At 37.0% G+C, this 57,671-nt stretch carries 50 protein-coding genes and 1 pseudogene (1 of these 51 running past the window's edge); 28 read left to right on the top strand and 23 right to left on the bottom strand.

The annotated features are described in order from the left end of the window. The 5 genes from ACIR131C_RS0101735 to ACIR131C_RS0101715 all read left to right on the top strand — a co-directional run. On the top strand, positions 1–46 hold the end of the coding sequence (locus tag ACIR131C_RS0101735; RefSeq protein ID WP_028083355.1) for a DUF2231 domain-containing protein. It extends 455 nt beyond the left edge of the window; only the last 46 of its 501 coding nucleotides appear in the window; its start codon lies off the left edge, out of view; the stop codon is at positions 44–46. Further along, positions 43–651, top strand: a complete 609-nt coding sequence (locus ACIR131C_RS0101730; RefSeq protein WP_028083356.1) for a DUF2231 domain-containing protein — start codon at positions 43–45, stop codon at positions 649–651. Before ACIR131C_RS0101735 ends, ACIR131C_RS0101730 begins: the two co-directional genes overlap by 4 nt. Positions 652–878: 227 nt before the next feature. Then, complete coding sequence (locus ACIR131C_RS0101725; protein ID WP_028088819.1) at positions 879–1,802, top strand: cytochrome c oxidase subunit II; 924 nt, start codon at positions 879–881, stop codon at positions 1,800–1,802. A gap of 42 nt (positions 1,803–1,844) precedes the next feature. Beyond that, complete coding sequence (ctaD, locus tag ACIR131C_RS0101720) at positions 1,845–3,500, top strand: cytochrome c oxidase subunit I (protein WP_028088818.1); 1,656 nt, start codon at positions 1,845–1,847, stop codon at positions 3,498–3,500. 171 nt (positions 3,501–3,671) lie between these two features. After that, complete coding sequence (locus ACIR131C_RS0101715) at positions 3,672–4,274, top strand: cytochrome c oxidase subunit 3 (protein ID WP_028088817.1); 603 nt, start codon at positions 3,672–3,674, stop codon at positions 4,272–4,274. A gap of 106 nt (positions 4,275–4,380) precedes the next feature. On the opposite strand, the gene ACIR131C_RS0101710 is transcribed toward ACIR131C_RS0101715, so the two are convergent. The 3 genes from ACIR131C_RS0101710 to ACIR131C_RS0101700 all read right to left on the bottom strand — a co-directional run bounded on the left by ACIR131C_RS0101710 (position 4,381) and on the right by ACIR131C_RS0101700 (position 7,590). Continuing rightward, the gene (locus ACIR131C_RS0101710; protein WP_028088816.1) at positions 4,381–5,040 is read right to left on the bottom strand and encodes a DUF2290 domain-containing protein; all 660 of its coding nucleotides are present in this window, start codon (positions 5,038–5,040) and stop codon (positions 4,381–4,383) included. Then, positions 5,037–7,169, bottom strand: a complete 2,133-nt coding sequence (locus ACIR131C_RS0101705) for a DEAD/DEAH box helicase (protein ID WP_028088815.1) — start codon at positions 7,167–7,169, stop codon at positions 5,037–5,039. The genes ACIR131C_RS0101710 and ACIR131C_RS0101705 overlap by 4 nt, the downstream gene beginning before the upstream one ends. A 199-nt stretch (positions 7,170–7,368) precedes the next feature. Next, on the bottom strand, positions 7,369–7,590 hold the full coding sequence (locus ACIR131C_RS0101700; RefSeq protein WP_028088814.1) for a hypothetical protein: 222 nt from the start codon (positions 7,588–7,590) through the stop codon (positions 7,369–7,371). A 78-nt stretch (positions 7,591–7,668) separates the two neighbouring features. Here ACIR131C_RS0101700 and ACIR131C_RS0101695 point away from each other — a divergent pair, with 78 nt between their 5' ends. The 5 genes from ACIR131C_RS0101695 to ACIR131C_RS0101675 all read left to right on the top strand — a co-directional run bounded on the left by ACIR131C_RS0101695 (position 7,669) and on the right by ACIR131C_RS0101675 (position 12,075). After that, positions 7,669–8,862 carry a DNA cytosine methyltransferase gene (locus tag ACIR131C_RS0101695; protein ID WP_028088813.1) on the top strand — a complete coding sequence of 398 codons (1,194 nt, stop codon included), beginning with the start codon at positions 7,669–7,671 and terminating at the stop codon, positions 8,860–8,862. Between the two features lie 130 nt (positions 8,863–8,992). After that, positions 8,993–9,778, top strand: coding sequence for a Uma2 family endonuclease (locus ACIR131C_RS0101690; RefSeq protein WP_155962975.1), 786 nt, complete (start codon positions 8,993–8,995; stop codon positions 9,776–9,778). A 110-nt stretch (positions 9,779–9,888) separates the two neighbouring features. Further along, positions 9,889–10,908, top strand: coding sequence for an ABC transporter ATP-binding protein (locus ACIR131C_RS0101685; protein WP_028088811.1), 1,020 nt, complete (start codon positions 9,889–9,891; stop codon positions 10,906–10,908). Positions 10,909–10,993: 85 nt separating this feature from the next. Beyond that, on the top strand, positions 10,994–11,281 hold the full coding sequence (locus ACIR131C_RS21640) for a type II toxin-antitoxin system HicB family antitoxin (protein WP_051347467.1): 288 nt from the start codon (positions 10,994–10,996) through the stop codon (positions 11,279–11,281). A gap of 68 nt (positions 11,282–11,349) precedes the next feature. Next, entirely contained in the window at positions 11,350–12,075 is a 726-nt protein-coding gene (locus ACIR131C_RS0101675; RefSeq protein ID WP_028088810.1) for a cyclase family protein, read from the top strand. A gap of 398 nt (positions 12,076–12,473) precedes the next feature. On the opposite strand, the gene ACIR131C_RS0101670 is transcribed toward ACIR131C_RS0101675, so the two are convergent. The 3 genes from ACIR131C_RS0101670 to ACIR131C_RS0101660 form a co-directional block, all read right to left on the bottom strand. Beyond that, positions 12,474–12,668, bottom strand: a complete 195-nt coding sequence (locus ACIR131C_RS0101670; protein ID WP_028083365.1) for a hypothetical protein — start codon at positions 12,666–12,668, stop codon at positions 12,474–12,476. Positions 12,669–13,599: 931 nt separating this feature from the next. Continuing rightward, complete coding sequence (gene pheT / locus ACIR131C_RS0101665) at positions 13,600–16,035, bottom strand: phenylalanine--tRNA ligase subunit beta (RefSeq protein ID WP_028088809.1); 2,436 nt, start codon at positions 16,033–16,035, stop codon at positions 13,600–13,602. Positions 16,036–16,242: 207 nt separating this feature from the next. Next, complete coding sequence (locus ACIR131C_RS0101660) at positions 16,243–19,395, bottom strand: alpha-mannosidase (RefSeq protein WP_028088808.1); 3,153 nt, start codon at positions 19,393–19,395, stop codon at positions 16,243–16,245. 114 nt (positions 19,396–19,509) lie between these two features. Here ACIR131C_RS0101660 and ACIR131C_RS0101650 point away from each other — a divergent pair, with 114 nt between their 5' ends. Next, positions 19,510–20,745, top strand: coding sequence for a hypothetical protein (locus tag ACIR131C_RS0101650; protein WP_028088807.1), 1,236 nt, complete (start codon positions 19,510–19,512; stop codon positions 20,743–20,745). Between the two features lie 15 nt (positions 20,746–20,760). Here ACIR131C_RS0101650 and xth read toward each other — a convergent pair whose 3' ends face one another. Then, positions 20,761–21,543, bottom strand: coding sequence for an exodeoxyribonuclease III (gene xth / locus ACIR131C_RS0101645; RefSeq protein ID WP_028088806.1), 783 nt, complete (start codon positions 21,541–21,543; stop codon positions 20,761–20,763). Positions 21,544–21,907: 364 nt separating this feature from the next. Between xth and ACIR131C_RS0101640 the strand changes: the two genes are divergently transcribed. The 5 genes from ACIR131C_RS0101640 to ACIR131C_RS0101620 all read left to right on the top strand — a co-directional run bounded on the left by ACIR131C_RS0101640 (position 21,908) and on the right by ACIR131C_RS0101620 (position 25,396). Continuing rightward, positions 21,908–22,105: a hypothetical protein gene (locus ACIR131C_RS0101640; protein WP_028088805.1), complete on the top strand. Its 198-nt coding sequence runs from the start codon at positions 21,908–21,910 to the stop codon at positions 22,103–22,105. 58 nt (positions 22,106–22,163) lie between these two features. Further along, entirely contained in the window at positions 22,164–23,186 is a 1,023-nt protein-coding gene (locus ACIR131C_RS0101635; protein WP_028088804.1) for a zinc-dependent alcohol dehydrogenase, read from the top strand. A 691-nt stretch (positions 23,187–23,877) separates the two neighbouring features. After that, a complete protein-coding gene (locus ACIR131C_RS0101630; RefSeq protein ID WP_028083372.1) occupies positions 23,878–24,075 on the top strand; it encodes a hypothetical protein in 198 nt (65 codons plus the stop codon). A gap of 159 nt (positions 24,076–24,234) precedes the next feature. Continuing rightward, complete coding sequence (gene clpS, locus ACIR131C_RS0101625; protein ID WP_028083373.1) at positions 24,235–24,516, top strand: ATP-dependent Clp protease adapter ClpS; 282 nt, start codon at positions 24,235–24,237, stop codon at positions 24,514–24,516. 55 nt (positions 24,517–24,571) lie between these two features. Further along, positions 24,572–25,396 carry a CPBP family intramembrane glutamic endopeptidase gene (locus ACIR131C_RS0101620; protein WP_028088803.1) on the top strand — a complete coding sequence of 275 codons (825 nt, stop codon included), beginning with the start codon at positions 24,572–24,574 and terminating at the stop codon, positions 25,394–25,396. Between the two features lie 310 nt (positions 25,397–25,706). Here the strand turns inward: ACIR131C_RS0101620 and ACIR131C_RS0101615 are convergent, their stop codons facing one another. From ACIR131C_RS0101615 to plsX, 6 genes and pseudogenes are all read right to left on the bottom strand, one after another. Next, complete coding sequence (locus ACIR131C_RS0101615; RefSeq protein ID WP_028083375.1) at positions 25,707–25,955, bottom strand: DUF4926 domain-containing protein; 249 nt, start codon at positions 25,953–25,955, stop codon at positions 25,707–25,709. 19 nt (positions 25,956–25,974) lie between these two features. After that, positions 25,975–26,340: pseudogene (locus tag ACIR131C_RS27175) on the bottom strand (DUF6883 domain-containing protein). Positions 26,341–26,419: 79 nt separating this feature from the next. Next, positions 26,420–26,881 carry a DUF4079 domain-containing protein gene (locus ACIR131C_RS0101605; protein WP_028088802.1) on the bottom strand — a complete coding sequence of 154 codons (462 nt, stop codon included), beginning with the start codon at positions 26,879–26,881 and terminating at the stop codon, positions 26,420–26,422. Between the two features lie 158 nt (positions 26,882–27,039). Then, a complete protein-coding gene (gene fabD / locus ACIR131C_RS0101600) occupies positions 27,040–27,921 on the bottom strand; it encodes an ACP S-malonyltransferase (RefSeq protein ID WP_028088801.1) in 882 nt (293 codons plus the stop codon). Positions 27,922–28,002: 81 nt separating this feature from the next. Next, positions 28,003–29,004, bottom strand: coding sequence for a beta-ketoacyl-ACP synthase III (locus ACIR131C_RS0101595; protein WP_028088800.1), 1,002 nt, complete (start codon positions 29,002–29,004; stop codon positions 28,003–28,005). 190 nt (positions 29,005–29,194) lie between these two features. Continuing rightward, positions 29,195–30,220: a phosphate acyltransferase PlsX gene (plsX, locus tag ACIR131C_RS0101590; RefSeq protein ID WP_028088799.1), complete on the bottom strand. Its 1,026-nt coding sequence runs from the start codon at positions 30,218–30,220 to the stop codon at positions 29,195–29,197. A 501-nt stretch (positions 30,221–30,721) separates the two neighbouring features. On the opposite strand from plsX, the gene gntT (ACIR131C_RS0101585) reads away from it, so the two are divergent. Further along, the gene (gene gntT / locus ACIR131C_RS0101585) at positions 30,722–32,077 is read left to right on the top strand and encodes a guanitoxin biosynthesis MATE family efflux transporter GntT (protein ID WP_028088798.1); all 1,356 of its coding nucleotides are present in this window, start codon (positions 30,722–30,724) and stop codon (positions 32,075–32,077) included. A gap of 442 nt (positions 32,078–32,519) precedes the next feature. Further along, positions 32,520–33,434 (top strand): CgnE/CgnB domain-containing protein, encoded by a 915-nt coding sequence (locus ACIR131C_RS0101580; RefSeq protein ID WP_028088797.1) that lies wholly within the window; start codon positions 32,520–32,522, stop codon positions 33,432–33,434. 172 nt (positions 33,435–33,606) lie between these two features. On the opposite strand, the gene ACIR131C_RS0101575 is transcribed toward ACIR131C_RS0101580, so the two are convergent. After that, positions 33,607–34,302 carry a methyltransferase domain-containing protein gene (locus ACIR131C_RS0101575; protein ID WP_028088796.1) on the bottom strand — a complete coding sequence of 232 codons (696 nt, stop codon included), beginning with the start codon at positions 34,300–34,302 and terminating at the stop codon, positions 33,607–33,609. A gap of 748 nt (positions 34,303–35,050) precedes the next feature. Between ACIR131C_RS0101575 and ACIR131C_RS23805 the strand changes: the two genes are divergently transcribed. The 6 genes from ACIR131C_RS23805 to ACIR131C_RS0101545 all read left to right on the top strand — a co-directional run bounded on the left by ACIR131C_RS23805 (position 35,051) and on the right by ACIR131C_RS0101545 (position 41,894). After that, positions 35,051–35,965 (top strand): CgnE/CgnB domain-containing protein, encoded by a 915-nt coding sequence (locus tag ACIR131C_RS23805; RefSeq protein ID WP_028088795.1) that lies wholly within the window; start codon positions 35,051–35,053, stop codon positions 35,963–35,965. A 19-nt stretch (positions 35,966–35,984) separates the two neighbouring features. After that, on the top strand, positions 35,985–37,211 hold the full coding sequence (locus ACIR131C_RS0101565; protein ID WP_028088794.1) for a macrolide family glycosyltransferase: 1,227 nt from the start codon (positions 35,985–35,987) through the stop codon (positions 37,209–37,211). Positions 37,212–37,261: 50 nt separating this feature from the next. Further along, positions 37,262–38,050, top strand: coding sequence for a phytanoyl-CoA dioxygenase family protein (locus tag ACIR131C_RS21625; RefSeq protein WP_051347465.1), 789 nt, complete (start codon positions 37,262–37,264; stop codon positions 38,048–38,050). Between the two features lie 37 nt (positions 38,051–38,087). Next, on the top strand, positions 38,088–38,624 hold the full coding sequence (locus tag ACIR131C_RS0101555) for a class I SAM-dependent methyltransferase (RefSeq protein WP_081677145.1): 537 nt from the start codon (positions 38,088–38,090) through the stop codon (positions 38,622–38,624). An 80-nt stretch (positions 38,625–38,704) separates the two neighbouring features. After that, positions 38,705–40,075: a guanitoxin biosynthesis MATE family efflux transporter GntT gene (gene gntT, locus ACIR131C_RS0101550; RefSeq protein WP_231395370.1), complete on the top strand. Its 1,371-nt coding sequence runs from the start codon at positions 38,705–38,707 to the stop codon at positions 40,073–40,075. Between the two features lie 370 nt (positions 40,076–40,445). After that, positions 40,446–41,894, top strand: a complete 1,449-nt coding sequence (locus ACIR131C_RS0101545; protein WP_028088791.1) for a bifunctional orotidine-5'-phosphate decarboxylase/orotate phosphoribosyltransferase — start codon at positions 40,446–40,448, stop codon at positions 41,892–41,894. A gap of 885 nt (positions 41,895–42,779) precedes the next feature. On the opposite strand, the gene ACIR131C_RS0101540 is transcribed toward ACIR131C_RS0101545, so the two are convergent. Then, complete coding sequence (locus ACIR131C_RS0101540) at positions 42,780–43,736, bottom strand: NAD-dependent epimerase/dehydratase family protein (protein ID WP_028088790.1); 957 nt, start codon at positions 43,734–43,736, stop codon at positions 42,780–42,782. 236 nt (positions 43,737–43,972) lie between these two features. Here ACIR131C_RS0101540 and ACIR131C_RS21620 point away from each other — a divergent pair, with 236 nt between their 5' ends. After that, on the top strand, positions 43,973–45,379 hold the full coding sequence (locus tag ACIR131C_RS21620; RefSeq protein ID WP_051347463.1) for a serine/threonine-protein kinase: 1,407 nt from the start codon (positions 43,973–43,975) through the stop codon (positions 45,377–45,379). Between the two features lie 246 nt (positions 45,380–45,625). Here ACIR131C_RS21620 and hemE read toward each other — a convergent pair whose 3' ends face one another. The 3 genes from hemE to ACIR131C_RS0101520 form a co-directional block, all read right to left on the bottom strand. Next, positions 45,626–46,678 carry a uroporphyrinogen decarboxylase gene (gene hemE / locus ACIR131C_RS0101530; protein WP_028088789.1) on the bottom strand — a complete coding sequence of 351 codons (1,053 nt, stop codon included), beginning with the start codon at positions 46,676–46,678 and terminating at the stop codon, positions 45,626–45,628. A gap of 214 nt (positions 46,679–46,892) precedes the next feature. Then, the gene (locus tag ACIR131C_RS21615) at positions 46,893–48,848 is read right to left on the bottom strand and encodes a tetratricopeptide repeat protein (RefSeq protein WP_155962967.1); all 1,956 of its coding nucleotides are present in this window, start codon (positions 48,846–48,848) and stop codon (positions 46,893–46,895) included. Positions 48,849–49,046: 198 nt separating this feature from the next. Beyond that, positions 49,047–49,691: a hypothetical protein gene (locus ACIR131C_RS0101520; protein ID WP_231395369.1), complete on the bottom strand. Its 645-nt coding sequence runs from the start codon at positions 49,689–49,691 to the stop codon at positions 49,047–49,049. Positions 49,692–49,834: 143 nt separating this feature from the next. Here ACIR131C_RS0101520 and ACIR131C_RS0101515 point away from each other — a divergent pair, with 143 nt between their 5' ends. After that, positions 49,835–51,718 (top strand): DNA polymerase III subunit gamma/tau, encoded by a 1,884-nt coding sequence (locus ACIR131C_RS0101515; protein ID WP_028088787.1) that lies wholly within the window; start codon positions 49,835–49,837, stop codon positions 51,716–51,718. Between the two features lie 32 nt (positions 51,719–51,750). Here ACIR131C_RS0101515 and ebsA read toward each other — a convergent pair whose 3' ends face one another. The 4 genes from ebsA to ACIR131C_RS0101495 form a co-directional block, all read right to left on the bottom strand. Next, a complete protein-coding gene (ebsA, locus tag ACIR131C_RS0101510) occupies positions 51,751–52,125 on the bottom strand; it encodes a type IV pilus biogenesis protein EbsA (RefSeq protein WP_028088786.1) in 375 nt (124 codons plus the stop codon). A 117-nt stretch (positions 52,126–52,242) separates the two neighbouring features. Continuing rightward, entirely contained in the window at positions 52,243–53,223 is a 981-nt protein-coding gene (locus ACIR131C_RS0101505) for a metal ABC transporter solute-binding protein, Zn/Mn family (RefSeq protein ID WP_196811706.1), read from the bottom strand. A gap of 122 nt (positions 53,224–53,345) precedes the next feature. Continuing rightward, positions 53,346–53,618 (bottom strand): hypothetical protein, encoded by a 273-nt coding sequence (locus tag ACIR131C_RS0101500; RefSeq protein WP_028088784.1) that lies wholly within the window; start codon positions 53,616–53,618, stop codon positions 53,346–53,348. A 255-nt stretch (positions 53,619–53,873) separates the two neighbouring features. Further along, positions 53,874–55,217: a Mur ligase family protein gene (locus ACIR131C_RS0101495; protein WP_035371361.1), complete on the bottom strand. Its 1,344-nt coding sequence runs from the start codon at positions 55,215–55,217 to the stop codon at positions 53,874–53,876. Positions 55,218–55,560: 343 nt separating this feature from the next. Here ACIR131C_RS0101495 and ACIR131C_RS0101490 point away from each other — a divergent pair, with 343 nt between their 5' ends. Together ACIR131C_RS0101490 and hemJ are read left to right on the top strand one after the other, a co-directional pair. After that, complete coding sequence (locus ACIR131C_RS0101490) at positions 55,561–56,154, top strand: thylakoid membrane photosystem I accumulation factor (protein WP_028088782.1); 594 nt, start codon at positions 55,561–55,563, stop codon at positions 56,152–56,154. 89 nt (positions 56,155–56,243) lie between these two features. Continuing rightward, positions 56,244–56,822: a protoporphyrinogen oxidase HemJ gene (gene hemJ / locus ACIR131C_RS0101485; protein ID WP_028088781.1), complete on the top strand. Its 579-nt coding sequence runs from the start codon at positions 56,244–56,246 to the stop codon at positions 56,820–56,822. Between the two features lie 65 nt (positions 56,823–56,887). Here hemJ and ACIR131C_RS0101480 read toward each other — a convergent pair whose 3' ends face one another. Beyond that, a complete protein-coding gene (locus ACIR131C_RS0101480; protein ID WP_028088780.1) occupies positions 56,888–57,544 on the bottom strand; it encodes a hypothetical protein in 657 nt (218 codons plus the stop codon). Between the last annotated feature and the right edge of the window lie 127 nt (positions 57,545–57,671).

The following is a 57,671-nucleotide window of genomic DNA, read 5'->3' as shown; positions in this document are numbered from 1 at the left end:
TACTGTACCTGTTGTGGACGCGGTAAAGGATGGAATATTGCCATGAATTCAGAATTATTAGATCAAATTAGTCATCAAATGGGTGCAAATGGTTTACCTTATGCCATTCCTGTTCATCCTAATTTAGTACATCTAACATTAGGTTTATTCATCATTGCCATCATTTTTGATCTTTTGGGTGTATTCTTCCCTGTGGAAAAATGGCTATTCAGATTTTTGGGAATTAAAGTTGAGCGTTCTCAATTATTTGATGTGGGTTGGTATAACGTTTTTGCCGCTGCTGTAATTACATTCTTTACAGTTGGTGCAGGTTTTTATGAAATGTTATTGGCTGCCCCACCAGCAGATATTAAAAGTCCTTGGGGAATGTTAGCAATGCCCACAATGATGTGGCATGGTGTCGGTGGTGTATTGCTATTAGCAATGATTGTTGGTATGACTTTTTGGCGAGGTTGGCAACGTTATGTTATCGGCAAATATGAAGAGCGAGAAGTACAAATTTCTTATCTCGTTGTCGGTGTAATTATTATGTTGCTGATGTATCTTCACGGCACATTAGGAGCGCACTTAGCAGCAGATTTTGGTGTTCACAATACAGCAGATAAATTACTGCGAGCCGGACAAGACATTAATCAAATATTGGGTAAATAGGTAATTGGTAATTGGTAATTAAAAACCAACTAACCACTGACAACTGACAACTGACAACTGACAACTAACAACTAACCACTGACAACTGACAACTGACAACTAACAACTGACAACTAACAACTAACCACTGACAACTAACCACTGACAACTAACCACTGACAACTAACAACTAACAACTAACAACTAACCACTGACAACTGACAACTGACAACTGACAACTGACCATTATGAAAATTCGGCAAATTCTCAACTTTTTGACCCTAGCTACTGGGGCAGTTGCCGTAACTTTTACTAGTCTATGGATTGGTAAACAGGCTTATTATTGGCTTCCTCCTCAAGGGGCTGCTGAATCTCATCTTATTGATGATTTATTTAGCTTTTTGGTAACATTAGGAGCTTTAATTTTCCTGGGAGTAACTGCTACTCTTCTCTATTCCATCACTTTTCATCGTGCCAGACCGACGGATTTTAGTGATGGTCCCCACATTGAAGGTAATATAACTTTGGAGGTAGTTTGGACGGCAATTCCGATTATGTTGGTATTATGGATTGCTGGTTATAGTTACCAAGTTTACGAACAAATGGGTATCCAGGGACCGTCTCACCAGATACATCTACATAATCCCATGAAAATGGAGTCCGTTGCTGTTGTGGAAGATAAAGATCCAGCAGCCATAGTCGAAGATGTAGAACATATTGATGTATCGGCTAAACAATGGGCTTGGGTGTTTCATTATCCAGCCAAGAACGTTACCAGTACAGAATTGCATTTACCCCAGGATAGTCGTGTCCGTCTTAATCTACATTCGGAAGATGTACTTCACGGCTTTTATATACCCGCTTTCCGTCTTAAACAAGACATCATTCCTGGTCATGATCTGGACTTTGAATTTACTCCTATTCGCCCCGGTGCTTATGATTTAACTGATTCCCAATATAGCGGTACATATTTTGCTACTATGCGAGCAAAAGTAATTGTGGAATCACCTAGTCAATATCAGCAGTGGTTAAGCAAAGCTGCAAGTCAAGAACTCACTCCAGCACCTAACCAAGCGGCAGCCGAATACGCTCAAAAACTTGAAAACGGGATTAATAGCGGTTGGAAAACTGTTAAACCCGCTACACCTCCTTTGGTCAATTTCTCTGGTTAACCGTGTAATTTTTCTTGGCTACTGACAACTAATAACTGAAAAATGACTAACATCCCCATTGATATCACTGGTGAATCACATCACCACGAACCTCCCCAAACCTGGAGAACCTACTTCAGTTTTAGTACAGACCATAAGGTTATCGGTATTCAATACCTCGTTACCTCTTTTATTTTCTTCCTGGTTGGTGGTATCTTCGCTATGATTTTGCGTGGAGAACTGATCACCCCAGAAGCTGATTTGATAGACCGCACAGTATACAACGGAATGTTTACCATGCACGGAACAGTGATGCTGTTTCTCTGGACATTCCCCTCCCTTGTTGGTATGGCTAACTACCTTGTTCCCCTGATGATTGGGGCGCGAGATATGGCTTTTCCCCGCCTCAACGCCGTCGCTTTTTGGATGGTGCCGGTGGTGGGTATTCTCCTGATGTCCAGCTTCTTTGTCCCCGGTGGACCGGCTCAATCTGGGTGGTGGGCATATCCCCCCGTTAGTACCCAAAACCCCACGGGAAACCTGATTAACGGTCAAGTTCTCTGGTTATTAGCAGTGGCTATTTCCGGTGTCTCTTCAATTATGGGTGCGGTAAATTTTGTCACTACTATTGTGAAAATGCGATCGCCGGGAATGGGTTATTTTAGAATGCCTCTCTTTGTTTGGGCAGTATTTAGCGCCCAAATTATCCAGTTATTTGGACTCCCAGCTTTGACCGCAGGGGCTGTAATGTTACTCCTTGATATTACAGTAGGAACGGCCTTTTTCGACCCCACCAAAGGCGGAAACCCGGTGATGTTCCAGCATTATTTCTGGTTCTATTCTCACCCCGCAGTTTATGTAATCATTTTGCCTATTTTCGGCATTTTCTCGGAAATATTCCCGGTTTATTCCCGCAAACCTCTATTCGGTTATAAAGTCGTTGCTATTTCCTCCATGTTAATTGCTGTAGTTAGCGGCATTGTTTGGGTACACCATATGTATGTTAGTGGTACTCCTGCTTGGCTACGGTTGTTTTTCATGGTGACAACCATGTTTGTATCTATTCCCACAGGGATTAAGGTATTTGCTTGGGTGGCAACTATTTGGGGTGGTAAAATTCGCCTGACTACACCCATGTTATTTGCTTTGGGTGGTTTGGTAATGTTTGTTTTTGCTGGTATTACAGGAATTATGCTTTCTTCTGTTCCTGTAGATGTTCATGTTAATAATACCTATTTTGTTGTCGGCCATTTCCATTATGTTCTCTATGGAACTGTAACTATGGGAATGTATGCCGCTATCTATCATTGGTTTCCTAAAATGACCGGCAGAATGTTCCACGAAGGTTGGGGTAAAATCCATTTTTGGTTAGCATTTATCGGCACAAATTTGAATTTCTTACCTATGCACCCATTAGGTTTACAAGGAATGTTACGCCGCGCTGCTTCTTATGCACCTGAATTAATTGGTTGGAATATTGTTGCTAGTTTGGGTTCTTTTTTGTTAGGAATGTCTACTCTTCCTTTCATTTTCAATATGTTGATTTCTTGGATAGACGGAGAAAAAGCTCCTGCTAATCCTTGGCGGGCTATTGGTTTGGAATGGACTGTTTCTTCTCCTCCTCCTGTTGAAAATTTTGAGGAAATTCCGGTGATTACTTGCGAACCTTATGGTTATGGTAAGTCTGAGGATTTAATTGCCTCTTCTGAACATGAGTAATGGGTAATATAGCGATTCTATTTGATGTGTAAATTTACTTTTTTAAAACGAACCACAGAGGCACAGAGAGCGCAGAGGAAGAGAGTTATTCACGTCTTTTTTAGGATCGCTATAGTTTTCTCATTACTTTTTTTCTAATTACCAATTTGCTGTTTTTGGAGTTTTTTAACAATGGATGTTTCTGTTTCTCCTGATGATTTAGATCATGTTAGTCATGAGCATGGACATGATGAAGAAGGCAGTAAAATGTTTGGTTTTATTGTTTTTCTGTTATCGGAAAGTGTCATTTTCTTGAGTTTCTTTGCTGGCTATATTATCTACAAAACTTCTGCTGTTAATTGGTTGCCGGCTGGTGTTTCTGGTTTGGAAATCAAAGAACCTAGCATTAATACTGTGGTTTTAGTTGCTAGTAGTTTTGTCATTTATTTTGCAGAAAAAGCTCTGGAAAGACATGATTTAACGAGTTATCGTCTATTGTTGTTTTTAACAATGGCTATGGGTGCTTATTTCCTCTATGGTCAAGCTGTGGAATGGAGTAGTTTGGAGTTTGGTTTTACTTCTGGTACGTTTGGAGGAATGTTTTATCTATTAACTGGTTTTCACGGGTTGCACGTTTTTACGGGTATTCTGTTACAGTTAATTGTCTTATTACGTTCTTTCATTCCTGGTAATTTTGATCATGGTCATTTTGGCATAAATGCCACTTCTTTATTTTGGCACTTTGTTGATGTTATCTGGATTGTTTTGTTTATCCTTATCTACGTTTGGCAGTAGGTATTCTAGTAACAAACAATCAATAAATTATGTGGGGGTTTAGCATTGCTAAACCCTTATCCATGTATTTGTATGATTATTGTACAGAATTGTTTTTCACGAATTTCTAATAAATAGCTATATGTAATACTTTTTTCTCTGCAACTGTTATTGTTTCATTGAAAAGCTTGCTTGATAAATTAAGTTTATCTGTAAATTTTCTAAAAGCGGTATTATAAAAACTGCGAAGAATAAAGGATATAAAAGTATTTGGTGTAATTGGAGAACAAACGGGTATTCTACAATTTTCAAATTGTCCTAAAGTTAAATGACACCTGGGATGTTCTAATTCTTTATAATTCTTTGGATCATAGTCAAATCTAATGGGTACAGGTACTATATTCTTTGCTAGAATGTCCGCATATATTTCGTCTGTTTCGTATAGTTCAGGATCATTCTGAAAATTTTCCAAAAATGGTGATGGTAAAAATGCAAGTCTATGAGAAACTAACTCGGATTTCTCATAAGTATACAAAAGTTGTATTAATGCACCATCAATCATTTTAAAATTATAGTTCTTACCTTTGTCTAATTTATGATATATATCTTTGTAATCAATATTTTTCAGTGCAATTGAGAGATCCTGCATACCAGAATATGCAATTTCATAACTATCTTTACCAATAGGTGTAGATGAGGGAAAATTTTGTTGATCGCATAAACTAATTTCTATTAGCTTTTCGGTAATAGTATTAATTTCTTTGAAAATCTCTTGATGACTAATCATGATTTAGGTAGATAGTTTTTAAATTTCTCTAAGTATTCTCCAGGTAAATCGTCTGTACTGATTTCACCTTTCTCTAAAGATGTAACTAATTCTTTGAAACTTATTTGTCGCTGATTTCTAAGTTCACGCTCTTGAGGACTTCTGTCTCTATTGATAACATTCATTCTCCTACGTTCTTCTTCTGTGGGATAGGTAAATTCAAGAACAAAGTTTCTGCTTTTAACTTCTTCAAATTCTGCGACTAAACCTTTCATGTCTTCACCATAACCCAAGACTCTTAACCAAGCTTTACTTCTTGTCATAGCAGTAAATAAGATATTCCGTTTTTTAGCAAGTTCTGAACCAGAGAAACACTTATGAGCATTAATAAAATATATCATTGCTGCTTCATTTCCTTTAGCTCTGTATATACCTGTAAAAATAATTGCTTCTTCACTAAAAAATTCATCACGTGAATTTGTGACTCCAGCTATCTCAGAATTAATCTTTTTTTGGAACAATAAAGTTCTCGCATTAGCAACAGCCTCTCTAGTTGTCGAGGGGTCAGAATGAATAACCATTATGTCATCATACTTTAATTCATCTTCTTTAAGATTCTTTTCTATTTCATTGACTAACCATTCAGTTTGTTCATGGTTATTATTGAATGGTTTAAATATAACTAAATCTTCAATATCTGAGTGATTTTCTAGGAATAAAGGGCTAGTATTGTTATTTCTACTTAGCTTTACATTTTGTCCATCTTCTAACTGTCCTTCCTCTACTTCATAACCAATATCTCTCCATAGTCCAGCATCATCAAACATCTGGACTAATCCTTGGTTTCTGTATATGCCAAAACCTAATGCGTGTGCAGAAATTAAAATTGGTCTTGAGTTTCTATAGCAGGTTTCTAATATTATGTCTTGTTTTGCTTCTCCTGGTTTATTCTGAAGTTGAACATTGGGATTACCATACTTATCATTTCCAAAGATAATTTGTGGAGATTCCATGTTTTTATTGTTAAGACTTTGTAATTCATCGTAAGCATAAACTAGTCTTTTTGGCTGCCTGAGAATTTTGTAACAAAGTTGCAAAAAATGTTCAGAAAAATCCTGTGCTTCATCAATTAGTATCGCATCATAATACTGTTCAAAGTTGTTGATTTTATCTAATGCTTCTTCGCAAACTATATCAAATTCTTCTCCATAGACACTAGCCATTCTTTGGGCTGTCTTGAAGTCTCTAAATTCTATATTATGCCTTGTACAAATTTCATAATAAATTCCGTCTGTTAATGTTGATGGACTTCCCCAAGCATGGATAATTTTAACTTTTTCCCAATCTGGCTCTTCACTTATCTTTTCAATACAAAAATTGGTAATAAATTTCTTAAACTGATTTTTTAATGAACGAGTATTAAAGGTGACAGCAATATTCCAATCAGGATGCTTGGCGTGTAAATATGCAACTTTAAGGGCTAGAACTATTGTTTTACCTGATCCTGCAAGACCTCTAATTCTCTGTACACCTTCAACAGTTTCAAGTACAGCAGCACTTTGATGATGATCTAAGTTAGCGATTGAATCTTCTAATTTCCGAAGTTTTGCACCTCTAGAATCTTCTAGTTGAACATAGCTACGCGACTTAGTTTTTCTAATGGAAGTTATAGCTTGTATGACTGAATTAAGCTGTTCAAAATATTCACTGTTTTGCCAATGTTGAGAATTTAAATACTCCTTTAATTCCAACTCATTAGTTATAAGATCATAATCCTCTGCAATATTATTTGGTTTATGAGTCAAAGCAGGTGCAAATGTTAGTACACCTATGTGTACCATTAGTTCTCGTTTTTTAAGAAGATTGTGATTATTAAGTAATTTTGCTTTAACTTTAGTGAAACTCTCATCCTGTGCAGCTTCATCTGTTTCTATACTTAGCTGAGTTCCTTCAATAATGTTGAAAATAATCACACCATGCTGTCTGGATACTAAAAGAGCATCAATTTGATAACCACCTTGAGATGTTCCTATTATTGGGTATCCTAGATATAAATTTCCATCAATATCGTCTCTTCTTTCAAAATAATCAGCCAGTCTTCTAGAAGAAACTGGTTTGTTATTTATATCCCCTCGGATAACGTTAACCATAAGACTTTGTTTTCTACAGAGTACACGATACTATTGTATTTTAAATTGGAGTAATCATCATACTATTTTAATAAAATTTTGTATCTAGCAGATTGGTATAAAACTCTTATACTAAGATAAACTTTTACCAATCCAGTTTTTTATTTGCATCTAAGCCCGCTTAAAATTTAATATATTTACATTTGCAATTAGCTAATGACTACACGCTAGGCTTAACATCACGATGTGGTATTTCATCTGCTGTCAAAGTCACAACTTTACCATCTCGCAAAATACTAATTGATTCTCCTAACCTACGATGTCTTTCTATAGCATTCGCAATAGCAAACTTCACACCAGCATCTATTTTTTGATGTAAGTCTGTAACGGGAATATGAGATTTATTATCTTGCTCTAATTTGATTCCAGATTCCGTATTCATAAATTATCACGTCCTGATTTTTATCTAATTTAGCATTTTTAGCTATAATACATCATCTCAATAAATTATCCTCGCACAATGATCAATAATCAATCTATTTGCATTTCCTTATTCACAGGTGCTTATGGCTTAGATTTAGGACTAGAACAAGCCGGATTTCATACTGTTAGTGTAGTTGAAAAAGATAAAGATGCTGTCAAAACAATTGCGCTTAATAGACCTCATCTCCAAGAAAGTGCTATTCCCAGAGAATTAGAAAAAGTTTCTTCGCAAGAATTACTAGAAGAAGGAGGAAGAGTTTTAAATTTAGGTCGTGCTTTACTTCCAGGACAAATAGATTTAGTCACCGGTGGTCCTCCTTGTCAGCCATTTAGCACCGCAGGAAAACGGGGTTCAGTTATGGACCCACGGGGGAGTTTATTTATGGATTTTATTCGCATTGTCAAAGAAGTCCAACCCCGATTTTTCTTAATGGAAAATGTCAGAGGATTACTTTCTGCTTCTTTGCGTCATCGTCCTATTAATCAAAGAGGAAAAGATTACCCAGCTTTAGAACTTGATGAAATGAATGGTGCAGCTTTGAAAGTTGTTTTAGCGGAAATGAAGGAATTAGGATATAACGTAGTTTATAACCTATTAGAAGCCGCAGATTATGGTGTTCCTCAAAATAGATCCCGTGTAGTTTTTATTGGTTCTAGAGATGGTGAAGCTGCTACATTTCCTCTCGCTAAATATAGTAAAGATGGGAAAATTTTACCAAAGTGGAGAACTTTAAAAGATGCGTTAACAGATTTTGTAGATATTGAACCAGAATTTATTAGTTATTCAGAAAATCGGCTCAAGTTTTTAAGATTATTAGCAGCAGGACAAAATTGGAAAAATTTACCAGAAGAATTACAGAAGAAAGCAATGGGAGGTGCATATAATTCTGGTGGGGGAAAAGTCGGTTTTTACAGAAGATTATCTTGGGATAAACCTTCACCAACTATCACAACCAGTCCCCAACAAAAAGCTACAGATATGTGTCACCCTGTAGAACTTCGTCCTTTAACCGTGCGCGAGTCTGCGAAAATTCAAACTTTTCCTGATGATTGGATTTTTCATGGTTCGATAAGTTCTAAATACAAACAAATTGGTAATGCAGTTCCGGTATTGCTTGCTAAAGAACTGGGTGAATATCTGATTTATTTAATGCAGGGAAATCAACCAAAAGGAAAAGAAGTTACTGAACAACTCTCTCTATTTTCTTTAGAGAATTTACTTTGCAAATAACTCAGCAAATTCATGATCATATTCAAGATGAATCATATCCCAAAATTCTTGACCAGCTATGGGAGGAATTTTATAATTGTCATATCCATCACAAGCTATACTAGAATTTAATCCCTTATTTGTGTTTCCTATGGTTGTAAGTGCTTCGACCACCAAAATCACTTGGGAACTATTACCCGAAGACTTCGTTTTAGACGATGAACCTGTGGATAATGTCAATCAACCCAGTCTAGCAGCAGCGCTTACGGAAAGCCTAGAACTGGCTGGTAAACTTCCAGAAACTGCCCTCGCTACTACCAATTACGGCATCTGTGCCACCGTAAATGGTAAATTTGTTATCAAAGCCCCTGACTGGGCTTACGTGCCACAAATTACAGTGTCTAGAGAAGAAATCCAACGCAGTTACACCCCCCATAAACAGGGACAAATTCCTGCGGTGGTCATGGAATTTCTTTCCGATAGCGATGGTAGTGAATATTCTAATAAACACACTTATCCCCCCGGAAAATGGTTTTATTATGAACAAGTTTTACAAGTTCCTAACTACATCATTTTTCAACCAGATATCGGTGAATTAGAAATATTTCATTTGCATGAAAATGGACACTATAAATTACGATCTCCAGATGAAAATAACCGTTACTGGTTAACTGAAATGGAATTATTTATTGGTGTTTGGCCCGGAAAACGCGAAAACCGTCAAGGTTACTGGTTACGTTGGTGGGATCAAAATGGTAATTTGCTACTTTGGGGTTCTGAGTTAGTGCAGCAAGAACGACTTGCTAAGGAGCAAGAACGACTTGCTAAGGAAACTGCCCAACAAGAAGCCAATCAAGAACGACTTGCAAAGGAAACTGCCTTAAAACGCTTGCAAGAGTTAGAAAAACGCCTTCGAGATGCAGGTATTTCCGACTAACTTCCGTTGAGATCCCCGACTTCTTAAAGAAGTCAGGGATCTTTGATCGCTCAACTTGTACAATAGAAAATAGATTGTTGCGAATTGTATAGTTAAGGATTATAGCTGTCATGGCTGCCGCCGTTTTCATCGAAAATCTCAAAAAAAGCTACGGTAATGTGGTCGCAGTCCAGGATGTCTCTTTTCAAGTGCAACCAGGAGAAATATTTGGACTGCTAGGACCAAACGGGGCGGGGAAAACGACCACTCTCCGGGCTTTGTGTACGCTAACAACCCCTGATACTGGCAAAATTGAAGTTTCAGGCATTTCGGTACTAGATCACCCCAAATTAGCCCGTCAAAGGCTGGGTTATGTAGCCCAGGAAGTAGCTTTAGATAAGGTCCTGACTGGCCGGGAGTTACTACAGTTACAAGCCGCCCTTTATCATCTTCCTGGTAAGGTGATCAAACAGCGAATTAACGCTATTCTCGATTTACTGGGTTTACAAGAATACGCAGATAAAAAAACTGGCACTTATTCCGGTGGTTTACGGAAGCGGTTAGATTTGGCTGCGGGTTTACTCCATGCACCCGATGTTTTAGTATTAGATGAACCAACGGTAGGGTTAGATATTGAAAGCCGGGTTGTAGTCTGGGATTTCTTGCGTCAATTGCGGGCTGGGGGAACTACTGTGGTAATTACCAGCCATTATTTGGAAGAAGTTGACGCTTTAGCTGATAGAGTGGCAATTATTGATAGAGGTTTGGTTATTGCTAATGGTACACCTTCTCAGTTAAAAGATCAGGTGGGAGGCGATCGCATCACTTTAAGAATCCGGGAATTTTCACCTCCAGAAGAGGCCGAAACTGCCAAAAACCTCTTAGCAGCTTTACCTTTTGTGCAAGAAATTATCATCAATAGCGCCCAGGGTAACTCCCTAAATTTGGTAGTTACACCGCAAAATGACGTTTTAATCACAATTCAACAGGTATTAAATAATGCCAATTTACCAATTTTTGGTATCGCCCAATCTCGTCCGAGTTTAGATGATGTTTACCTAGCTGCAACTGGGAAAACTCTAATGGATGCGGAATTAGCTGCTGTGGCTAATCGTGATCCTAAAGCCGAGAAAAAGCAGAATATGAGATAGAGGAAATAGTATTATGTAGGGTGCGTGAGGAGTAAATCCATAACGCACCATGATCATATAATAACCCACACCTTACCATCAGAATATGTTTTACAAAATCCCACTACTGCTTACACCTCAACCAGAAGGAGGATTCACTGTAACTTCTCCACTCTTACCAGAATTGATTACTGAAGGGGATTCTATGGATGAGGTTTTAGCTAATGTTCAAGATGCCTTGGAATCTGTTATAGAAATGTATGAAGATTTAGGTAAAGAACTTCCTCAAAATCTACAATCTGTAGATCAAAATTCACCAGCTTTGATAGAAACAATTATATCCGTTTTGTTTTTATATTCCTTTCTTCCTTTGCTACTTTGCGTCTTTGCGTGAGACTTTAAAATAATGTGTGTATTTGGGGAATTATTTGTTAAAATTTCCTCAACTTACGAATAAATCCTGTGACTATCCAAAATACCCGACAATCAAGTAATATACATTACTCTCATGTTATCCATCTCAGTCATCTAATTGATACAGATATACCCAAATGGACTGGTGATCCTCCGGTAGAATTTACCAGTGTTGCAGAACTTGAAAACGATGGTTATTACCTGCGACGCTTTTCTTTAGGAGAACATAGCGCCACTCATATTAATGCCCCCAATAGTTTCTATGTCCATGGTGCAAGTGTTGACAAATACCCAGCAGCATCATTAATATTACCTGCTGTAGTTATTAATATTTGCGAACAAGCGGCAGTCAATTCCGATTATGTTTTGACAATTAGTGACATCCAAACTTGGGAAAATCAATTTGGGGAAATTTACTCAGGTAGTTTAGTGATACTATATACTGGTTGGCAAGAAAAATGGTTAAATCACCAGGCGTTCTTTGGACGGGACACAGCCGGAAAAATGCACTTTCCTGGTTTTAGCTATGACGCTACTGAGTTTTTAATTGAACATAGGCAAATAGCTGGAGTTGGTATTGATACTCACGGTGTAGACTCTGGACAGGATACCAATTTTACTATAAATCGTTTGCTGTTAGAGCGATCGCTAATTGTCTTGGAAAATCTGACGAATTTAGATCAGTTACCACCTGAAGATATTACCTTAATCATTGGTATTCTCAGATTAAGAGGAGGTTCTGGTTCTCCGGCTGCGGTAATGGCATTATTTTGAATTTTTATTTTTTTAAATTATTTTTTTAAATATTTTCTAGGACAACACCGGAAAATGTTTGAGGTTGATTAAATTTGTGACAGGTGAAGAATATCTAAAACTAGATATCTTCACTTTTTTAAACACAGCGGTGGTTATTGCTAAAGATTAGCAATACCGCTGGTTAGTTTTTCAAATACAGCAGTTTTTAACAATATGAGGTACATAAGGAGTTTGATTACCCCGATTTGTACCCCATTTGAATCAAATATCCTGTAAATGAGAATTGCTTAATGGGAGTTTGCTATTATTCCGGTCAAGAGTAGAGACGCGATTTATTGTACTACTACCCTTGCCATTAATTCTAGATTGTGAACTGGAGGCTTGAGACTTGGAATTATAGACTCTAACCAGCAGTTTTAGATTTCACCATTAACCTGCATTTGATGAACTTGATCTGCTAACTCTTGACGCTGTTGAGCGTCTAACTTATCAATTGCCAACATTCCCATAAGAATAACCTCTTTCAAGGTTAAGCGAGTTGAATGTGCCTGTTTTTGCACAATCTCCTTAATGATGGGACTAACACCGATTGCTGTACTAGCTCTAGCCACGGAATAAAATGAAACATCAATAACTTCGCATACATCCTAGCACTTTTCGCGCAGTTATTCTACACCTCTAGAACTGATATGCTTTTGTTTTGATAGATGTTCATATATCTAATCCAGACTATAAGTGGCAAGCAGACCCGATAATTCTGCAAATCTAACTTTTTGACGACGGGTATAACCGTTTTATAGTAAGCATTTCCGCGATTTACTTATTTTGCTATACACAAATATGTTTTCTATACAACACAAAAAAGTTCAACATTTATACTTAAAATTAACAAAGTGTAATTTTAATCTAAATATACATAGATAATATGTCCTGTAACCCTTGTAAATTAAACCTTTTAGCTTTTCTATACTTTTATTATTAGCAAATATTTATACATAAATATAATTTATTAATTTTTATTAAAAATAACTCCACAAACAATTCATAATTGTCATCTATCAAAAGTATGAGATTGTGGTTTTAACTAAAATTTATTTGAAAACAATGATCAAAGATAAACAAACAAAAAGGGAAAAGGATTATCTAGTCAAGATATCCGACTTGTGACTCCTAAAAATACGTATCTTTTAATGCCAATTACTAAGTATAGTTAACAACTAAATTAATCTCAGTATATAATATTCCTATTTATTGGGGAGATGAAACTCTTGTAGTGCGGGCATCTTGCCCGCTAAATATGTATCTCATAACACCGGGAAGTGCTGTATATTGCCTTTTCCCAATTACCAATTACCCATTACCAGCCTCAACCAATATGATAAGTGTTTAAACGGACATGATATAACCTAAGTTACTGGTTGAGGAAAAAGGCACAAACCAAGGGAAATAGGTAAATATTTTTACAAATTACCAGCCTAAGTTGACATAACTAGGAGGTCTGGGTGTGAGAATTATGACTATATAATTCCCATTACCCGTAAATTAACTTCTCAAATTGACACCAAATTTCTCTACCAAAGCAGAACGCACTTGATTATGAACTGGTTCAATTTCATTTTCTGTGAGGGTGCGATCGCTGGCACGATATACTAAACGAAAGGCTAAACTGCGTTGTCCTGCGGGTACATTTTCACCGCGATATTCATCAAACAATTCCACAGAGCTTAATAACCCTTTCCCTGCTTTATTAATGACTTTTTCTAGTTCGCAAACCGTCACTTTCATTGGTGCGAAAAACGCCAAATCTCTATCACTTGCTGGATAGGTAGAATAGGAACTGAATTTGGGAATCAATAAATCATCATGATCCCAAGCATCTAACAAAGTATCTAAATCTAATTGAAACACATAAACGGCTTCTGGTAAATCCTTTTCGCGGCGTAATTGGGGGTGAATTTGTCCAAATGTTCCCAGACGATTACCTTTTATCCACAATGAAGCTGTGCGTCCGGGGTGTAAACGAGAATCTCGATTTTCTGGTTGAAATTCTACCACTAATTTGAGTTGTTTAAAGACACTTTCTAAAATACCTTTAGCTTCAAACCAAGTAATGGCTTTTTCCTTACCACCCCGTGACCATTTACCGCTAGTTATATCACCACCGATAATTCCGGCCAGCATTTCTGCTTCTTGTAAACCCTCTTCTTCACGCCAGAAAACCCTCCCAATTTCAAAACCATTTAACGCCCCATTTCCCTGTTCTAAATTGTATTGAAAAGCGGTAATTAAACCAGAGATTAAATCAGTGCGTAAAGCCGAATATTCCGCAAATAAAGGATTACTTAAAACAATCTGTTTATCTTCCCCTGGTTTCACCAAAGAATATTGCATTAATTCCGTCAAACCTTCAGCCCGTAAATAACCGCGTAACCTGCGAATTAATTCTTGATCTAAAGATAGATAACCAGCTTGAGATTTTTCTGGTAAGGTATCGCAGAATTTATCATAACCATATAACCGGGCAATTTCTTCAATTAAATCAATTTCTCGTTCTAAATCTCGATAACGATAGGGAGGTACAGTGACATTCCAAGTATTTTCCTCAGTTTTGACTAATTCACATCCTAAAGCAGTGAGAATTTTTTCTACATCTTCTGGTTGTAATTCTCCTGTTTCTTGTCCTAATTCAATTGGACCTAATACTTGATTAATTTTATCTAAACGCAGATGAATAGAATGAGACCAGGTAGAAATATCTGGACGATAATCAGAAATTTGTTGTTGAACAATTACCCCGGCTGCTAATTCTTGAATTAAAGATAAAGCCCGGTGACAAGCTATTTCTAATTCAGCCCGATTTACGCCTCTTTCGTATCTTCCAGAGGCTTCACTTCTTAACCCCAAACTGCGAGAAGAACGACGAATAACTACAGAATCAAATAACGCTGCTTCTAAAACTAAACTTTGTGTACCTTCATGAACTTCCGTTGCTTCACCACCCATAACACCTGCTAAAGCCACTGGGTGATTATTAGCAGTAATTAATAAATTTTGGGGTGATAAATTGCGATTATTTCCATCTAAAGTTTTTAAAGTTTCTCCCGTTTGTGCAAACCGCACTCCCATTATTAATTGTTCCTCTCCAGAAAGAGATTCTAAACGATTTTTGTCGAAAGCGTGAAGAGGTTGTCCTCTTTCTAATAAAACGTAATTAGTGATATCAACCACATTATTAATTGGTCTCACTCCCGCAGACCGTAAACGCTGTTGTAACCACTCAGGAGAGGGCGCAATTTTGATGTTTTCAACAACCGTACCAATATAAGCAGGACAAGCTTGGGTTTCGGAGATTTTCAAAGTCAGGTTTTTTGCGGTTTGAGTATTTTCTACTTTCGCAATTTCGGGAATTGATAATTTTCCTCCAGTTAAAGCTGCTACTTCCCGCGCAATACCGACCATAGATAAAGCGTCAGCACGGTTAGCGGTAGCAGTGACATCTAAAATCACATCTTCCAAACCCAACAGGGGACGCACGTCACTACCTAAAACCAGATTTTCTTCATTAAAGATATGAATACCGTCAATATCCGTGGGTAAACCCAACTCTTTCAAAGAACATATCATCCCATTAGAGGGAACACCGCGCAGTTTTGCGGGTTTAATTTTTAAATCAATGTTAGGTAAATAAGTTCCTGTAGTGGCCACGGGGACATAGATATTTGCGCGGACGTTCCCAGCACCACAAACGATATTCACAGTTTCCGCAGCACCAATATCTACTGTACAAACACTTAACTTATCTGCGTTAGGGTGTGGTTGACGTTCCAGGACTTTTCCCACAACTACCCCTGCGGCCCAAGTGCGACGATCTTCTATATCTTCTACTTCAAAACCGGCCATTGTCAAGGTTTCCGCCAGTTCTTCTGGAGTCAGTTTAATTTCTACGAGTTCTTGTAACCAGTTGAGAGAAATACGCATGGAGTCTGCTTGTTGAGATTAATCTTTTGCTCTAATTTTATATTAAGATTTAGGCAAAATATCTAGAGAAACCTTCCTTCCTTCCTGTTCTTCGCTTCTTCGTGGTTCATTCCTTCCCAACTTCCTGTACAAACCCCGGTTATATTGTAACAAATCCCAAGGGAGGTACAACAAACCAGAAGTTCAACACAAATGAAAAACCCCAACCTATATGTTGACGACAACCTCAAAACTAACAATTTTCCCAGGTTGAATATTCACAGCCCCTTGACATATTTCCTCAGACTTGATATACTGTTCTAGTAAGTCCAATGGTTGACCTAAAGTAAGAAAGTCACTTCGCAAAAATAACTCGGCTGTTTTTCCATGACATTCATAACAGCGAAGAATGTATTTTTCAGGATGATCTTCACTGGGTTTAAGTGCCATAATAACTAAATTATCCGCTGATAAGTCTAAAAAACTTTGACTTTGATAAGCATTTTTGTTGAATTTCCGCTTTGGCGGATTTACTAATATTTCCAAAGGTACATTTAATTCATAACCATGTTTAACTGTATTTCCTTCTTCCCAACTCCCTAGATGAGAATACAAGCCATAAGTAAATTGATGTATACCTATATCAGCTTGATTATCTGGCCATTGGGAACTTCTCAGCAGAGTTAACCGCAGTTGATTCGGTTGAGCATCGTAACCATATTTACAATCATTAAGAAGACTAACTCCGTATTTTCCTGTTTGCGTATCTGCGGTTATATCTGACCACCGTAAAGCGGGTACTTCCCATTTTGCTTTATCTGCGGGGGTTTGGGGATTTGTGGGACGACGGATAACACCGCAGGGGATTTCATAAGTGACAAATTCCGCTGCGAAATTGAGGGGGAAAGCTGTTTTTACTAATACCTGATTTTCCAGCCAATTTACAGTATTAGCTATTTTCAAAAGTGGTGAACCAAGCTGTAAAATGTAATCTTGACAAAATTCCGATTTTCCCAGTTGACGCACTACCCGCAAGCGTTGTTGAATTTCTCCATATTCTTGCCACTGAATTGATTTTAATTTTGTTGGCGGTAGAGGTTTTGTGTTATAATCGGGGTCAATATTCCAAGCGTCCCAATATTGGCCGCTGTCGCTAAAAGCTTGGAGTTGGTTTCCCGCACCGTTTAAAATTTCTCGTTGTTGGGTTTTATCAAAGACACTATCCAAGTCTCCAGTTTCTGGGTTAACCTGGATTTGTAGATATTCATTTTCTAAAATCCAATTTTTCGGAAATATTTGGGGTTGTGTGGGGGAAGATGGAGACAGCCAGAAAATGCTATAACCTAGAGATGGGACTGTTGGGAGAAATAATAAAGTTGAATTTTCGCAAGGTTGGGAAGAAATTTCTTTTCCTTGAATATCGAAAATTCCATAATTCTCTCCAGAATTTTCATATTCTTCTTGGTCTGCTATGATGATTTTCGATAAGTCAACGCTGACAACTTCCCGACGTTCCCAGTTGAGAGAGTTGAAAATGATGATGGGGATGGCATTATGATCAGGTGGTTGTGGTAAACTAATTTGGGATGCTATATCTATTAATGACTCTACTAAAATATTTTTCCCGACTTTTTCCACTGCTTCCCATGCTGGTAAAGCGTCTTGGTAAACTTGAGTAATGGAAGAACCAGGTAAAATATCGTGAAACTGATTAAATAAAACTTTTTTCCAAGCTGTTTCTATTTCTGTGTGGGGGAATTTTGTACCGCAGAGGATATTTGCTAAAGTTGCGAACAACTCAGCACTATATAATAGATGTTCAGATTTGCGATTCCAGCGTTTTTGGTCTCCGTGGGTAGTATAACATCCCCGGTGAAATTCTAAATAAAGTTCGTTTTCCCAGGTTGGTAAATTTTGACTTTGAGATTTTATCTTTTGGAGATATTTTTGAGAAGTTGTAAATTTCAACTTAGGGAAAATTGGAGAATGTTCCCAACGTCTCGCAACTTCTAACATATCACGAGTTGGACCTCCACCATGATCACCAACACCAGGAAGCCAAAGACTAGTTTGTAAACCTGTTTGGGTTTTCCACTCACAAGCATACTTAACCATCTTAACAGGTTCAACGGTTTCGCCCATGGGTGGGGACATAAAACTTAATATTTGACTACCATCAGGCGATCGCCACCAAAATAAGTCATAATTAAATTTAGTTGTATCATTCCAGCGAAGTTTTTGAGTAACAAAGAACTCAATTCCCGCATTTGCGAGAAATTGGGGTAAGGTCGCACAAAAACCGAAAGTGTCAAGAACCCAAACCACAGGGGATATTTTTCCAAACTTGTGGAAAAAATACCGCTGGCCATATAATAACTGACGAACTATAGACTCCCCAGCAATTAAATTCAAATCTGGTTCTACCCAAAAACCTCCCAAAATTTCCCATTTTCCCTTTTCAACTTGATTTTGAATTTCTCGAAATAGGTCGGGACGATTTTCTTCTACCCAAGCGTACAAGGCTGGTGTAGTATGACAGAAAATCAATTCGGGAAAATCCTGTTGAAGTTTTAAAACTGACTCAAAGGTATTTTGTGCTGCTTTCCAAGTTTCCGCGACCACCCATAACCATGCTAAATCTAAATGTGCATGACCCAATAAATGAATTTCCGGTTTTTGTTCACAGATAAAATCAGATAAACCCAAATAAGTTTGTCGTAAATTCAGTAAATAGGTTTTCCAGTCTTGGTTTTCGGTGTTTTTGAGATTTGTAACTCTTTCAACTGCTGCTGATAAAGCTGGTAATTTTTCGGGTGCGAAGTTTTCTAGAAGAATTTCCACAATGGCTAATTCATCAGCGATAAAACCAGCATCATCATGATTATAGATCATTGTTTCATAAATTGCCAGCGATCGCATCAAAGCCCCATCACAATGTCCCGGACTAACTAACCGCAAAATTATGGTAAAATTTTCTCCAGGACTTACTTGAGGACTAATTAAAACTCGTGGTGAAGCATCAAATAAGTCTCCAGTTAATACTAACTTACCATTAACGTATACTTCTACATTTTCAGCCCACCAAACCAAAGCCAAGCGCAAAGACAGACCGCTTAAAGGAAAATCCTGTAAACTGTGGGGAATAGAGAAATTTTGTCCTAACCATAATACCTGTTTTCCGCCTTTCCAGGAAATATGGCCTTTTTCATTAACTTCAACTGGTTGCCAATCAATTATACTAAATGGGATAAAATCAGTAACTACTGCGTCAGTTTCCTGATATTTCCAGGTTGACTGGATATCAACCTGACAACAAGCACGTAAATTTTCAATAGCCGTGGATATAGATTTGGTATTTAATGATGGTAAAGGAAGAGTCATATTTCCAGTAAAATAATCCAGTAAAATAATTCAGTAAAATAATCAGGTTGATAATTAAGAATTTTTGATTCTCGAATTAAGATCATCCAAGGTTACAACTTCAACATTATCATTATGTCTTCCGGTTCTTCAAATCGCTATCAAAGTAAACTGTTTAATTTTGTCTACCAGCAGACTCAACGGTTGACCCAAACATGGGAAAACATTTTCAAAAATCTACAAGTTGCGACTCAGGTGGGGTATGGTTCTCTACTTTATCCACTTTACCAGTTATTGCCACAAAAAGAATGGTCGGAAAAAAAAATACAGCCGATAATTCCTCCAGAAACGGACGCAGCAATTCAACATATATTAGATATAGTTAAAAATCTTCCTGCTGAGGGTGGTAATTTAGAGATTTCCCAAAAAACAAATCCTTTAACTCCTTTAACTTTTATAGGATCTTTGTGGGGGAGATTTTTTCCTAAACAAAGTTCCTCAAGGTCGGAAAACACTCTTCAAAAGCATATACCCAAAGTCCAGGGAATTGCGACGGAATTAAAAACTGGGAATTTGGTGTTAGTTGGTACTGATAATCGCATTTTTGATATTTTCACAACCCAGGAAAACTCCCAATTAAAGGATAGAATTAATAGAGAATTGATTCATTATGAGTATCCTGCTTCGCAAAAACAAATATTACCAAAAATTGATTTACTCCTAAATAAACTAACTGATAAAAAACCAAGTCAAGTTTTTGGGTTTCTAGATAAATTAGTTGCTAATTTGGAAATTACAGCTTTAGTCTCCATAGGAAAAAGTGGTCAAAAAATTCTTGATAACTTAGTAGTTAACAATGATGATTCAAAAACCGAAAAAGCGGATATTGCTAATTTAATTACCGCAGCGATAAATTACTTCTTAGGAGGAAGAAATATTTATCAAATTCAATCAAATGCTGCTGCTGAAAAAGCAGAAATTAAATCAGACCTTCAAAACAGTTTACCGCTAAATCATGGAGATACTTGGTTGACATGGGATGATCTATTTGGTAATCTCAGTACCAATATATCCGATCATAGTGGTTTTAATCCCCTAAAGCCAGCAAATTCGAGATTATTGAATAACTGGGAGAAAATCGCCCAAAAAGCACCTGAATCTGAAAATCAGGAATGGGAGGAAAAAGACAGTCAAACCAACCAAGGATTTAATTTTAAGCCCGACTGGATTGATATTTCTGCGACCTCTTTAGGCTACGAAAAACACCCATTAGAACAAATTTTACACTGGTTAGATCAGTTAATATCATGGATAGAACAGATACTAACAAACACGGTTTATTTTTTCCGAGGTTTATTATTAGGCAGATAAATAAATAGGATAGAATTAAAATTCTACAATAACTGGTGTATGATCACTAGGTTGATTTAACTTTCGTGGTTCAACATCAATAATACAACTTTGAGCGCGTTCATACAAATCCGGGGTCAGATAATGATGATCTATACGCCAACCCAGGTTTCGTTTAAATGCAGCAGTGCGATAATCCCACCAAGTATAGTTTTCTCCTTTATGATTAAATTTACGAAAAGCATCTGCGAAACCTAAACTAAGAATATCTCGTAAAGCTTGACGTTCCGGTACAGAAGCCATAATGTGATTATCTATCTTCACTTTATCATTAATATCTATATTTTCCAAAGCAATATTAAAATCACCACAGATAGAAATAGGAGAACTTGTTAATAATAATACCTGTAAATATTCCTTGAGTAATTTCAACCAACCCAACTTATACTCATACTTTTCGCTACCTATAGATGAACCATTAGGAACATAAAGATTAACAATTCTGATTCCTGAAAATACACCTGTAATTACTCTTTTTTGTGTGTCCCATTCCGAATCCACATTTGGTAAAATAGCCGTAAAACCCGTACTAACATCTGTTAAAGATTGACGACTAATCAAAGCTACTCCATTATAAGACTTTTGTCCTGATATATATAAATAATAACCTAATTTTTCAAAATCGAGACGGGGAAAATCCTGATCTATAACCTTAGTTTCTTGTAAACATAAAACATCAACCGGATTTTCGCTTAACCAATTGATCACCTGTTCCAACCGTGTTCGTACAGAATTAACATTCCAAGTAGCAATTTTCATGATTTAGTCATCAAAGTAAATGCAAAATAAAAGTCAGGTGTAAAGTAATTGTCCCATAAAAATTTAGCTATTGATGATATTGGTCATAGATGAACCAAATTCATATTTGTAATATGATCCCCGCGATAGATGAACAAAGTCTATACTAACTTGTAGGTTAATAATGTTTTCATAAATTTTTCATTTTGATAAATATCTTTTTGGGAAAAACCATAAAATACCGTTAATTTAGCATTTGTTGATAGTTTTCACCGCTAAATTCTCTCAGTTCTCTGAATATCTGACCTTATTCTAGGTCAGATAAATACATACCTCAACCATAATACTACTGACTTATCGTAATTTTTGCCAAGGAGGATTTAGCATGAGTATTATAGTTAACACCTGTCCCTGTTGTGGTGGTTCAGTTTTGCGTCATGTTCGTTACCATGGAGTTTATTGGTTTTGTCTTTCCTGTAGACAAGAAGTACCAGTCTTGAATATAAATATTGTATCTGATACAATATCACATTTAGAACCCCATAATCAAGAGATTTTACCTCAAAGTGCGTTGAGTTCTTAAATTTTTCTTTTTCTTTTCTCCCAATTTGTCCCAACTTCTATTTTAGGGATTAACCACCTTGTTAGCAGCATTACTCTACGGACAGGAAGATTTACGTCTAGAACACGTTCCCGAACCCACTCCCGCAGCAGGGGAGGTAGTAATTCAAGTCGAAGCGGCCACCACCTGCGGTACAGATTTAAAAGTATGGCGACGCGGTGGCCATGCTAAAATGTTAACACCTCCAACCTTGTTTGGTCATGAAGGGGCGGGGCGCATCGTGGCTATCGGCACTGGAGTAACTAATTGGCGGGTGGGAGATCGCGTAGTAGCAAATAATTCAGCCCCCTGCATGAAATGTTTCTTTTGTCAACGTCGAGAGTATTCTTTATGCCCCAATTTAACTTGGAACAACGGTACATTTGCGGAGTACATAAAAATCCCCGCCCCCATTGTCCAGCATAATCTATTACAAATACCCGACCAATTACCTTCCGTATTAGCCGCCATGACCGAACCGCTGGCCTGTGTATTGCATGGTATCAGCCGTTCCCAGGTCAAACCCCATGACCGAGTAGTGGTTTTAGGTGATGGTGCAATTGGGTTAATGTTTGTAGCCGTTCTATCGGAATATACTGAGGTAATGCTGTGGGGCGGTAATAATAAACGCCTAGAAATCGGTAAAAAGTTAGGTGCAGCCCGGACTTTTAATTATCATCAAGTCACAGATATTCCTAACACAGTCAGGGAATTAACGGAGGGCTGGGGTGCAGATGTGGTTATAGAAGCCACTGGTATACCCAGTGTTTGGGAAAAAGCGATCGCTTGCGCCCGTCCTGGTGCAACTGTGAATCTATTTGGCGGCTGTCCTAAAGATACTACAATTACCCTGAATACGGAACAACTCCATTATAGTGAAATTACAATCAAAGGAGTATTTCATAACACTCCAGAGTATGTAAAATCCGCCTTATCACTCATTGCTAGTGGGACAATTTCCTTTGACTTACTAATTAGTGAACAAAGACCTTTACAGGATTTAGAACAGGTATTTATGGATATGAAAGCGCGGAAAGTGATTAAGGTAGCAATGTATAACTAAAAAAAGTTAAAACATCCTGATTAAAATAGTGTTTCCGATTGACACTGTGTAAAAACAGGAAGTATCACCCTGACGTTATCAGTATCATACCCGGTCGCTTATGTCACTTATAGGACGACGATATAGTTGATCATGGTATTATCTTTTTCCAATTACCAATTACCCATTACCAGCTTCAACAGATATGACAAGCGTTCAACCGGACATGATATCAAATAAACCTGTTAGCATAATTACATCTTCATAAACACTGTTGACAATTTGCTCTCTATTTGAAGATAAACTTTTTTTTCCAAATTGGCGACAAGTTCGATCTATCTTTGCTAAATCCTTACCATTTTACGACCTTTATTTAAAGATTGCTATAAGTTAGTAGTAAAATGTATTTATATATACTTTTTTTTTCTAACAGTTAAAAAACAATCTACATATAGATTCTGAATGCAGATTAATCATCTGTAGCTATAGAAGTTACCAAGGTTGAAGCGATAAATAGACCTAGTTTCAGCCATCCTTCTCCGTAGTTTTTAGTCATTTTTTACCCGTGTAGTTGACAAAAAAACAGAGTTATTGAATAACTAATCTTGTGGATTAAATGGTCATGTAAATCACAGAGACAGTCAAGACAAAAACACATCTTATACCAACCATTATCTTAGATAATGACTAGTAACTACCTGGTTTATTGCTTATGAAAACTCAATACGTCATTCGTCACTTGGTCGAAAAAGCTCTACATATCAGAAAATTAACTCCAGAAATAGAAAATGAGATTAACTCAGAACTAACAAAACTGGGTCATATATCTGATGTTGACTATGAGGCTTTAGAATTGCTGATGGCAGAAATGGACGCTGGTAGAGTACAGTTAGTTCCTAGCTGGGGATAGTCCAAGGAGTCCATTTGTTAGTCAAAGTATGGGAAAATAAAAGAGAATTTTTTTGACCATAGGCCAAGCTGCTTTGTTTGTGTTATAATGCCAAAGTGTTAAGCTAATGCTCAACAGTAACTATATTCTAGTAAATCAACGATCAAAGAGCAAAAAATCGTGTCAGTCGAAACTATTGAGAAGCGTTCTACATCCCGCCGGCTTGCGCCTCGATATCGCGTTTTGCTTCATAATGATGATTACAATTCGATGGAGTATGTAGTTAAAGTGCTAATGACTACCGTTACTAGCATCAGCCAACCCCAGGCTGTTAGTATCATGATGGAAGCTCACCATAACGGGTTAGCTTTGGTGATTAGTTGCGCTCAAGAACACGCGGAATTTTATTGTGAAACACTCACAAACCATGGTTTAATTAGTACAATTGAACCAGATGAATAATCATTGGTCATTGGTCAATAGCCTATAGTTTTGACTAATGATAATTGACTAATGTATGAAAATTAATCTCACTCAGCTTACCCAATACCCGGTTTATGTGAGGCTAGTTTGCTTTATACTAGCCTTACTATTGTTGTGGCTACCCCTAGCTATACCAATTTATTGGTTAGTTCCAGATTCTAACTTAGAAAGTATCTTGACAATAGTGATATTATATGTTGAGTTTATTTTGTTGCTCAATATCTGGGGGAAAAAAGTCTATCAACAGCCAGGAATATTCCGCCGTTATGGGTTAGAATTTACACGGTTTAATGGTATAGAACTATTCCAAGGGTTGACCATAGGATTAATTAGTGTTTTAGTGTTATTTGGTTTAGAAGCTGTGCTAGGTTGGTTAGTATGGCAACAGCCCAAAGCATTTTTAGGGAAAATAATATTAGAGGGTTTATTAGTTGGTTTTGGTGTAGGTTTTGCAGAAGAATTATTATTTCGGGGTTGGTTACTAGATGAATTACAAAGAGATTATAAATTAAATACTGCTCTTTGGATAGATGCAATTTTATTTGCTGTTACCCATTTCATTAAACCCTTAGAGGCAATTATTCATACTTTACCACAGTTTCCGGCCTTAGTGCTGTTAGGTTTAACCCAGGTGTGGGGAAAACGTTGGAAACGGGGGCGTTTAGGCTTACCTATAGGTTTACATGGTGGACTAGTTTGGGGCTATTATATCATTAATGTTGGACAATTAACCCAATATTCGGGACAAGTTCCTGATTGGGTAACTGGTGTGAATAATAATCCTTTACAGGGAGTTATGGGAATATTATTCATGGCTGGACTAGCTTGGTGGACAGGTGTTCAGCAGTTAAAAAGGTAGTTAACTGTAAATCTCAGCAGATATCCTAAAATCATATTACTACAGAAAGCTACACATCAAAATATAGTTTTCTGGATTTTGAACCAATCAAAAAGCATGAGCAATATTTAGGTAAAAGAGTTAAAAGAGGTTTATTTAAATCCCAGTCTGATAAACATTATTCAGCAGACTTAAACCCACATTCCGCACCCACAACTGTCACATTGATAAATTTTCGTGGGTAGGTTGGAGTAGTAGTAAAATCTTACCAAGTATATTATAAAGAGTTAGAGTTGCCTAAATGAAACCAACCTACGTTTGCTACAGTTAGTTATGCTGTAACCATTTCCGGTACTAAATTAGGGGATGTTGGTTCAAAATGTAAAACCATAATTTGATCTGAATTTAAAGCAACAAATTCGTAAGCTTGTCCGTTACTATCACTAAATTCTACTTCAAATACAGTACCATCTGCTAATAATTCCACTATTGTACCAACCTGACCACGCAGTAAGTTGTATTCAGGTAAGTCAACTGTTAATGCTACTACGTCTAGTAATTTGGGCGTAATTTTAGTCATTTTTGATTACCTCATTATATTACAATTTAATATAGCAACTCGTTAATCTTGGAAAATCAGAACCAGGCTCTATAATCCAACAACTACGAATGTTTGCACTTTTATTTTCTCGTATTAAAGTAAAATCTACATAGTAACGTTGTCCATGTTGATCACTTTTATTTAGGCACGCTTCTTGAATTTTAACTTGTTCCAAAATAATCTGGCGCAATTATTCAGCATTTTCAGCAGTCATACCTAAAATTGATGAAAATAGACGAGCTTTATCCTTTCCTGTAGAATGATTTGGATTAAGAGAGTAGTCACGCAATTTACGAATGTCAACAACTGCATTTTCAGCATTGGGAAGGAGATTTGAGTTTAGTCTGATAATATCTTCCTCCAAACAGTTAAAACTTTTCCCTGTTCCCTGTCCCCGTGGCGTAGCACCTGCCCTCCTAGACAACTTATTCAGCAAGCCCTAGTTAAGGTAAATACTTTTGTACCACCGTCCAACCACTCAGAGATACCCAAATAAAGCCGGGTAATAATAACAAATTACAACCAAGATGTAAAGGTCTAGCCCAAGACTTACCCGTACTAATTTGGGTAGCGCTAAAAGCAGATACTAAAACTAATATCACCACTATTAACCCAGCCCCTAAATGTGGAGAATGTCCTAAAGAACCAAAATGTCCCAAAGTACCCACAATACCAACTGCTAACAGGAGTAAGACTAGACTAACCATAGTCATGCCGATGATATAATGGAGCAATAGCATTTGACCACGATGCCAAGGTAATATAATTCCCAGGGGGACTTTGAGAGTAGTTTTAGCCAGTAACATCCAAATACCAGTTATTGCTAAAAACAAGTATGCCATTAAGGATAACCCCATTGACCAAGCGGCTATTTTCCATAACCATAAAAAAGAAGGTAGGTGCATAAAAGAACAGTTCAGTTAAGGAAAGTTACTTGGTTTAAAAACGGTTAACCCATAATAGGCTATACAGTTAACAAAGGTGAACGAATTAGGTTGAAATCAGGTTTAAAACCTGATACTAACTGATTTTGCTAACTGCTGAAGATATTTAATAATTTAACCTAAACAGGTAACTCCTGAGCATTACGGACGTTTTGCAAAATTAACCCAGAAGTAGTCCGTTTAATTAAACCGGTCAAAACATTACCAGGACCAATTTCCACAACCTTCTCAACACCATTTTCTGGGAATTGCAAACAAATTTCTCGCCAGCGCACAGGTCCTGTCATTTGTTGAGAAAGACGGTCTTTCAAAGTTTTTGCCTCTGTGGCTGGAATTGGGTCAACATTAGATAAAACTGGGACCGTTGCTGACTGAAAAATCACTGAGTCTAAAACTTCTTGAAATTCCGTGGCTGCTGCTTTCATTAAATGGGAATGAAATGCTCCTGAAACCTTTAAGGGAATAGCCTTTTTGCTTGTGACTTGAGAGGTGACGGCTTGTACAGCTTCAGGTGTGCCAGAAATTACAACTTGAGCAGGACTGTTATCATTGGCCAAAACTACATTAGGTGTCTCCTTAATAACTTTTTCCAACTCTTCTCTATCAAAGTTGATCAGTGCGGTCATCATCCCGCCAGCAGCACTTTCCATGAGTTCTGCCCGCCGTTTTACTAAGTATAAACCAGCAGACCATTCAAAAACACCTGCAACATAAAGGGCGATATATTCCCCTAAACTGTGACCTGCAACTAAGTCTGGTTGCTGTCCTCTTTCTCGCAATATATCAGCAATTATACTTTCGATGACATATAAACTCGGCTGGGTATAAATTGTCCGTGATAAGGTGTCAATGTCGCTTTGACACATATCTATCACAGACCAGCCTAAAATTGCCTCAGCTTGAATAAATTTTTCTTTGGCAGATGGTAGATTTAATAGGTCTACTCCCATGGATAATGCTTGAGAACCTTGTCCAGGAAACACCCATGCAGTTTTAGTCATTTGTTATTAATCAGTTGTCAGTGGTCAGTTGTCAGTTGTTAATTGTCAGTGGTCAGTTGTCCGTTGTTAATGGTCAATTATTTATCTTCCCCATTGGAAAATGGCCGCACCCCAGGAAAGTCCAGCCCCAAAACCAGAGGTAGCAATGATATCATTGGTTTTGATTTTTCCCTCTCGCACCGCTTCATCTAAAGCTAGGGGAATAGAGGCAGCAGAGGTGTTACCATAGTTAGCAACATTGCTGATAACTTTATGTTCAGGAATATTCAAGCGTTCAGCAACGGAATTAATAATTCTTTGATTTGCTTGATGTAATATTAGCCAGTCTATATTTTCCACTCTCAGGTTAGCTACAAATAAGGCTTTATCTATCACTTCGGGAACTTTTTGGACAGCAAAGCGGTAAACTTCTTTTCCATTCATGGTCATGGGCTGATATTTGCCCGTAGATACATGAATATCCGGTGTCAGTTCTACACTAGAGCCATCATAGGACAGATTCAGATATTGGTTTTGAGAACCGTCGCTTTTCAGCGAAAATCCTAATAAGCGATCGCTTTTATTCGCTTGTAATACCACTGCTCCAGCCCCATCACCAAACAATACACAACTGCGTCTATCTTGCCAATCTACCCAGCGAGAGAGGATATCTGCCCCAATTAAGAGTATATTCTGATAAACACCTGTTCTAATGTATTGTGCCGCCGTTACCAAACCGAAGACAAAACCGGAACAAGCGGCGGTTAAGTCAAAGGCCACTGCTTTGACAGCACCTAATTCACTTTGAACACGGCAAGCACCGCCAAAGAGGTCATCAGGGGTAGATGTGGCCAGCAAAATTAAGTCTATGTCCGCTGGTTTAATTCCAGCAGATGCAATAGCCTGTTGACCCGCAGCGGTGGCTAATAATGTCAGTGAATCAGGGTGTAATGCTAACCGTCGCTGACTGATACCTGTTCTGGAAGTAATCCACTCATCTGATGTTTCCACCAATTGAGTTAATTGTTGGTTATGTAAAACCGTTTCTGGGACTGCTGAACCACTTCCTGTAATTGCTATGCCGCTGGCTAAAAAATTTTGCACTTCTTAATATCCTCAATTGTCAATTGTCAGTGATTAATTGTCAATTGTCTTGTTTGTAAGCATTAATAACGAGTACCAATGACAATTCCAATTTGAGTTCTCAGACTAGGGATTTTCATCCCTAATCTAAAATTGGATGACAATTGACAAATAGCTGTTAGCGATAATTTCCATAGTTGAGAAATACCAACTAACTACTTTCATTTTGGAGAATTTGATATTGGGATTGGAGTCTTGTTAACACCTGATTATCTACAGCTTCCTTAGCCATGCGAATGGCGCTAAAAATAGATGGTGCTTGGGAACTACCATGACCAATAAAACAAATACCGCTGACACCTAAAAGCAAAGCCCCTCCATGTTCAGCGTGATCCATGCGCTGTTTAACGCGCTTGAGGTTGGGTTTTAAAATCGCTGTCCCGATTTGACCATGTAGCCCTTGGGGTAATTCTTCTCGCAGAATTTGCAGAATTACACCTCCGACTGCTTCGGCAAATTTTAGTAAAATATTACCCACAAAGCCGTCACAGACAATCACATCAAATTCACCAGATAATACATCGCGTCCTTCTGCATTACCAGTAAAATTAATTTGAGTATTTTCCCTTAACAATTGGTGGGTGCGAAAAACCACCTCATTACCCTTGGTATCTTCTTCGCCAATATTCAATAAACCTATTTTCGGGTTTTCTGTTCCCAAAACATACTGACTGTAAATTGAACCCATGACTGCAAACTGTTCTAAAAATTTAGGGCGACAGTCTACATTCGCACCGACATCCAGTATCATTACTGGTTTACCGGCTTTGATGGTGGGGAATACTGTAGCAATAGCCGGACGGTCAATTCCCGGTAATCTTCCTAACCGCAGCAAAGCCGAGGCCATGGCCGCCCCAGAGTGTCCCGCAGAAAATACCGCATCTGCCCGTTTATTTTTAACTAAATCCATCGCTATATTAATTGAAGATTCTCGCTTACGCCTAACTGCGTTGAGAGGCTCTTCATCCATAGCGATCGCTTCCTTAGCAGGAACAATCTCCAAGTCCGCCAGATTAGTTTTTGGCGGTATTACCGCCTCAATTCGTTGGGGATCTCCAACCAATAATATTTTAACACCCAATTCCTCTCGCGCCCGCAGTGCGCCAGCGACGATTTCATCGGGTGCATGATCTCCCCCCATTGCGTCAATTGCGATTCTTACACCAGTCGATCCCATTGCTCAGAGCTTATAGAAACCTTACAAATTTTATCAGATTGTCATACTTAAAAATTGAAAATTCTCAAAAAAGCCATCAGAAATTATCGGGAAGTAGGTTCAAAACCCTAGAATCAAAATCTAGATAGCATCAAAGCACGGTAAGCACACAACAACTACTACTGGTACAATCCGCTTTTAGGTATCTGCTAGTTAGGGAAAATGTCTGATAGCCCAGGATGTCCATGATTAAAGGATTTACAGAATTACAACAGAAAATTACTCACCAATGAAATGACCCATTACCCATTACCCATTACCCATTACCCATTACCCATTACCCATTACCAGCCCCAACTAGATAACTAGTAACTTGAGTTATTAATTAACAATCGTGTTAGCATTAGTGATAGAATCAGGGTGTGGATATCCATAAATTTGCATAAATACTTGTTAGCACGCATTAAATCTACCTATCTTCTACCTATCTTTACTAAAATTACGGCACTTGCAAGAATAAACATGATATTTACAGTTCCCAATCAGTACAACTTCTTAGGCCGGTTTTACCGATTAACCAGTATCAGTGTTCTCAGTAACATGATGGTTCCTTTAGCTGGTTTAGTAGACATTGCTTTTTTAGGACATTTAACAGATATTCGACATTTAGCAGGAGTAATTTTAGCAACTATTCTCTTTGATTATCTTTATCGAGTATTAAAATTTATCCGTTCTAGCACTAATGCCATTACCGCTCAAGCAGTAGGCAAAAATGATGATAAGGAGGTAATTTTAGCTGGTTTACGTAGTGGTTTAATTGCTTTATTCCTGGGTTTAATTATTATTTTATTACAATATCCTTTACAAAAAATTGGCTTTTTAATTTTAAGTGGTTCTTCAGATATCGAAGCTGCTGGAGTTGATTATTTTTATGCACGAATTTGGGCTGCACCAGCCGTATTACTCAATTTTGTTTTATTCGGTTGGTTTTTAGGCAGAGAAATGAATTGGGTAGTCTTATTAATGTCAATTGTGGGTAATGGTTCTAATGTATTATTAGATTATTTAATGATTTTTCAATGGGGTTGGGCAAGTACAGGAGCAGGTTTAGCAACAGCATTAAGCCAATATTTAGCCTTAATTGTCGGCTTAATATGGATGATTTTTACTATTCCTTGGCAAACCGTATCAGCGGCTATTAAAGAATTATTTGATTGGGTAGCTTTGCAAAAAACTGTTGCTTTAAAAGGTAATATTTTAGTTCGTTTCATATTATTGGTTTCTGTCTATTCTATCTTTACTAATTTAAGTGCAACTATGGGAACAAATGTCTTAGCACAAAATGGTTTATTATTACAAATTGCTCTTTTAAGTCAGTTCACAATTAATGGTGTCGGACTAACAGTGCAAACTATGACAGCTAATTTTAAAAGTAAAGGTAATATCAAAGAAATGATACCTTTATTGATAGTTGCTGGACTGACTAGTTTGGTCATAGCATTAGGTTTTTCTGGTACATCTATTTTATTTCCTGATCAGATATTTGGACTATTAACTAATCATGCAGAAGTTAATCAAGATATTAATCAATATACGATTTGGTTACTTCCTGTTTGTGTAGTTACAGGTATAACTTTTGTTTTAGAAGGTTATTTTATCGGTTTAGGAGAAGGTGCAACTTTGCGGAATGTGGTATTATTATCTTTTGCCGTAGGTTTCATACCACTAGTAATTGCTGCCTGGTATTTTCATAGTAATCATTTATTGTGGTCTACTTTACTGTCTTATATGGCAGGTAATATGCTTTTACTAGCTGTATCTATCCCCCGAACATTGAAAGATGAAAGTTTGGAAAATCAGCCATTAATTTCTAGTTGATATAGGAATAATATTTGATTTATGAAAAGATACTTAGGGTGCGTCAGATATTACAAATCTATTTATTGATAAAATTTATGCAGTAGTAAAGCACCCGACAATACCTAATTTTTTTCAAAATCAAATAAGAGATCCAAGATTATTAAACGCAAATAAACGCAAATAAACGCAGATAATAAGGGATATATTAATTTCCTTGATCTTTCTGTGCAGCCTCATTAGTCTGAGAATATTGCCAGGAAAATTTATCAACTTCTATGATAAGCTAAATGGAGCGATCGCCCAAAATCAAAGTTTACTGTTTATAGGACTAGATCCTTATCCAGAAATGCTCCCTGAGTGATATTCCCATAAATCACATCCCAATACTATGATTGTCTCCACGTTCAAAAATAAAGCTTAGTAATTTTTATCACCAATCAAAGCAGGAACAAAATTCTCAATGAATGCCTTATGTTTTCATCATTCCCTAGTTAATAAAAAAATTCCTATCCTTGTTGATAGCAATGATCTTAATTATTATTTTCAAGAGCAAGGATATCAAACTATTTTATTTGATGATTACGATTTTGCTAGTCAACAATTAGCATTTGCTGTAATTTCAGATTATAGATATCATGATCGACTTATACAGCTATCTCATAATTCCAAAAGTACGATTATCCATCTACTAGCAGTTAGGTATGATATAAATCCTCAAATCATCGCTTATTCATTCGAGCAACTTCTCTCTTGTGATCTAACACAAGTATTAGAGTTAAGAGCTAACACTTATGAGCAAATTGCTGAGGTGGAAGATGAATTATACTTATCTGATCATAGAGGAACTAAATTAAAGTGCTTATTGTCAGAAAGTTTAGAAGTTATAAATACTGAAGATGAGTTAGAACCAGGATCATTTTACTCCATTTCTGAAATGCTAGAAAGCGGAATAGTCAATATTCAAAGTGATAAATCAAGTTTTTCACTAGATGGAACTTTCTTTTTTGATGGCATAATTTACGCTTGTGCAAACCCACAAGTGAGAGAACGTCACCAGGATGCTTTGAAATATTTACTTGAGAAGGTCAATTCAAGTCAAGAAAAATATATTCATATCGAAGATAATACTATAACTCATCTCATTTTAGATGGTAGGGATGAAACTTCCATATTACTGGAAATGGATTATGGTTTAGAACGTAACTTGAGTTTTACTGAGATAGGCTTTGGCTGTAACAAAAATATTGAAAAAAATCTGAATTGGCAGATAAACTCCATTATGAATCAAGGAGTATATGGAACGCATATAGGAATAGGTATGGCACAGAAATCTCCCTATATTGATTTTATTTCTCAAAGTATAAAGATTATTTAATGCCGGGAGAGGGTTGGGGAAGGGGTTATTGTATTTTTTTGTGCTACGCATCTTTGCAAAACATCCTTTTTTTTGACTGTAGCTCTAAACCCTGAAACTTTAGTTTCTTGTCTGTTCCCTGTTCCCTGTTCCCTGTTCCCTGTTCCCTTTTTTGTAAAAGTTGTGTCAATTTTTATTCTTTTGTCTCAAACATGGGATCGAATAAGACAACACCATGAAGATAAGGAAACATGGCCTGTGTCGGAAGACGATCTTGGTTTTTTGCAAAAACATACCAAGTTTGTCTAGGACGAAACCAGGGGATGGAAATTCCCACAAGCCCAGCATCTTGTGCTAACTTTTTAATTGTCGCTGGACGAATTGTTACACATAGAGGATATTCCCAACCATCTCCTTCCATGTCAGAATCCCCCTCCATAAAAGTAGCAACGATAAGACCATCAGGTTTCAAATGTTGAGCAAAGTTCTGTAAACAAAGACTTACTAAATTAGTCCTAGTATGAGTTAATACGGACTGTGCGAGGATAAAATCAAAATCGGTTTCAAAATCAGCTAAAGAGAACTGATCGTTATAACTAAAACAAGGTTTCTTGATGCGAAGCAGATCCTCTCCAACTTGGAACTTTATAGCATCCTCGATTAACCACTTGTTGGGTTCTACCCCGTAATAACAACCTTCATCAAGGTAAGGCAGAAACAGCCGACCTGCACGGAGCGAACCACAGCCAAAATCGAGCAATTTATGCTGAGATCGGAGACCTAGTGTACAAAGCAAGCGAAATTGAGACGCTCCCATGAAATCGTACTCTTTTGCTGGTCCTACATAATCATTGTAGTTTTCTCCAGCAGTTATTTTTAGATTCGCCATTGATATTTTTAAATTAATAAAGGTATTCTGCTAGGATAGCAGGCTACGAGTTGATCATATCCAAGTAATTTCAGGAATAAAACCGGATATTTATATGATGATTAATACGCTTTTTGTCATCAGCCTATTCTATTAATAATTCACCAGTAATAGTCATACTCAAACGCTGAAGATAATTGACAAATAAACCATAAAAGTCAATGCTTATAAGCTGAACATTGGTCACAAGAAGGCAGAGCTTGTTAGAATAACGAGATAATACAAGTTATATTCATTGGCATAGTTGTATTGTGCAAGCGGACGTAATATAAAGGGGTTTTTTGACTTAAAAACTGCAAATTAAACATTAATTACCTAATCCATCTTTATTTATTAAAAAATGTAAACATTTTGGACATTGATCTTGTTAAATCAAACTGATGCTGATATGGTAATATCAACGAGTTAAAAAACAACTCGCAAATTAGTAGCTAAAATTGCAAATTTTAAGGAGCAACTAAAATGAACGCTAAGAAAACACAAAAACGTAAACTTGAACAAGTTAACAAAGAAACCCGCAGCAATCTGGGCAATGTTTACTGGTAATAATTTGCTAAAAATTACTTAGTAATGTAAGTATTTACAGGTTCTAAGACTAGTCTAAGCACTTGGACAACAATTCTAAGAATTGTTGTCCAAACTTATTAATTTTTCACACTTAATTAAGATATCTTGAAGACAATAAAGTTTTGTAATTCGTTAAATAAATATGCACATCTTAGAGTTTTATCAAGCTTTTCTTCAAAGACAGATGCCAATTATTGTTGATAGTAATGAAATTCATACTTACTCTCAGGAGCAAGGATATAAAACTATTTTTTTTGATGATTATGACTTTAAGAGTAAACAAACAGCCTTTTTAATCTTTTCAGATTATAGCTACTATTACAAACTTAAACAACTCTGGCATGATTCTCAAAGTACCATAGTACATTTGCCAGCAGTAAAGTTTGATGGGAGCTTACCTGTAATTCAATATTCTTTTAATCAGCTATTATCAGGTGATATTGAACAAGCATTAGCAATTCGAGATATTTTATACGATAAAATAGCTGAAAGTGAAAGTGAGTTATATTTATCAGACTCAAGAGGAAGCAAGCTCAAATGCTCTCTAGGTGAGAATATAGAAATAGCTAATGCTGATGTGGAACTGGAGTCAGGATGGTTTTACTCTGTGGCTGAGTTCTGGGAAAGTTCAGTAGTGAATACAAAAGCAAATAAATCCAGCTTTTCTGTAGATGGAACTTTCTATTTTGATGGTATATTAACCCAAACTACAACTCAAGAAACAAAAGATTATAATTGGCAGCCTTTGCAATATATTACAGATAGGGTGAAATTAAGTCAAGAAAAATATCTAGAAATAGAAGATAATGTCATAACTCATCTGATCATAGATGGTAAAGATGAGACTGCTGTATTATTAGATATGACTTACAACTTAGAAAGAGGTTTAAATCTGACAGAAATAGCCTTTGGTGCTAATAAAAAGATTGAGGAAACAATTGATTGGTCAATAAATTCAGTTGTTAACGAAGGTATATATGGAACTCATGTAGGGATAGGAATGGCACAAAAAGCTCCCCATATTGACTTTATTTCTCAGGCTTTGAAGTGGGTTTAATTACTGAGGAATTACTATTATGGCAGATATTGCTTTCTTTGATCTTCCTAGTTACACCCGGATTGATACAACTCTAGGTTTAATTCAAGAACTCGCTCATAGAGGAGAAAAAATAGATTATTATTACTTCGATGAATTTCGAGATAAAATTGAATCAGCAGGTGCTAGATTTCAACCACTTCCTAGCATGAAACCTCCAGATTCAGATCCGACACTGCAATCGCGGTTGATAGAATATTGCTTAGATGCTGTACCAATTTTATTAGAAAATTTAAAAGTCAACCGTCCCAAATTAATTATTTTTCATGCTAAATGCTTATGGGCTGCTATCTGTGCGGATTTACTGAATATATCTAGCGTTTGCTTCCATACAAATTTTCTTCTACCACCTCATTTTTTGCCTCCATTACCATTGTTATTAGCAGCCTACCCGATTAATGATATTGTTAAACATTTACAAAGATTTTACCGACATCAACGACTTTGGCAGCAATTAACCCAAAAGTATGCAATAAAGACGATTCGCAAAAAAGATGTATTTCAACTACAACCAAATTCTATGAATTTGCGAGGTGATTTAAATATTGTTTATACATCGGAAATGTTTCAGATCCAGCGTTCATATTTCGATGCCAGTTATATTTTTACAGGACCTTGTTACAGTCAGAGAGCAGTTGATTCTCAATTTCCTTTACTAAAGAGTGCAGAAAAACCAATTATTTATATTTCACTAGGATCGGTGACATTATATAATTCTAAAACCTTTTTTTATCAACAATGTTTACAAGCTTTTGCAAATAGTGAGTATACGGTGGTAATGTCTGTAGGGAAATTTATAGATATTGCTGAATTGGGAAACATTCCCCCTAATTTTATTGTCAGTAACTATGTACCTCAGATGCAAGTGCTTCAACAAGCTAGTGTTTTTATTACTCATGGAGGAACTAATAGCACTTGGGAAGCATTAATTCACAAAGTACCACTGATTGTATTTCCCCAAGGAGGTGATCAATATTTAGTAGCTAATCGTGTAGAAGAATTAAATATCGGAGTATGGGTAAAACAGAAAAATATTGCTCCATTGAAATTGCGATCGCTTGTTGAACAGATTATCAAAGATGAAAAAATTCGTAGTAATATTGATCTATTAAGTGATTCTTTGATAACATCAGGTGGCACGCAAAAAGCAGTAGATAAAATTTTAGAATTTAAACAGAGGAACAGCATTTCTCATGTTTTACAATAGGACAAATTTTATTATCTGCATTAACTCAGTAAATTATAATTAACAGCAAAATGAAACTGACAACAGAAGCAATAAAAAGTTATGAAGAACAAGGATTTTTGTTCATTCCAGAGTGTTTTAGCCGTGAGGAAATATCAGTAATTTGTGATCAAATTCCCATGGTCATGGACGATGAAGCAGTTGGTCGTGTTTTAGAAGATGATCAAAAAACCTTACGGACTCTCTATGGAGTTCATCTCAATAACAAAATTTTCCGAGATTTAGTCCGTCACCCTCGTTTATTGGCAGTTGCACAACAACTTTTTGCCAGTGAATTGTACGTTTTTCGCAGTAAAATCGTCATAAAACCAGCTTTTACAGGAGGAATGTGGGGGTGGCATCAAGACTCTGCATTTGCACAATATTACGAACGAATTCCCTCACCAAAAGGAGGAAATGCCATCCTTTTCTTAGATGAAGTGAATGAATTTAATGGACCAGTATATTACATACCAGGTTCTCATCAACAGGGAATACTCGAAGCGGTAACTTCTGCTTCAACTACTAATTCATCCTTAGCAGTCGCTCCAGAAACGATTGCCAAATTTGCATCTGTGCAAGGAATAGTCGCACCGAAAGGTCTCGCGGGGTCGGTTTTGTTCGTACATTATGATACATTACATGGTTCTGTTGCCAATATTTCTCCCTGGGACCGCCGGAACTTTGTCATCACCTATAGCAGTGTTGAGAACAGCGCCCTTCCCAACAAAGAAAGACCAGCTTTTTTATCAAATCCCGATCTCACGCCATTAATAGCTCTTAGTCAAGACGAACTTGATCGCATATTTACTCAACAATAAACTTTTATTAGTAAAAATTTGTACAAATAATACAGTTATGGGGATCACTTGGAGTCGAGTTGTAATGAACCGGGAAACGGCAAAGCTACTAGAGAATTTGCCGTTTTCAAAATGGCGAGTATTAGAAGTTTCCGGCAAGAATTGGGAAACTTTTGGGTTTCAAGAGTATGAAAATATCCACTATCCAGAATATGATATTTGTTCTGCACCCTGGCCAAAAAAGTTTGATTTAATTATTGCAGAACAAGTTTTTGAGCATCTATTGTATCCCTATCGAGCCGGTCGCAATATTATTTCCATGCTTTCCCCAGGGGGGTATTTTCTGATCTCCGTTCCTTTTTTGGTAAAAATTCATAACTACCCTATAGATTGCACACGCTGGACGGAAACTGGACTCAAATACTTTCTCCATGAATGCGGATTTCCTCTAGATCACATTCAAACTGGTTCTTGGGGAAATCGCCAATGTATCATTGCTAACTTCTCTAAATGGGTCGAGTATGATCCTGTTTCTCATTCCCTAGATAACGAACCAGAATTTCCTTACCACGTCTGGGCATTAGCGCATTTATAACATGAGGCTAGAGTAAATATAGCAGTTGCTAGATAGATAAGAATTTACTGACAATATTGCCAAGATATTAACAATTCAGAATGATGAATTTTACAATCCCTCAAGAATATAACTTCCTATCTCGCTTTTACCGACTGGCATTTACGAATATTCTCTCTAGTATTGTTGTGCCGCTATCGGGTTTAATAGACCTAGCCTACTTGGGACATTTACCTGATATCCGTTATCTAGCAGGAGTTTCTTTAGCTACAATTCTCTTTAGCTACTTATACCGAGTTTTGAATTTTTTACGTTCTTCCAGCAATGGTATGACGGCACAAGCTGTAGGAACAGATGATCCAGAAGCCATACTATTAGTATTACTGCGGAATGGTCTGATTGCTTTGGGGATAGGTACACTTATCCTGATTCTTCAGTACCCTCTACAACAAGTAGGGTTTACCTTTTTAGTCGGTGCAACAGAGGTAAAAGATGCAGGTCTTGACTATTTTCAGGCTCGTATTTGGGGCGCACCTGCGGTTTTACTTAACTTTGTCTTAGTTGGTTGGTTTTTTGGCCGAGAACTTAATATTTTTGTGGTGCTGATATCTGTAATAGAAAGCCTAACTAATGTAGTGCTGGACTACTTATTTATTATTCGCTGGGGTTGGGCTAGTACAGGGGCAGGTTTAACTACAGCCATTAGCCAGTACGTAGCATTAATAATAGGTTTAATTATAGTTTGCTTCCACATTGATTGGTCAATTGTATCAGGTGTCATCCCAAAAGTCTTGAATTGGTCAGCTATTAAAGCTACCTTTAAGCTAAATGGAGATATGTTAGTGAGGAGTTTGGCCGTGGTCTCTACCTTTGCCATTTTTACTGAACTCAGTTCGGCAATGGGAACAGAGATACTAGCGGAAAATAGTGTTCTTATTCAAGCGGCAGCTTTTAATATGTTTGTTGTTCAAGGAGTGGGATTTGCCACCCAAAGCCTCACGGGAAACTTTAAGGGACAAGGTACATTACAGCAGCTACAACCATTACTAACTGTTAGTCTACTCACTAGCTTATTACTTTCAATTCCCATTGCTATCTTATATATTCTCTTTCCAGAAACTATCTTTGGACTATTAACCAACCACACTGAAGTAACTGCAAACATTTCTGACTATGTCAGATGGTTGTTACCATTTCAGGGCTTTTTTGCAGTTAATGTGATTCTGGAAGGATTCTTCGGAGGTTTAATCGCAGGAAGAACGTTACGTAATTCTGCCGTCATTTCCTTTGCAGGAGGTTTCATGCCTATAGCTATAACAGGCTGGTATTTTCACAGTAACCATCTTTTATGGTTAGCAATGATATTATTTTCAATAACCGCTATTGTGGTATTTTCATTTAAACTATTAGATACATTTACAACTGAAATAAAAATTCCTACCGTTTCTCCTACAACTACTGAATTAAGTTAGCTCAAAAGATACAGCACTTCCCGATGTTATAAGGTACAAGAACCCCACCCCCAACCCCCTCCCCGCAAGCGAGGAGGGGGCTTAAGATGTACCTTATAAAAGCGGAAACTTTTGTAATTAATTATACTCGCCAACCTAAAGGCGCGGGGAAACACTTGACGCTTGACTGACGGATGCTAACCGTTGCTAGTCTTACTATAGAAGATGTAGATAAAATACCGGCAATTAATGCTAAAATTTTATAAAATTTTAGCAAATGGGAAGGAATGATAACATTGACCGCAGATGAACACAGATAAATACAGATAAATACAGATAGTCATGTTACCATTGATGGTAGAAAAATTGCCAGATATTACCAGGAAAATTTATGAACTTTTATGATAAGCTGAACGGAGCGATCGCCCAAAATCAAAGTTTACTGTTTGTAGGACTAGATCCTAATCCAGAAATGCTCCCTGAGCGATATTCCCAGAAATCACATCCCAAAAGTATGATTGATAGTCTGTGGGATTGGTTGGAATTTACTATCACCCAGACCACTGATTTAGTATGTGCTTATAAACCCACTCTAGGATTTTACGCAGCTTTAGGTATTCCAGGATGGGAATTACTACAAAAAACTTTGAAAGCTATTCCTGCCCATATTCCGATTATATTAGATGCCAAACATAGCGATCTCAATACTAGTACAATTTTCGCTCAAACTGTTTTTGAAGAATGGCAGATTGATGCAATTACCTTGAGTCCTTATCCGGGACAGGATCACGTAGCCCCTTTTTTAGTTTATCCCGATAAAGCCGTTTTTATCTTGTGTACAACTTCCAATCCAGGTGCAGTGATTTTGCAGCAATATCCCACAGCCGAATCACCTTTTTATTTACAAGTAGTCAAAGAAGCAAAAAATTGGGGAACACCTGAACAACTGGGTTTAGAAGTAGGAACTATTCAGCCAGACATTTTAGCAAAAATTCGCAAGGAAGCACCAGAAAGAGTAATTGTAGCCCGCAGTATTTGGTCTGAAGGTGGTAATTTGAAAAACTTGCTATCAGCGGGATTAAATTATCATGGTGATGGGTTACTGCTTCCGGTTTCTCAAGATATGTTAGGAAGTGAACATTTATCTACACAACTGCAATCTTTAAGGGCGGAAATTAATCATCTCAGAACTGAAATTTCCCAAGAAAACTCTGTTTGTTCTGTCTGGTTTCCTGATGTTTGTTTGTTAAATCAACACCCACTTTTAGATTTGATTTTACAACTTTATGACATTGGTTGTATTATGTTTGGGGAGTTTGTCCAAGCTTCTGGCGCTACCTTTCCCTATTATATAGACTTACGCAAAATCATTTCCAATCCCCAAATATTTCATCAAATAGTGATTGCTTATGCAGAGATTCTCAAGCAACTAACTTATGATAGAATAGCAGGTATTCCCTATGGTTCTTTACCTACTGCTACTGGATTATCATTACATCTAAATTCCCCGATGATTTTCCCCCGCAAAGAAGTAAAAGCACACGGGACGCGCAAGGTAATTGAGGGTAATTTTAATCCCGGAGAAGTTGTTGTAGTTGTTGACGATATTCTAATCAGTGGTAAAAGTGTCATGGAAGGAGCAGAAAAGTTAAAATATGCAGGATTAAATGTCAATGATATTGTGGTATTTATTGACCATGAGCAAGGTGTAAAAGACAGGTTGCGAGAAAATGGCTATCAAGCACACGCGGTTTTAACAATTTCTGAAATCACAGAAACTTTATATGCAGCAGGCCGTATTAGTGAGGAACAATTTAAAACTTTAGTAGAAACAAATTAGACATTTCTGAATCCCTATTCTTGCTTAAGTCTTGGGTAATAATGATCAGAAAAATAGGGTAGCTAAATCCGCACTGAATTAATTTACTCAACAAATGTATAATTTAATTTAAGTACCAAAAAATTCTTTTTTAAAGGGTAATTAGGTTGACTTTCGCCGTCGAATGTGATATTTTTATAATGGGAATATATGCCTTAAATAAAATTTTGCTTATGCTCCATTATATTAATATAACTATCATAACACACCGAAATCCCAACTAACCCCAAAAATAAAAAATTTTTTTCAAAAAAACTTATCAAAAATTGTTCAAACCATAATATAAACTTATATCAAGTGAAAATTACGAATTTATACAGACAAATAAATGTATAATTTAATTTAAGTGCAAAAAATTCTTTTTTAAAGGGTAATTAGGTTGACTTGCACCGTCGAATGTGGTATTTTTATAATGGGAATATATGCCTTAAATAAAATTTTGCTTATGCTCCATTATATTAATATAACTATCGTAGCACACCGAAATCCCAACTAACCCCAAAAATAAAAAATTTTTTTCAAAAAAACTTATCAAAAATTGTTTAACCTATAATATAAACTTATATATAACCCACATTCCGTACTTATAGCACAGTTATTTGTAAGTTTCCATGATTGATCATGTCCTAATTACCGTGGCTACAGCTATATTTATAATAATGGTCATTATGTTATTAATTTAACCATTATTAATGAGATTTTGGAAATTTACGCCTATTAGATAATAAAGTGCGGAAAGTCAGATATAAAATTACCTATTACCTATTACCCATTACCCATTACCTATTACCCATTACCCATTACCTATTACCCATTACCTATAACCTGATTAAAAATGGCTATGATCTAAATGCCATTTTTGACCTTGCTAATTTTCAAAACATCAGTCATTGTTGCACAGTAATTTGGTAAATTGAAACTGCTAGGATTAATGGCATTAGCATAGTTAAAATGACGATAATTCATACAAAATCTATCCCACGCTGCCATTTGAATGCGAAATAAGACAATAATTAAATTAGCTAAACCCAAAGACAAAGGAATGCGGAAATAAATCTTTTTATTGAAATAAGCACAAACTTCTTCTATAGCTTGATTAACAGTTAGGGAAGATTGCCCCAAAACAAATCGGCGTGGATCTCCTGGTTGTGGTGGATAATCGCTTAAATATTGGATAATTGTGGCAATATCTCGGCCGTGAATGAAGTGAAAACTAGCATCTGCTTGTAAGAAACGAATGATATTAATATAGTTAGTAACTTCAGGAATACCAGAGGTGAGATGAGAATAGGGTTTTTTATCATCACCACCTAAAACTAAGGTAGGAAAAACTGTGGTAATTTTGGGAAAAATGGCTAACTTTTCAATTTGGTGTAAACAGTCATATTTAGAACGGATATAATCTGTACCAATTTCTCCGGCTTCTTTAAGTGGTTTGTTTTCGTTATTTAAAACACTGGCTGTGGAGAAATAAATTACCTGTTCACATTTTTCTGGATTTAGTAGGTTCATTAATTCTAGAGTTTTGAAGACATTAATATCAAAAATCTCCTCACCACCCCAAGAAGTGGCTGTTAATATAGCGATATCAATGGTTTTGAGTAAATTAGAGAATTTATCAATTTCTTGCATATCACCCTGAAGAATAGTGATACCTGGACGGACTGTAGTATCAACTTGGAGTTTATTGGGGTTTCTAACTAGAAGATACAATTCGTGATTGGTGTTTTGAATTAAGGCTTCGCTAATATAGTGACCGATACAGCCACTTGCACCTGTAACTAAAATACGTTTTTTGGTCATGAAATTGGATGTTGGGGTTTTTGGGTATGCTTGAGTTCAGTGCGTAATTGTAGCATGATTTGAGGAGATAGATCCCCAATTTCTCTAAGAAATCGGGGATCTGGGTGTTAGTTAAGTTATATTATATATTTTTTTAAATGAACCCCTCCAGACGCAGAGAAATGAGTTTTTGAGAGATTTTGCGTAAATCTTGATTAATTAGGGTAAAATTACAATAAAGCCTTGGTGGTGAGTCTATGCGTCAATGTCTTAATCCTGACTGTCTTTTTCCTAACCCTGATAATTTTCAATATTGTCAAAAGTGCGGTAATAAGTTACTTTTGCGTGAAAGGTATATACCTAAATCAATTTTAGGTCAGGGTGGTTTTGGTAGAACATTTTTAGCTATTGATGAGGATAAACCATCAAAACCTTATTGTGTAATTAAACAATTTTTACCCCAAGCACAGGGAACAGATAGTATTGAAAAATCATCCCAGTTGTTTGCACAGGAAGCACAACGTTTAGAGGAGTTAGGTAAGCATCCGCAAATACCTGAGTTAATGGCTTATTTTACATCCGATAATCGTCAATATTTAGTACAGGAATTTGTGAAAGGTGAAACTCTACAAACTGAGTTAGATAAAAATGGCGTTTTTTCTGAACAGCAAATTAGAGGATTATTAAGAGAACTGTTACAGATATTAGAGTTTGTTCATAGTCAACAGGTAATTCACCGAGATATTAAACCAGAAAATATTATTCGCAGTAGTGACAATCAGTTATTTTTAGTAGATTTTGGTGCGGCGAAAATAGTCAAACCACAGCAACGCACAGCTACAGGGACAATTATTGGATCTGCTGAATATTGCGCTCCTGAACAGTCAATGGGTAAACCATTATTTATTAGTGATTTATATAGTTTAGGGGTAACTTGTTTGCATTTATTAACAAGAATGAGTCCGTTTGATTTATATAGTCCAATGGAAGGGGAATGGGTATGGAGAGATTATTTAAATGGGAATCTGGTAAGTGATGAATTAGGAAAGATTTTGGAAAAATTAGCAAGTCCTATTGCGAAATATCGTTCTCAATCTGTAAAAAAAGTGATGCAGGAGTTATATTTTGTAGATCAAAAACCTAATTCTCAACCACCTTTTGACAAACCTGAAATATCTGTTATCAAAGTACCCAGTCAGTATCAAAAACTAGAGAAATTGTTAGCAGATGGTAAATGGAAAAAAGCAGATGAAGAAACAAGACGGATAATATTGACACTTGCTAACCGGGGAATACCAGGTTATTTAACCATAGACAATGTTCTTGATATTCCCAGTCAAGACATTAGCATTATAGACAATTTATGGGTAAAGAATAGTAATGGACGCTTTGGTTTTTCTGTACAAAAGCAGATTTATGAAAGTGTGGGGGGAACAACAACTTACAACCACCAAATCTGGAATAAATTTATAGATAAGGTAGGATGGAGAAAAGAAGAAAATTTACTCTCTGATAATGAAATTACCTTTGACATAAAAGCACCAAAAGCGCATCTTCCCTTTTTTCCCGTAGGTTCGATATGGTGGTGGAAAGTAGTTATTAGTTTGTATTCTCAAGATGATTACTGGAAAGCGGTTATAATAGTTCTGATCTTGCGTTCATAATAGTAACAAGAAAATGATCATCTTCCTGAATACACAGAATCCGATTTAACAGATACTTTTGGGTAAAATTCGGGAAATTTCTGAAGGAAAATTAACAAGAATTAGACAAAATCTAGCAAATTGGATTTTAAAAGATTAAGTATATTTTGATGATTAAAGGATATTTCCTCATCTATGTTTATCTTTGTTTATCTGCGTTCCCCAAAAATCAGGTGGGAAAAACCCACCCAAAAAATCAAACAGAAACTAAACCAAAGCGTTGAGGTTTTTTGCGGTTTCAAAAAAGAAAGCCACATTTTCCTCTGGAGTTTCTGGTAATACACCATGTCCGAGATTAAGGATGTGTCCCCAATTACCGGCTTTACGAACAGTGTCAATAACACGCTCCCGGATAAATTCCTGAGAACCAAATAATACACCAGGATCAAGATTACCCTGTACTTTCACGTGCTTACCTAATCTGGTTCGTGCATCTGCCATATCTACTGTCCAGTCTACAGTAATAATATCAGCGCCGGAGGTTGCCATTCTTTCCAAAAGTCCGGCGCTACCTGTCACCAACAAAATTAATGGTGTGTCAGGATGAGTTTGTTTCACCTTCTCGAATACCATTTTTTGATAAGGTAGAGCAAAGGTATCATAATCTTGAGGGCTTAATTGTCCAGCCCAAGAGTCGAACATTTGTACCACTTGAGCGCCACAATCAATTTGATAGCGCACATAATCTGCTATAGACTCAGCTAATTTAGTTAATAGCTGATGTAGAACAGTGGGATCTGAGAAGGCCATGTTTTTGATAATGGAATAGGTTTTAGAACCTTTACCTTCTACCGCATAAGCTGCTAAAGTCCAAGGTGCGCCAACAAAGCCTAACACCGTTGATTGATTACCTACTTCCTGCCGTAATGCTTGCAAGATCGTTTTGATAAACGGCAGTGCTGTTTCTGGATCTAAGGAATGCAGTTGATCAACTTGTTGTTTAGTGCGTATGGGCGAATAAATAATTGGTCCTTTCCCTTCCGCAATATCCATGTCAATCCCCATTCCTGGTAGGGGGGTGACAATATCGGAAAATAAAATTACTCCGTCGGGTTGAAAAGCTCTCCAGGGTTGGAGGGAAACTTCAATCGCTACTTCGGGGATTTCCGAGCGATCGCGGAAAGAAGGATATTTGTCCCGTAAATTCCGATATGCTTGCATATAGCGTCCCGCTTGTCGCATCATCCATACGGGGGGACGGTCTACTTGTTCACCACGGGCAGCGCGGAGGAGGAGAGGATCCGTTGACGAAAAACCCATTTAACAACTTGCCTTTATTTGCACTTTTATATGTCACCATATAGCTTATCATTCTCAGATTACCGTTGATCCGCTTGAGGGTTAATCAACGGTTTAATTCCGCTTCTTTATTTTTGTCCAGATTAAGAATATTTACTGCCGCATTTGTACTTTTTACCTAATTACATTCAATATAAGTAATTCTTTTTACATTTTTGAGCGGTTTCGGAAGCTTCTAACAAGTCTTGTCTATGTATTTATGGCTTAAATCAACTGTTAATGGTTCAAAATCTGCGAATTTTAGTGCCAATTGTTTTTTGATATTATCAGAACGAGTAGGGTGAGAGAGTAATTGTTGTAATAATTGAATCCCGCGTTTTTGTAGCTCCTGTGCAGTGGCTGTTTCTTGCAAACAGACAAACACTTTGATCAGAGATTGCAAGATTTCTAGGTACAACTCTGGAAAATCTTCCGGTGAGAGAGTGGACAGTGCCAGTTGGTATTCAGATATAGCATCATGCCAATAATCACGAAGTGCGAGATCTTTTTTCCCTTGCTCGTAGTAAGTATTAGCGATAGCTATATGTAATCTTGCCCAACCCTCCGGGTGAGTATCTGGACGAAGGTGTTTCAACCCCTCTTGATAACTTGCTAACTTACCTTCATAGCCACCTAAATTGAGAGCGGGATTAGATCTAGAAATGTTACTAACTACAATCAATGATGATTGGTAAGAGTTGAGATTAGCCGCAGCTACACCACGACCAAGCCAAGCCTCCCAATAGTCTATTTTAATTTGTAAAGCATTGTCATAACAAGAAATAGCTTGGGCGAAACGTTCTAAGTAAAATAGGGCTACAGCTTGATTATACCAAGCGGGGTGAAAATCAGGTTTAATGGCTATGGCTTTTTGATAGGAAGCGATCGCCTCTTGACGATTACCTAAGTTTTCAAAGGACACACCCCGGTTATACCAAGCCAAATAAAATTCAGGTTGAATAGAGAGGGCTTGATCATAACTAGCAATTGCTTCTGCATATCTTTTTAAATTAAATAGGACTATACCCCGATCAATCCAGACTTCATGATGGTCCGGTTGTAGATTCAGGGCTTGATCATAAGCGGCGATCGCCTCAGTAAATCGGTGTAAATGAAAGAGAACTAACCCCTGATGCCACCAATATTCATAAACTTGAGGTTGTAGTTGACTAGCGCATTGATACAAAGCCAAAGCGGCTAATAAATTCCCCGATTTAGCTTGCTGGAGACCTTGAGAAAATAAAGTTTCCGCCTGACGAGGAACAAATATTTCTGATCTTAGTTGAACAATCTGACGATCACGAATTGCCAAATCTGAAGCTAACTGCTCAACGAGATTAGTGCTTTGCTCCAACCGTACCATCAACTCATCTAAAGTGGATGCTAACTGGGGTTGTATCGCTATCAAGCTTTCTTTGTGGGGAGCTAATGGATCTGCAAATACTTCCTCAAAATTTTCGGGACGTTTCTCAATTGTATAGTCGCCACTGTGAGAGCCAGTTACCGTCTTAGTCTTTTCTTTTGTAGTATTTTTAGACAAAGACTTACTGGTTGACCCTGTAGAGGAATTTGTCAATAAGTCGTCAATCAGTTGGGATACTGATTGGTCAGTAATAGTATCCACATCTGGAACCGCCCATAATTCTTCACCAAATTGGCGAGGTAATTCTTGACCAGGACTATCTAGCTCCTTTGGAGTGGATATAGGAATCTCCAAGTCCTGTGATTCTTGATCGCGCTCCAGGTCTTGGTTCATGTTGCGCCACAATAGCTGAATCCCAATATCATGGGACAAGTTGCCAACCTCACCAATACCCAACTCACCCAATTGAACCATCCGCTGGGCTAATTCATGATTAGGCGCGGGAGAAGATAGTAATTTGTCGCCATAGGTTAACAGCCAATCTAGCCAACGGTCAACAGTAATTCTTGGTTCCATTCGTTGCAAATACTTTAGCGCCCACCGTTCCCCTCGTGCTTGATTGACTCCTTCCAAAAGTTCGTTAAATAAAAACTCTAGATCCGCACTCGTAAGTTCTGGTGGCTGTTCTGCCACCAGATTACCTTGACTAGTCTGGGGGTTGATGATCCCCATACTGTCAAAGATGTATTGTAAAAATTCGTTAAGCCCCTGCAATAGCCACGTTAACATCTGCCAATTTATTGAAATTTTTTTCTTCTTGATTGTAGCTATCGTCGTGTCTAAAAGATCATTAATTACGTAATCAACTCCAAAATTGAGGTTTAATTACGTAAAATTATTGATGGCTACACTGAGTAAATCAAACTTAGTGATTAAGGTTAGTGACGAGGAGATGGAGTCAGAGACTCTTCCTGTCACTAATCTTGATTATACAGAAGATTTATTAGCTTCATGATACTGATTAACTAAGGCTTGAATAATTTCTTCGGGATGATATGTTTCCATCCCTAGTTCTTGAGCAAGTTGCTGACATAGGTTTTCATCATCTTGCAACATCATGAGTAACTCATCTAGCGTAACAGTTTTGTATTCTTCTGTCGTTAGTTCTGCCGTTTTGGTCGCTATTGAAGGATTATTTTGTACTATATCTGGTCCGTCATATTCCCAAATTGGCTCTCCTGGATTGCGTGTTAAGATCTTCATACCTATATCGTAGGACAGATTACTGATTTCCCCAACTCTCAATTCACCGAGTTGAACTAATCTAGCTGCTAATTCATGATGAGGTCTAGAGGATGCTAATAATCTTTCCCCAAAGCGATTTAACCATTCTAACCAGCGCTCCGTGCTGACACGATGCTCAAGATTATCTAGCCATTTTTGTGTCCAGGTTTGTCCCTTGACTTGATGAACTCCTTCTAAAAGTTCTGTAAATAGAAATTCTAAATCTGTATCACTCAGGGGTGGTGCTACTGATTTTGAAACTTGTTCTCCAGGGGGGGTGAGATTTTGTTTACCAGCAAACAAGCGCCGGAAAAATTTTTTGATCCATTGAATTAGTTGCTTGAGCATCTGCGGCACCATTGATGTTGCTTCTTTAAATTTTAACGATATCAGTAAGTAGTACGGTGGTCAGGGAATGGGAAAATGCCATAACTTGTTAGAATAATCAAACCCTTAATTTACCAGGGATATACGGATTTAAACCTGTTTCCATGTCTTACGAACCGCTGCACCATAAGTATCGGCCAAAAAGTTTTGCTCAACTGGTGGGTCAGGAAGCGATCGCTACTACCCTAACTAATGCTATTCTTTCAGCAAAAATCGCCCCTGCTTATTTGTTCACTGGCCCTAGAGGTACAGGAAAAACTTCCAGTGCGAGAATTTTGGCTAAATCTCTCAATTGTCTGCAAGGTAACCAACCCACACCCGAACCCTGCGGAGTTTGCGAAATTTGTCAGGGAATTACTAAAGGCTATTCTACAGATGTGATTGAAATTGACGCTGCTAGTAATACTGGTGTTGATAATATTCGGGAACTGATTGAAAGGGCGCAATTTGCTCCCATGCAGTGTCGGTATAAAGTTTATGTGATTGATGAATGCCATATGTTAAGTACCGCAGCCTTCAACGCATTACTTAAAACCCTAGAAGAACCACCTAAGCACGTTGTTTTTGTTCTAGCAACAACAGACCCACAAAGAGTGTTACCAACAATTATTTCTCGTTGTCAAAGGTTTGATTTTAGGCGGATTCAACTAGAGTCCATGGTAAAACATCTAACTCACATTGCTTCCCAAGAAAATATTAATATTTCCCATGAATCTTTGACATTGGTGGGACAAATTGCCCAAGGGGGATTAAGAGATGCAGAAAGTTTACTAGATCAATTAGCATTAGTCAATGGAGAAGTGACACCGGATAAAGTTTGGGATTTAGTGGGTTCAGTCAGTGAAAAAGACTTACTGGGACTATTAGAAGCCATCAGTCAAGATCAGGCTGAGATAGTATTAGACTTTACCCGAAAAATCTTAGATAGAGGCAGAGAACCCCTAATAATTCTCCAAAATCTCGCCGCTTTTTACCGGGATTTTCTGATAGCGAAAACCGCCCCCAGTCGTCAAGATTTAGTTACCTGTACCCAGTCAACTTGGACATCATTAGTGAACTTTGCCCAAAAATTTGACACCAGTACCATCCTACTGGGACAACAACACCTGAGAACAGCAGAAGTACAACTAAAAAACACCACTCAACCCCGGTTATGGTTAGAAGTAACATTACTGGGATTATTACCCAGTGCCAATATTCAAATCCCAACCACAAATATTTCCCAAAATATTTCCCAGCGAGTTAATACTACTCCTGTCACTACACCACCAATATATACACCCACAAATCACAATTCACCTGTTAATTTTTCACCACCAGCCCCAGAACCTTTACCCGTACCAGCACCAGTACAGCCAGTTAGGGAAGATTCACAATACGACTTAACACAACTTTGGCAACAAGTGCGTGGACATATTCAACAGCTACCCACCCAGGCATTACTAGGACAAATGTGTCATTTAATTGAGTTTGACGGTTCTATTGCCCGTGTAGGGGTAAAAGCAGTTTGGTATGACAAAGTGAAATCCTATGTACCTGTGATTACTACGGCATTTAGACAAGCGTTTCAGCAGGAAATACAAGTCACTCTGGAAAAAGCTACTGGCGCAAGTGTGATATCAACGAGAAGAAATCCACCGGGACAAAATTCTCCTCCCGTTCAACAACAACAACCCACACCACAGCCACCCACAGTCGCAGTACAGCCAGTATCTACAGTATCTACAGTACCACCCGCACCTGTCAAAACTCAGCCGATTGTCACCAATACAGGGACAACACAAGCTATTGCTTCTGCTGCAAAAGTCGAACCACCACCATCAAATTGGGATCACGATGGTGTACTCAAAGCTGCGGAAAGTTTAGCCAAATTCTTTTCTGGAGAAATCATCCGTGTGACAGATGATAGCTTCCATTTAGCTAACTCCGTTACTTCTACGGAAACTCATGAAATATATGAATCTTATGTTGATGATGAATATGCTTGAAAAATACAGCAGGGGGGTGGGTACTGTCTGTTTTAATCATCTGCGCGTAGGAGTTTGCGGTAAAAATTCGGAGAAAAATCTATACAACGATATCGCTTATAGTTTTGCAAGAGTTCAATTAAAAAACTCACAAATTCAAAATTGGCCATCATAACTTCATAGGTTAGTTCAGGATTACCATCAAACTGCATCCGACAACGGATTAAATCCGAGGGTAATGTGGTAATATTCCAAGTAGCAATAAAGGGAATATTGTTACCGCATTCAATTTTTCGGTATCCCTCTAAAACACCTTTTTGATAAAGACTAAGGGCATAGGGTAATAAATTTCGCTTACTCAACTGAATATACGGTATATAAACGGTTGTTTGTTCTTTATTTACAGCTTGAAGTTGATCAATAGACATGATTGCAAATTCCTGAAATTAACCAATAATAAAGACATTTATATCTCTTTTATTGTTTCCACACAACTAGAGGCGATAAAATTCTTGAACATTTTGGTATTCTGTCATGATGATTTTTCATTGTAAATAAGGTTCAAACTTTAAATACGTTCCTCCCAGTCCTTCCACAATTATTCTTGTATTAGCGTCCATCATTTTCTGATAGGTGTCTCCGTCAGTCCCCGCTGCACCTAGTCCATTGATATAAAGTGGTCTTGGAAAAACCTTAACATTAGCTTCTCTGGCTACAGATTCAAGTAAATTAGAGTTAGTTATTGTATCTGCAAAAATTGTTGGTACATTAGCTTTTTCAATATCCATAGCGAAATTTTCGATTTCTGTATATGTCAGGTTTTCGATATTTCTGATTTTAGCTAAATTTACTGAATATGGAATTTTATAAGCCTCGACGTAATAAATCATTGCTGTGTTGAAGGTGATTAACTTGCGATTTTTAGCAGGAATAGTATCTAGTCTTTTCTTAATCCAATTATCAATTTGATTTATTTCTCGGATGACTTTTTTAGTATTTTTACTATAGATATTTTTATTATTTGGTGCTAATTTAACTAAATTATTATTAATAATTTTTACCATTTTTATGGTATGATTAGGATTATGCCAAATCTGGGGTTTTATCAGTTTAATTTTGCTCGAATTTTTGACAGCACTTTCAGCAACAGCAATTTTTGTATAAGAGTTTGTATTTGTGGTAGATTTAATGATTTTCATTAAACCTGGTTCAAAATTATAACCATGATATAAAACCAAATTAGCACTTTCGATAACTCGACTATCTTCCGGTATGGGTTTATAGGTTAAGGGGTTCATACCAGGAGGGATTAAACATATCAGGTTAATTGTATTTCCAGCAACTTGTTTTGTTAAATCACAAATTACGCTATTAGTTGCTACTACTATGGGTAAGTTATTATTAATAGTCGAATTTCTTTGATTATATATTGTACTAATATTTCTATTTCCACAGCCAAATAATCCTAATATGAAACCGAAAATGGTGGTTTTTAATAAATGGGTAGATATTTTTTTTCCTAACATGATTTATTGTCGCCTATAAATATCTGCAAAGTTCCAGAATTTAAACTTTTTCAGAGTTTGATTATCATATCAATTAATTAATAAAGACACAGCAAATCTGTATCTTTATTAATTAGTCTAACTTAATTAAGCCCAATCATAGGCAATTTACCTTGTAACTTATCTAAATTGGTTTGAACGCAATTAGCGCAACTACAACCAGTTTTTTCTATCAGAGAATGTGTAATCTTATTTATTTGCGGCATTGTTAAATCAAGATTCGCTTGAGTAGATAATACCGCAATTGTATTTGCAGCAGGTGTAGCTTTCAAAGAAGCCTGTGCTGGGTTGAATAGTAATAGCAGAGATGCTAAAAATGCGGGAAAAGCAAGTAAAATCAGTTTTACTATGTTCATAATTGCTCGTGAGGTACAAAGTTTTTTAGTTTTAGGGAACAGGTTACAGGTTACAGGGAACAGGGAATAAATTGGTATGTACTTCATTAGACTGGGAAACGATATAAACTTGTCAATTATTAACGTAAGTTGATAGTTAGGGAAAATGTCATAATCAGGATATCCAAGATTAAAGGATGAAAACAGAAAATTACCCATTACCCATTACCAATTACCTATTACCAGCCTCAACTAGATAACTAGTAACTTGAGTTATCAGAGGATTTTCTTACCAGTTAATACTTCTCTTACTTCTAACATGGCCGAATAGGTGGGGAGAATGTGTAAAGTTTCATTTGCTGGTGTATGCTCTAGAGCAGTAGCGATCGCTTTGTGCAAATCTGACTCTACAATCAGGTTAATATCACTATCGAGAGATTCTTGACTATAACGCAAACGTAAGGCCATATCATACACACGGTCGCCACTCACAATCAAGGTTCCTCCTCTTGCTACCAACTTTTCCGTATCCACGTCCCAAATCCATGATACATCAGTACCATCGGGGGTTCTGTCATTCAAGACCAATAAAGTAGTTTTATCGGTACTTTGAGTAACGACGCGAATAGTTTCGTTTGTACCTACGGGATTTTTAGATAATAAAATCCGTACTCGTTTACCGTCAATAAATAAATCTTCAGCGCGACCAAAAGCGGCTTGAAAATCGTTAATTGTATCTCTGATAATAACATCATCAATTCCTAATTCTTTTGCTGCTGTAACTGCGGCCAAAGTATTATATTTATTGTACAAACCGATAAGAATTTGTGGCCATTTGCGACTTACTAATGCGGGTTGACCTTTAGTAAAACCACAACTAGGACAAGTAAAATCTCCCAAGTGGGATAAATAAACCCCTTGATAGTCTAAAGCATGGCCGCATCTAGGACAATAGATAGAATCAACAGCGTGAGGAATAGCTTCTAAATAATTTTCTGGTTCATTTAAACCAAAAAATAAGACTCTTTGTGGTAACTGTTGACCCAAATATGATAAAGTTGGATCATCAGCATTGGGAATAACTACGGTTGTTTCTGGTAAGGTCGAAATTACCTTTGTCCACCGCTTACTAATACTATCTACTTCTCCATATCTATCTAATTGGTCCCGGAACAGATTTAAACAGAGAATAATTCGAGGTTGTAGCGGTTTCAAAACCTTGGGAACTATATTTTCATCAACTTCTAAAATTGCATAATCTATATTTAACTTTCCCAACAGATTAGCATTGTCTATCAAAGCAGTTGCTAAACCGTTTTCCAGATTCGCGCCTGTAGAATTATGGGCAATACGAAACCCCTTTCGTTGTAAAATGGTGCATAACAGCAAAGCAGTAGTAGTTTTTCCATTTGTTCCCGCAATAATAATTACCCCGTGTTTAACTTGCTGACTCAATAATTGCAAAATTCGGGGTTCTATACGTCGCGCAATAGCACCTGGTAAAACACTAGCAGCACCAAGACGCAGTGACCTGACCAAAAACGTCACGCTTTTGGCTATTGATACCGCAAAACCCAAGGTAAGTCTACTGATAAATTTTATTTTTTTACCCACAGTCATGATTTATGAATAAGGTGATCATTGTCAAAAGCATTTGAAACTGTAAATTTAACTAACTATAACGATTTTGAATGGGTATGTGTATCCGTAGACATAACATCTTTATTTTCTCTTCCTCCATGATCTCTGGGTCTAGTGTGGTTCATTAAAAAAAATCAAATAGGATTATTATAGAGAAGATAACATCAAAAGGAGACAAGGAGACGGGAAACAGGGAAATAGGGAAACAAGAAAAGATGATTTTTTTCAATGACCACTGACCACTGACCACTGACAACTGACAACTGACAACTGACAACTGACCACTGACAACTAACCAATGACAAATACAAGGTTTCTGTGAATGAATATCATAAAGTGGCTTTTTTTACAAACTCAAATAATTACTAACTGGAGACGGTTAGTATCTAAATGCTTATTACTACTTCCTTTGCTATTCATAATTAGTATACAGCCCGCAATGGCAGGTATTAAAGATGATCGTTATGATGGTAATATTTTTGTAATTTATGCTGGTAATGGTTCTTTAGTTCCTGCCAAAGAAACACTAGCACAGACATTAGCAGAACACAAACCAGCCCTAGTCACATTTTACATTGATGATAGTAGCGACTGCAAGAAATACGCCCAAGTTGTTTCCGAGGTACAAGCATTCTATGGACGCGCAGCGGAGATTATTCCTATCAGCGTTGATACCATTTTAGCTGACAAGACCTATCAACCGACAGAACCAGGATATTATTATTCAGGGGGTGTTCCTCAAGTTGTAGTTTTTGACCAGTCGGGTAAAGTAGTCTTGAACAAAAAAGGTCAAGTACCTTTTGCAGAAATAGACGACAAATTTAGAGAAATATTTGATTTATTACCTCGCACTGAGTCAGTCGAGTTAAAACGACGTTCTGCTAAACAGTTTAGTAGTCAGTTAGAAGATCAATAATAGTTCTTAATGTATCGTCATTCTCGACTAGAATTACCGTAACCTGGATTAAGGTCATTTGTAAGGCGATTAAGGCAGGTTAGGATATTATGGCTTATTCTTGGTTTAAAGCATTTCATATTATTGGCTTTGTGGTTTGGTTCGCGGGGTTATTTTACCTAGTTCGGTTATTTATCTACCACGTTGAAGCCAACCAAGAACCAGAACCAGCAAAAACGATACTGAAAAACCAGTATCAAATCATGGAAAAGCGTCTTTATGATATTATAACTACCCCTGGGATGTTAGTAACAGTAGCGATGGCTATTGGTATCTTATCTACAAACATGGATATTTTACAAGAACCCTGGCTACATTTCAAATTAGCGTTTGTAGCTGTTTTAATTGGCTATCATCATTATTGTGGGAGACTCATGAAGCAGTTAGCAGCGAATGAATGTAAATGGAGTGGTCAAAGTTTACGCGCTTTGAATGAAGCACCAACGCTTTTACTAGTTGTAATTGTCATGTTAGCTATATTCAAGAACAACTTACCCACCGACATGACAGCCTGGTTAATTTTCGGTTTAGTGGTTTTCATGGCAGTGAGTATTCAACTTTACGCAAAAATCCGCAGACGCAATAAAGAGAAGCTGACAGCAGAATTAAATCAAATTCCCCAAGGGTAATACTATATTGATCTGCGCCTGGGTGGGAAACAAAAAACGATTTACCTGAAAATAGCTGTAACTACTTACTGTAAGCGAACAGTTCCAGCCTCACAATCCCGTAACCATAGTTTAACACCTTGAGCGATCGCACCATAACTACTATTTCTGGGTGGTGCGATAGGAGGTTTAACTGGATACTCACTGGTTTGAGAAAACATCATCACCACACTCCAACCAGTGTTAGTTTTTGTCAAAAATAGCCTGTGAAATTCTTGTAATTCTACAGGTTTTTTATTGAGATATTTTCTCTCTAAGGTTGTAAAGAAAACCTGTTCTACTCCTTCTGTGTTATAGTTATTCCCATGATCAATACCAGGATTTAATGGTAAAGATTCAAACTCTGGTTTACCCGCAGCTAAAATATAGGAAAAAGTATCAACACTCCTTTTCAGAGGACGCGCACGTTGGGTAACACGGTTAGCATAGCCAGGTAAATCTAACATTAATTGAGTTGTTAAAGTTTCTAAACTTTTTTGAGAACAGGAGTTAGTAACTTGGGGACTTACAGATTTAGGAGTAATACTTTTCGCAATTAGAGGATAATAAAATCCAGGAGCAATAAATAACCATAAATTACAGGCTATCAAATATAAGCACCAAAAACCAGGAGGGAAATTTACTTCATTCTTCCTTGTTCTTTTTTCCTCTTCGATTTCTAAACTCCAGTCAAGGTTTAGCATTGCTCGTTTTTGTCATCATATAAATTGTAAATAATAGCATTTCCCATCCTCATAGGTACAGGAATTAGGAAGGAAACGCAGATAAACGCAGATAAACGCAGATGATTTTGTACCTCCACAACTTATT

The organism is Dolichospermum circinale AWQC131C (assembly GCF_000426905.1).
GTDB classification, from domain to species: Bacteria; Cyanobacteriota; Cyanobacteriia; order Cyanobacteriales; family Nostocaceae; genus Dolichospermum; species Dolichospermum circinale.
The sequence above is the reverse complement of the archived record's forward strand: the minus strand, read 5'-3'. Positions and strand labels throughout refer to the sequence as shown.

What these genes read in the sequence shown, in the direction of transcription:
- ACIR131C_RS0101730 (WP_028083356.1), top strand. Translation starts at nt 43, where the DNA reads ATGAATTCAGAATTATTAGATCAAATTAGTCATCAAATGGGTGCAAAT.
- ACIR131C_RS0101725 (WP_028088819.1), top strand. Translation starts at nt 879, where the DNA reads ATGAAAATTCGGCAAATTCTCAACTTTTTGACCCTAGCTACTGGGGCA.
- ctaD (WP_028088818.1), top strand. Translation starts at nt 1,845, where the DNA reads ATGACTAACATCCCCATTGATATCACTGGTGAATCACATCACCACGAA.
- ACIR131C_RS0101715 (WP_028088817.1), top strand. Translation starts at nt 3,672, where the DNA reads ATGGATGTTTCTGTTTCTCCTGATGATTTAGATCATGTTAGTCATGAG.
- ACIR131C_RS0101710 (WP_028088816.1), bottom strand. Translation starts at nt 5,040, where the DNA reads ATGATTAGTCATCAAGAGATTTTCAAAGAAATTAATACTATTACCGAA.
- ACIR131C_RS0101705 (WP_028088815.1), bottom strand. Translation starts at nt 7,169, where the DNA reads ATGGTTAACGTTATCCGAGGGGATATAAATAACAAACCAGTTTCTTCT.
- ACIR131C_RS0101700 (WP_028088814.1), bottom strand. Translation starts at nt 7,590, where the DNA reads ATGAATACGGAATCTGGAATCAAATTAGAGCAAGATAATAAATCTCAT.
- ACIR131C_RS0101695 (WP_028088813.1), top strand. Translation starts at nt 7,669, where the DNA reads ATGATCAATAATCAATCTATTTGCATTTCCTTATTCACAGGTGCTTAT.
- ACIR131C_RS0101690 (WP_155962975.1), top strand. Translation starts at nt 8,993, where the DNA reads ATGGTTGTAAGTGCTTCGACCACCAAAATCACTTGGGAACTATTACCC.
- ACIR131C_RS0101685 (WP_028088811.1), top strand. Translation starts at nt 9,889, where the DNA reads ATGGCTGCCGCCGTTTTCATCGAAAATCTCAAAAAAAGCTACGGTAAT.
- ACIR131C_RS21640 (WP_051347467.1), top strand. Translation starts at nt 10,994, where the DNA reads ATGTTTTACAAAATCCCACTACTGCTTACACCTCAACCAGAAGGAGGA.
- pheT (WP_028088809.1), bottom strand. Translation starts at nt 16,035, where the DNA reads ATGCGTATTTCTCTCAACTGGTTACAAGAACTCGTAGAAATTAAACTG.
- ACIR131C_RS0101660 (WP_028088808.1), bottom strand. Translation starts at nt 19,395, where the DNA reads ATGACTCTTCCTTTACCATCATTAAATACCAAATCTATATCCACGGCT.
- ACIR131C_RS0101650 (WP_028088807.1), top strand. Translation starts at nt 19,510, where the DNA reads ATGTCTTCCGGTTCTTCAAATCGCTATCAAAGTAAACTGTTTAATTTT.
- xth (WP_028088806.1), bottom strand. Translation starts at nt 21,543, where the DNA reads ATGAAAATTGCTACTTGGAATGTTAATTCTGTACGAACACGGTTGGAA.
- ACIR131C_RS0101640 (WP_028088805.1), top strand. Translation starts at nt 21,908, where the DNA reads ATGAGTATTATAGTTAACACCTGTCCCTGTTGTGGTGGTTCAGTTTTG.
- ACIR131C_RS0101630 (WP_028083372.1), top strand. Translation starts at nt 23,878, where the DNA reads ATGAAAACTCAATACGTCATTCGTCACTTGGTCGAAAAAGCTCTACAT.
- ACIR131C_RS0101620 (WP_028088803.1), top strand. Translation starts at nt 24,572, where the DNA reads ATGAAAATTAATCTCACTCAGCTTACCCAATACCCGGTTTATGTGAGG.
- ACIR131C_RS0101615 (WP_028083375.1), bottom strand. Translation starts at nt 25,955, where the DNA reads ATGACTAAAATTACGCCCAAATTACTAGACGTAGTAGCATTAACAGTT.
- ACIR131C_RS0101605 (WP_028088802.1), bottom strand. Translation starts at nt 26,881, where the DNA reads ATGCACCTACCTTCTTTTTTATGGTTATGGAAAATAGCCGCTTGGTCA.
- fabD (WP_028088801.1), bottom strand. Translation starts at nt 27,921, where the DNA reads ATGACTAAAACTGCATGGGTGTTTCCTGGACAAGGTTCTCAAGCATTA.
- plsX (WP_028088799.1), bottom strand. Translation starts at nt 30,220, where the DNA reads ATGGGATCGACTGGTGTAAGAATCGCAATTGACGCAATGGGGGGAGAT.
- gntT (WP_028088798.1), top strand. Translation starts at nt 30,722, where the DNA reads ATGATATTTACAGTTCCCAATCAGTACAACTTCTTAGGCCGGTTTTAC.
- ACIR131C_RS0101580 (WP_028088797.1), top strand. Translation starts at nt 32,520, where the DNA reads ATGAATGCCTTATGTTTTCATCATTCCCTAGTTAATAAAAAAATTCCT.
- ACIR131C_RS0101575 (WP_028088796.1), bottom strand. Translation starts at nt 34,302, where the DNA reads ATGGCGAATCTAAAAATAACTGCTGGAGAAAACTACAATGATTATGTA.
- ACIR131C_RS23805 (WP_028088795.1), top strand. Translation starts at nt 35,051, where the DNA reads ATGCACATCTTAGAGTTTTATCAAGCTTTTCTTCAAAGACAGATGCCA.
- ACIR131C_RS0101565 (WP_028088794.1), top strand. Translation starts at nt 35,985, where the DNA reads ATGGCAGATATTGCTTTCTTTGATCTTCCTAGTTACACCCGGATTGAT.
- ACIR131C_RS21625 (WP_051347465.1), top strand. Translation starts at nt 37,262, where the DNA reads ATGAAACTGACAACAGAAGCAATAAAAAGTTATGAAGAACAAGGATTT.
- ACIR131C_RS0101555 (WP_081677145.1), top strand. Translation starts at nt 38,088, where the DNA reads ATGGGGATCACTTGGAGTCGAGTTGTAATGAACCGGGAAACGGCAAAG.
- gntT (WP_231395370.1), top strand. Translation starts at nt 38,705, where the DNA reads ATGATGAATTTTACAATCCCTCAAGAATATAACTTCCTATCTCGCTTT.
- ACIR131C_RS0101545 (WP_028088791.1), top strand. Translation starts at nt 40,446, where the DNA reads ATGAACTTTTATGATAAGCTGAACGGAGCGATCGCCCAAAATCAAAGT.
- ACIR131C_RS0101540 (WP_028088790.1), bottom strand. Translation starts at nt 43,736, where the DNA reads ATGACCAAAAAACGTATTTTAGTTACAGGTGCAAGTGGCTGTATCGGT.
- ACIR131C_RS21620 (WP_051347463.1), top strand. Translation starts at nt 43,973, where the DNA reads ATGCGTCAATGTCTTAATCCTGACTGTCTTTTTCCTAACCCTGATAAT.
- hemE (WP_028088789.1), bottom strand. Translation starts at nt 46,678, where the DNA reads ATGGGTTTTTCGTCAACGGATCCTCTCCTCCTCCGCGCTGCCCGTGGT.
- ACIR131C_RS21615 (WP_155962967.1), bottom strand. Translation starts at nt 48,848, where the DNA reads ATGTTAACGTGGCTATTGCAGGGGCTTAACGAATTTTTACAATACATC.
- ACIR131C_RS0101520 (WP_231395369.1), bottom strand. Translation starts at nt 49,691, where the DNA reads ATGCTCAAGCAACTAATTCAATGGATCAAAAAATTTTTCCGGCGCTTG.
- ACIR131C_RS0101515 (WP_028088787.1), top strand. Translation starts at nt 49,835, where the DNA reads ATGTCTTACGAACCGCTGCACCATAAGTATCGGCCAAAAAGTTTTGCT.
- ebsA (WP_028088786.1), bottom strand. Translation starts at nt 52,125, where the DNA reads ATGTCTATTGATCAACTTCAAGCTGTAAATAAAGAACAAACAACCGTT.
- ACIR131C_RS0101505 (WP_196811706.1), bottom strand. Translation starts at nt 53,223, where the DNA reads ATGTTAGGAAAAAAAATATCTACCCATTTATTAAAAACCACCATTTTC.
- ACIR131C_RS0101500 (WP_028088784.1), bottom strand. Translation starts at nt 53,618, where the DNA reads ATGAACATAGTAAAACTGATTTTACTTGCTTTTCCCGCATTTTTAGCA.
- ACIR131C_RS0101495 (WP_035371361.1), bottom strand. Translation starts at nt 55,217, where the DNA reads ATGACTGTGGGTAAAAAAATAAAATTTATCAGTAGACTTACCTTGGGT.
- ACIR131C_RS0101490 (WP_028088782.1), top strand. Translation starts at nt 55,561, where the DNA reads ATGAATATCATAAAGTGGCTTTTTTTACAAACTCAAATAATTACTAAC.
- hemJ (WP_028088781.1), top strand. Translation starts at nt 56,244, where the DNA reads ATGGCTTATTCTTGGTTTAAAGCATTTCATATTATTGGCTTTGTGGTT.
- ACIR131C_RS0101480 (WP_028088780.1), bottom strand. Translation starts at nt 57,544, where the DNA reads ATGCTAAACCTTGACTGGAGTTTAGAAATCGAAGAGGAAAAAAGAACA.